Genomic DNA, 57,671 nt, shown 5'->3' with positions numbered 1-57,671 from the left:
ACTTTAAAAATAGCTTTTCAAATTATTGAAAAATTAATTAGAGAGCGAAATCCTTTAGTACTTGAGGATAAAATAATAAAAGTATTAATTAATGGTAGAGCTCTAGAGTATCAGGGGGATTTTGATAATTTTAATGAAAATAGTAGATTAAGAGAAGTTATACCTACATGGAACGAGCTCAATGATAAGTTATATTGGTATTCAATAGATATAGCACGCCACTATTTACTTAAAAAAGAGCAGAAGAAATTAACTGATGATGGGGCTATTTATTATTTCGAGCATTTTTGGGACTTTGGTGCTGATAGTTTTGAACGATTATTGAATTATATTGATACTAAAGATTTTATAGATGACAAATTGGTCAGTCTAAACCGAGCATTTTTTATATATTCTCAGAAAAATAAATCACCTGAAATGTTAACCAAAATACAGGAGTCTTGTAAAAAATATCCTATTCTTTTAGATCAATTAACAAAATTATTGATACCAGTTCAAAGTGATTTACAAAAAAAAATTCTAGGGCATGAAAATCGTCAAAAGTCTTTACTTGAAAAGCAAAGATCACGAGAGGTAAGACAGAAAAAGAGTTTAATTGAATATGTGAAAAAAAATTCTGATAATTTGATTAATTCACCAAGAATATTGGATGGTAAATTAACGAATGAACATATTTACTTAATAGAAGGAATGAATTTTGATGATTTGTCTAATTGGGAAGGATTAATTAAAGATTTTGGTGATAAAGTTGCCCAAAACTATCATGATTCAGCAATTAAATTTTGGCGTTTTTTAAAGCCAAAATTACATTCTGAGGAGTTCTTAGAAAAGAATGCTAGACCTTTTTCGGTTCTATTTGGTTTAGCAGGTCTTCAAATTGAGTCAATTGAAAATGAAAACTTTCCTTGTAATTTGCTAGAAAGTGAAATAAATAATGCGCTTAGATATATTACATGGGAGTTAAATGGTTTTCCTATTTGGCTTGAAAAAATCTATAAATTTTATCCTGATAAAGTTATAGAAGTTATAAATACGGAGGTTGTGTGGGAACTAGAATCATCAAATCCTGAAACTGGCAAAAATTATAATCATATTTTGGATGACATATTTTATCATGCTCCTTGGATACATAAAGACATCGCGCCTAAAATTTTAGAATGGTTAAAAGAAAATTCAAAATTATTAAATACAGATACTTACCGATATGCAGTACAAATTTTATTAAATGCTGGTATTCAAGAATCAAATTTTAGATTATTAGCTCAACAAAAAATAAAAGAATTGGCATTACCTGAACACAAAGCTTGGTGGTATGCACTTTATGTAGATTGTGCCCCTGAAGAGGGGATATCAGACTTAACTAGATGGCTGGAATCATTAGCTATTGATGATGCTATTCAAGCATCTCAGGTTTTCATTTGTCATTTGACAGGTAAAAGAGATTCAATAAATGGAAAAGCAGGCAACAATAAGTTTAAACAAGTTAAATATTTAAAGAAATTATATTCGTTGATGCATAAATACATAAAACTAGATGATGATATAGATAGAGTTAATTCAGGAGTATATTCACCTGGGCTTAGAGATGATGCACAAGATTCTAGAGATTTACTTTTTACATATTTGAAAGAAGTTCCGTGTGCTGAAAGTTATTATGCAATTAAAGATTTATTAAAAACACACCCAAGTGGAAATAGGCGTATTTGGTTGGAAAAGACTGCTCACAATATTGCTTTGTCATGTGGTGATTTAAAGCCATGGAGTATTGAGCAAGTATTACAATTTGAAGAGTCAGGTAATATAAATCCAAAGACACATAAAGAATTATTTGATTTAGCACTGCTTAGGATAATTGAACTAAAAGATTGGCTCGAAAATGGCGACTATAGTCCTTGGCTAACTTGGCAAAGAGTTGAACAAGAAACAGAGATGAGAAATTTAATAGCAGATGAATTGAGAAAAAAAGCTCAAGCGAAATATTCTATTTCTCAAGAAAATGAATTAGCAAATAGCCAAAGAACTGATATTAGGTTAGATAATCCCGTAGTAAATAGCCCAGTACCAATTGAGTTAAAAATACTTGATAAAAATTGGAGTGGGGCTGATTTATGTGAAAGATTAAGAAATCAACTGGTCGGTGATTATTTGCGCGAGCAGACTGCCGGCTGTGGAATATTTTTATTAGTAGCGCAATCCACAAGTAAAAATTGGAAAATTCAAGACAGAATAATTAGTTTGAATGAATTGGAGGAAACACTTCAAGAATATTGGTACAGTATCGCTCATGAGTGGGTTAAAATAGATTTTATCAAAGTCATTGTAATTGACTTGAATAAGAGAAAGTTAGTTTCTACCACGTAGTTATCACCAGCTTAGACTGAATCCGATAGTCACACATTTTTCTAGTGTTTGGCAGATTAAATTTCACTTAACTTATCTTTCAAGTTTAGGCGGTAATCCTTCGAATGAGCAGCATTTTGAATTGGTCTCTGAAATCATCAATTATATCGTCTGAACAATAGATCAGACGATATAATTGATGATTGGTTTATGATCTTTTCAAATTCTCTAAGATCAGGAATAAAATTATAACCATGATATCGTTTACATAGTTTCTTTGTTGGTGATAGCTGATTCCATTGATTTTCAGTGAAAGGCTTCATTGGATTATATAGAATGACATTGTCTGGTTTCACTTTAAGCTTAAAGTTACACATTCCATTAAATTCATTTTTTACATCTACTAATGTACAGTGCTGAAATTCAGGGATTGATTGTAAAGTTGTAAAAAACTGTTGAATTCGTTTTTGAATTAATCCTTGTTCTATAAAGATATTATTTAGTTTTTGACGCTCATCATTTGTCTGAAAATAAGCATCAGAATAATGACCGACGATAAATAAGTTTCCAAGCATATCTTTTGTGTAGAAATAGATGTTATGCATTTTGCCAACTAATGATTTGAAATTAGGGCGGATATAGCCATAAAGGAAATCATCTATTAATTCATCCTTATTAAAATTCCATTCCTCTAAGCCATACCCTTCACTGCTAACATAATTAATTTGGTTTTCTGCAAGATGGCCAACACCAGCAGGTGCTTGGTAATAATTTGTATTCCAACAAGTTCTAATAAGTATATTTGCCATTTTCTGTTCTCAGATATTTTTATTATTAAATGAAAAACCATTTTTAATCATCTACCCAGACTGCATCTGTAAAAGCTACTTGAATAACTTCCTGTACAACTGTGAGATATTCGCTGGGGCTTATTTTAAAATCAGACATTGATGCCAATAGGTTTAGTGGTTTATGTTTGAAAGTTTAGCAAAGAAAATGAATTGTGCTTAAATATTTTTCTTGGTGCTGTGGGTGTTGTGTAAACTAAATCTTTTTCAGAAGGTTTAAAGCTAATTGTTCAACAAACTTATGATCCAAAGCATTCGCTACAAAGAACATTTACCCATGCATTATTTTTTTGTATGTTTAGTGGTATTTCCTGTCATGGTATATTTATAGGTAAACTCATCGACATTGGAGAGATGGCTGAGTCTGTAAAGTACACCACCAATGTATTTAATTGAAAAGAAATACCAATTGATTAGATCTATTGCGTTAGTCAAAATTTGAGCAGACAATACCTTAAATGTATTTAAGGTATTGTATAAAGTCCAAATGATTAAAAAACCCTATTTTCGCAAGAGGTTTACTGAATAAAATTAAAAAAGATATGATTCTCATCTTTTGTATAAGCTGAAACTGATGTTAAGATAGGTTTGTTTAATAATTCTAAGAGGCTACTTTGAAGCACTATTACCAACTAATTTTTATGGGTGAAATTGAGCATAAAATTTTACCAAAAATTAAAAAGAGTTTCTTTGAAAAAATTGAAGAACTAGGTATTTCAAGAACTTTTTTTAAACTAATTGATAGATCTAATTTTGAAGAATATACGGATGCAAACCCTGCATTCTGTATTTACTTTGGACAACAATCAACAACTAGTTTTTTGGATGAGACGTTAGTTGAAAGTTTAGTTAAAGATGCTACCTTGTTGTTACCTGTGATTGATAAAAATTTATCAGAATTTAATAATTTAGTGCCATCTAAACTTCAAAATTATAATGGTCTAAGCCTTTTAGGTCTTGAAGTCGATGTTGCTGTTGAGCAGATAGTAAATAATGCTCTAGAGGCTTTTAATTTACTTAAATCTAAAAGACGAGTTTTTGTCAGTTATAAAAGAAGTGATTCGTCTGGTGTAGCAATTCAATTATATGAATATCTTGAGCAACATAATTTTGATGTATTTTTAGATACACATTCTATTCGCAAATCAGAACCATTCCAAGATGAATTATGGCAACGTATGATTGATAGTGATGTTGTGATCCTTTTAAGTACAGAAAACTACTTAGAGAGTGAATGGACTCAACAAGAATTGACAAATGCAAACCTTTGTTCTATTGGATTAGTGCAAGTTGTATGGCCTGAATTTACAGTAGTCCAAGGTGCACAATTGTCAGAAGTATTAAAATTAGAAGTATCTGACTTTATCAGTAATGAATTTAGAAATGTTACTGGTAAGTTAAAAGAGAATTGTTTGATGAAAATCGTTCAATTTACTGAGGCATTAAGAGCACGTACGTTGGCTTCTAGACAAGATAAATTGATTTCAACATTTATGCAGTATGCTGAAAAATTTCAAGTAACAGCAACTTTATCTAGCCATAAGTTTATTGAATTAGAGAAAAATGGGGAAAAATCAATAGTTGTACCAGCACTTGGTATACCGAAAGCATTAAATTGTGAAGAATCGCAGACACTTATAAAAGCAATTTATCAGGATCAATTGAATCAAATTTTTATTTTGTATGATGAGATTCATATTCGTGATATATGGTTACGCCATTTAAATTGGCTAAATGAGCATTTGCCTGTTAAAACTAAAGAAATTGGTAAGGTGTCAGAATGGCTAGCGAATTGAAAAAGATATTTTTGTCTGCAAGTATCCCTTTATCAGATAGAGATTTTAAATATATTGATACAGCAGATAACACGGCTATACGAGATGCAGTCGTTGCATTAGCTCGAATAGTTTTACCTAAAGCGCAGCTTGTATGGGGGGGGCATCCATCAATTACTCCATTAATTAGAGCTGTTCTACAGAAGCAGAATTTAAGTGTAAAAGAGCATGTCAAACTTTATCAATCTAATTTTTTTGCTAAATTATTTCCTCCAGAAAATACTTATTTTGAAGAAATAATTCGTACTGATGCACTACCAGACAGAACTGCAAGTCTTGCTTTGCTGCGCAAAAAGATGATTGTTGAAAATAGTTTCTGTGCTGCTATCTTTATTGGCGGTATGGAAGGAGTTGAAGAGGAATATAGATTATTTAGAGCATCACATCCCCATACTCCTGTTTTTCCAATTGCATCAAGTGGTGCGGCATCAAAAATTCTATATACAGAAAATCAATTTGAGGATGAGCGTCTACTTACGAATTTTTGTTATTTACCATTGTTTGATGAATTATTTGGGGGGATTTTAAGTGGGGAATAAAATTTTTATTTCGTATAAATATGCTGATTCAAGTGTCCAAAAACTTAATACGACTTATACTTGGGAACTGACAACACCACGCCATTATGTGGACATAATTCAACAAAAATTATTACCTAGATATGGACATATTAATAAAGGTGAAAATGATGGTGAATCATTGGCTACTTTTAAAGAAGCAACAATTCAATCAAAGTTAGCAGATAAGATATTTGATAGTTCAATTACTATTGTCTTAATTTCTCCTAATATGAAACCCCTATATCCTTTTGAAAAAGATCAATGGATTCCTTGGGAAATTTCATATTCATTAAGAACAAAAAGTAGAAAAGGAACTTATAGTAATCCTAATGCAATTTTGGAAGTTATATTGCCCGATATAACAGGTAGTTATAACTATGTGAATAACTATAATTTCGGTTTTGAAATTATTAAATTGAATAAGAATAATGTTAAACCATTGTTAGTTAGTTATTTGCACCCAAATTATGTTGTGACTTGTACATGGGCTCAATTTTTAAGTCAATTTGATACGTGGCTTGAAAAGGCAGTTGAGAATAGAAAAAATGTTGATAGATATAACTTAAGGGTGAATTTTTAGATTAAATTATCTTACTGAAAGAATTAACTATTTTAGGAATACGAAAGTGGCGAAAAAAGTATTTTTTAGTTTTAAATATGAAGATGTAGCAAGAGCTATGGTTGTTCGTAATAGTTCGGTCACACAGGATTCAGCTGGTTTCATTGATAAGGCAGACTTTGAGGCTGTAAAGAAACAAGGGAATGAGGCTATTAAAAACTGGATTGATAATCAGTTAAAAGGTACGACAGTAACAGTCGTACTTGTTGGAGAAAATACAAATCAAAGTAAATGGGTGAAGTATGAAATAGAAGAAAGTATTAAGAGAGGAAATGGGTTGCTAGAAATAAATATTAGCAAAATTAATGCACTTGGGCATGGGACATCTGATTTTTGTGGATGGATGCTTCCTAATGAATATAAAGCGTATAATTGGAATAAAGATAATGGTTATAATAACCTGTCTGCATGGATTGACATGGCTGCTGAATTTGTTGGCAAGTAGTTTATTTATCTTATTGTCTTAAGATTGACAATAAAAAACTCTTGTCAGTCTTAACTCCACGTGTGAACTATAAATTTTTATAAAATAGGTCAGTTTATATTAAATGCCTAATAGAATAAATCTATCACTTAATCCTATATATTTTTTAATTAGTATTTTTATACAAATATGTCATTGCTGATTAAAATTTTGTTTAGAAATTTTTTTCTAGTTTATAAGATTCTTTTAGAGTGTAATAATTTATTGAAAGCATTTCTGCTAGAACTTGTTAAGCAATAAATTTTGAATGAAAATATATTCTTAAAGTTAAGTAAAATTTTCAAAAAATAAGGTAATAGATGATGACTGTACCAAAGCTATTTATTTCTTATAGTTGGACTTCTGCTGAACACGAGGATTGGGTTTTAAAGTTAGCTCATGAGTTAGCAGAATCAGGAGTTGATGTAAAATTTGATAAATGGGATTTAAAAGAGGGGCAGGATCCTTACCACTTTATGGAACAAATGGTGGCAGATGAGACTATTACAAAAGTTATTATGATCTGTGATAAAAAATACAAGAGTCGAGCTGATGATAGGGAAAAGGGGGTTGGCGTTGAAACACAGATTATTTCTTCAAAAATTTATAATGAGGTTAAACAAACGAAATTTGTAGCTGTTATTGCAGAGGTTGATGATAAAGGAAATCCTTTTATACCAGTGTACTACTCAGGTAGAATCCATATTGATTTGAGTAACGATGATAAATATACACAAAATTTTGAACAATTAGTACGATGGATATTTGATAAACCTTTGCATCAACGACCCCAGCTAGGGAAGCCACCAAGTTATATCTTAGAAGAAAAAGTTTCTTTACTTGGGACTGATGCACTAGCAAGGCGATGTATAGATTTGCTTAAGAGTGGAAAGCCCAATGCTCAAGGAGCAGTGAATGAATATTTTGATACAGTGCTAGAGAATTTAAGTAGATTCAAATTAGAATATTCTGATGATTTAGAACCTGTTGATCATGCAAAATTAATTTTTAATAGAATTGAAGAGTTTAAGCAACCTCTAGAGCAAATTATTGGAGTGCTATATACAATCGCTTCACATGCTGCAACTGAGGACAGCATGTTAGCTCTTCATCGTTTTTTTGAGGGAATGTCACAATATTTCTATCCAAATTCAAATGGAAAAACAAGCTATACCTATAGAGAGTGGGATTTTGATTTTTATAAATTTATTGCACATGAACTATTTCTCTATACATTGGCAATTTTTATAAAAATGGAAAAATTTCATCTTATTTCATTCCTACTAAATCAACCGTATTACTGTTGTAGAGAATTTAGTCATTCAAAAAAGATCAAACAATTTGACTTTTTAAATAAAGATGTTGAATCACTTAAATTTTATTTTTCAGAAGTCGAAGGGAAAAACTGGTATTCATCATTTGGTGAGCTTCTCAAAAGAAGATTTTCAATAAAATTCATAGGACTGGATCATTTATGCCAGTCAGACTTTATTTGTTATTTAAATTTGATGTCAAAAAATATAGAAAGTAATAGTTATGATTATTGGAATCCAACCTTGCAGCTATATCATGATGGACATGATGCTTATGAAATTTTTGCAAAATCAGTTTCAGAGAAATACTGTGAAAAAATACTACCATTATTAAATATTAATGCCACCTCTAATTTAAAAGAGTTATTGGAAAAACTATCTAATAATTCAGCTATTATTCCAAGAGTAGGCGAATGGGGAAAGTTACCTATTAAACGTTTAGCCAACTATGACCTACTTTTAACCTTGCCTTAGTTTTGAGATATGACAGAATTAAATTTTTCAAATATAAGAACTTTTGATAGTAGCAAAAATAGTGGATTCGAAGAGTTAATCTGTCAATTGGCTCATTTGAGTCCTCCTTTAAATGCTAGAATCTTTGAAAGGAAAGAGGGGGCTGGTGGAGATGCTGGTGTAGAGTGTTATTGGATACTTGATGATGGTGCAGAACATGCTTGGCAGGCTAAATACTTTTTAGAGAATATTGATGATTCTCAATGGACTCAAATTAGTGATTCGGTTTTAACAGCATTGGATAAACATCCAAATATCACAAATTATTATGTTTGTATTCCTCAAGATTTACCAGATAGCCGAAAAATAGGGCGTGGAGGAAAGCAGGTCGTAAGTGCCAGAGATAAATGGAATACTCATTGTAATAAATGGGAAAAAGAAGCTCTAAAAAGAAATATGCAGGTAAATTTCCATTTTTGGGGAAAGCATGACATTTTACTAATGCTAAGCCAACGGGATAATTCATTGTTTAATGGACGAGCAAAATATTGGTTTGATGAGTTAATCCTGACTAAAGATATTTTTGAAAAAATCATTAACAGGTCTAGGCTTTCCTTAGGTGATCGTTTTACACCAGAATTTCATGTGGATCTACCTATAACTAAAATATTTGATGGGTTAGGGCGAACAAAAGAATATACAGAATTATTGAACTCCAACGTATATGAATGGCTTTCAATAGTTGATGAGGTGGAAAAAGCTCTTTTACGTTTGGAAAGTTGTGATAAGAATTATTTTAAAGATTTAGTTAAAAATATAAGTTATCAAGATAAATGGAGTTTGATAAATACTACTATTAAAGATATAAAAAATAGTTTGAAATATAAAGACTGGTTCTCTAAGCTGGAAATATATATTTCAGTATTTTGTAAAATTCAAGAATTTTGTTCTGAACTTATTAGAGTTTATCATTTTGCTTCTGATCATGAAAAAACTGTAGAAACTGTAAGAATATATCAAAATGATATTTATAAATTTAGTGATATAACAACTAATCTATTGAATTTTTTTACGGATAAAACGACTCAAGCTGCTTATACAAGGCAGTTTCTATTATATGGGGATGCTGGGAATGGTAAGTCTCACATGTTGTGTGATATTGCTTTAACGAGAATGGGTAAGGGATTATCTACGGTATTTATGTTAGGGCAGCACTATCAGGGTGGTAATCCTCTAGACTTTTTAAAAAGAGAATTAGATCTAGCAATAATAGATGATAGTACACTTTTAGGAGCATTGGATGCTTGTGGAGAAGCAGATAAGTCTAATCTCTTGATCATAATTGATGCAATTAATGAGGGGCGATTTAGTAGAGATTGGAATGACTGGTTGATCAGCTTTTTTCATCAAATTAGCCAATATCCACATATAAGTATAGTTGTCAGTTGTAGATCCACCTATCTTAACTATATCTTTCCTGAAGATTTAAGAACTAATATTACTCAACAGGAACACAATGGATTTAAAGGGTTTGAGCATAGAGCTGCTTCGATTTATCTAAATAGACAGGGGATTGTTAAGCCATCTGTACCTATATTAGCTCCTGAATACACGAACCCCCTTTTTCTTAAGACATGCTGTAAAGCAATAAAACAAGCGGGTCTGAGTGAGTTTCCTAAAGGGTTACATGGAATAGTAAATATTTTTGAGTTTTATATTCAAAGTGCCCAAAATAAAATTTCTAAAGTTAAGGGATATAGACCGCATGAAAAGGTTATTTATAATGCCTTACTGCAGTTAGCAGAAAAACTGTTTCCAGATAATGTTTATGGGCTGAAATTTGAAGAAGCATTTGAATTAATTAATAGTGTAGACTCACGTAATGGTTCAGGTGAATGTTTATATGATTTGATGCTAGAAGAAGGTTTGATATCCGAAGATATTGAGTATAATAAGATATATGATCAAACGAATTCTAATGTGGTTGTTCGTTTTACTTTTGAAAGATTTAGCGATTACTTGATTGCTATTAGTATAATGTCAGGGATACAAAATGTTCATCAACTAGAAAAAGCATTTAATGAAAATTATAATTTTAAACTTCTAAAATCAAAGCAGAACAGCTCTAAGTTTTTAGGAATCTGGTCTGCACTTAATATTATCATAGCTGATAAATTTAAAACTGAGTTGATTGACCATTTTCCTATTGAAACTCTAAACTATTATTTTTTTGAAGAGATTTTTGTTAAAACTCTAATAAGTCGGAGCACAAGGTCATTCACTGATAGAACAATAGAAATTTTTCATCAAATTCCTAACAAGTGTTATGAAGATCATAGAATAAATATTTTATTTGCATTAGCAACAGAACCTACTCATAAATTGAATGCAATTTTCTTAAATAATTGGCTTAAAAATATGTCTCTCTCTTCAAGAGATTCTTATTGGTCAACTTATGTGGCATATGCTGATGAAGTTGAAGAGGAACATGAAACAGAGTCCAACCTTAGAGCATTAATCGAATGGGCTTTGAGCAAAGAGATTGCTTTAGCAGAAGAAGAAAGGCTCTACTTATGTTCTATAGCATTAACTTGGATAACATCAACTACCAATAGAAAACTACGAGATGAAGTAACCAAGGCAGCTGCTCATTTACTATGTTTTATTCCAGAGAAAATTATCTTATTTCTTGAAAACTTTTATGAAATAAATGATCCTTATATTAATGAAAGAGTTTACGCTATTGTCTATGGGGTATTAACAAATCTTCAAGATAACTCTTATACGTCTAAAATAAGCCAATGGGTTTTAGAACATCATATCAAAGATAAATATCCTTACCCACATATTCTATTTAGAGACTATATTGTAAGCATATTGCTATATGCAGAACATACACAAAGTATTCCTATTGATCTAAAAAAAGAATCTTTTTTACCTCCGTATAAACAAGAGTGGACTTTAGAAGACCCTATTCATGTTTTGAATATTGCTGATCATGAAAAAAATGAGATTTATTATTCTGTTATGAGTTCTATGTCTGACTTTTATTGCTACAGTATGGGAGCTATTGATGAAGTTACTTGTACTGAATTAGATATAGAAGATATGAGGGTAGGATTAGATGAGAAAATAAGATTTACAAAAGACTTACCAGAAGCTTTAGCCATTGAGTTAGAAGCTTTAATTCTAGCAGAAGAAAATTATCTTTCTTTGAAAAGGTTAAAAGAATCTGAGTTATGGAACTCTTTAAATTTTGATAATTTTTTAGAAGATATGCTGAATAGTAGCAGAGAACAAATTATTTTTGATCATAATCCAGAAAGTAATGAAACTATTCCTTTTCATAAAAATAATAAAAGTAAAGAGAAAACAAAAATACAATTATTTTTAGAAAATAACAAAAATAAACTTAGTCCACTGCAACAAATTCAAGCTCAATGGGTATTTAAATTACCTAACCACCATATTGTGATGCAATCAAAAAAACAAGCACAGAGATGGATCTATTTTCGAGCAATGCAGCTTGGTTGGAGTGATGAATTATTTAAATCATTTGACAGAAACTTATCTTCTAATGGCGGAAGTAGACCCTTGATAGAGCGAATCGGTAAAAAATACCAATGGATCGCTTATCATGAATATTTAGCCTATTTAACAGATAGTTTCCGAGTGAAGCCCGATAGTCGTTTCTCAGAAGCAGTTTATACTGATTTCCTTGGAAGTTGGCAATTTGGTGAAAGAGATATCGATCCAACATTATTGATTAGAAGAACAGGAGATGATGGTTGGTCAGTAAATAACACTAATACCTGGTGGCAACCAATTTCAATAAACTTTGCTACGAGCGATAAGATAAATGAATTACAGAAATGGCTTTGGACTGAAAAGAACATACCTGAGTTTAATAAAGCTCTTATAGTAAAAGATGAGTACGATATAAATTGGTATACTTTAGCAGGCTTTGTGAAATTTAGAAAAGAACCAAAATTGGATAAAGATAAAATTCCATATCAAGATTTCTGGTATAGAATTAATCCAGTTATCATATCTAATCAATGTTTTTCTGAATTTAAACAAAAGGTTGTTGGACAGGAACTTTGTAATCCTGATTTAATTGAAACGCTTCGAATGGGTTATCACTCTTTTCTAGGCGAGCATTGTTGGCATCCTTGTGTAGGTGATTATCTAAATGACTTATCAGAAGGTTTTGGATGTAGATTGGAACATATAGATGAAAACTTAGAAGCCTTTTCTCCAATCTCAAAATATGAATATGAGGGTAGTACTAATGATGCTTCTGTTAAAGATAGCATAAACTTTTTTCTTCCCTCACCACAATTCATTCATTCATTAGGTTTAAAGAGAAAAGCTTTGTCTGTTAATAATTGGGTTGATTCTTCGGGGCGAATTGTTTTTCAAGATCCAAGTGTTGATGAAAATGGCTCTAGCTTTGCTTTATGCAGAAAAGACATACTTGATAATTGGTTAGAGGAAAATGATTATAGATTGATTTGGTTAATAGGTGGTGATAAAAAACTTTTTACAGAATTAAATCATGATTTTTATGGAAAGTTAAACTTTAATGGTTTTTTTTCTGTTTATGGTGATACTGTCGATAGCAATATATGGACATCAAAAATAATGCCCGATTTTGATTAATATCCGCAATAAATTTTTTATACTTTTCATCCATAAATGTGAAGTTTCTATCTTTTCTTCCAGTTCATCGATTAAACTGTGAAATTTACGTAAAATAATGGGATACGATTGGATAAAGTCGAATATTTATGGGTATGAAATGTAAATAAAAGCAAGGTTGTATTTTTCTAGTTCAAATTGACGCCACCTCCACTAATATTCTTGTTATAAAAAGTCATTGTTTCAAAGGCTTTGTCACAAAATTTGACATAAAAAATTATGAATTTTTCGCAAGTGTACCTTTATGTATACCTTTTACAATAGAAAATAAAAAAGCTATTTAATATCAAATATAAAATACTGCTGCATCATTGGGGTGTGAGAAGATAAGTCAGCCGTTATTTCTGTATTATTCATGTATGTGAAATCCCTGAATTTAAGCAAAAAAAATCAATCTAAAAGTAGCCTGGCCGTCTAACCAAATCCAATGTTTCTGAGTGGGCTGAACTAATCAAAAAAGGAAGTATACCTTGAAGTTTACTCGGGATTGTTAAAATTAAATCAACAAAGAGGAGATGATTAGCTCAATTTCTCATAAGAGCCATCTTAGCAAATTGACGCGAATTAATAAAAAACAATTCAGGTCTGAATGGAGGAATAAGCAGCAAAAAGAAAGTTGGCGCTATCTGGTCGAGCGATTGATAAAATGAGAAAGAGGATGCTGTAAAAACTGATAATGCGTATAGTATTTAAAATCTGTTATACGTTTGAATAGCTTTTATTGATTTGCTTATTTCGATTGGGAAAGCCAATTTCGTAAGAATTGTTAACTAAAACAAAGTGGCTGCTGAGGGAAAAACCTAAATGATGCTATGAGTTCCGCTAAGCTGATTAAGGAACAGACTAAGGCACTAGGATTTATCAAGAAATTTTGGATTATTTAACCGGAAAAGGGTTATGACAATGCCTGTTTTGAGGGAAGTGATTGAAGGCAGGTTTATGCTCTGAATCAGCGTCATGGAATAATTGGGATATTAATCTCATTGTATTTTAGCGCTATACTTTATTTCTTTTTTTTTATTAAATTTCAAATCTGTAATGTTTATGCTAACCTTTCTTGTAGATGAAAAGCTATTGATGTTTTTTGATAAACGATTTTTCATGGTTGGAAAAATATGGTGACACAAAAAATTAACGCGCGTACTTTAATTACTGATCTTCTACTTGCTTCAGAAGGCAAAGTCATATCAATTAAAGAAATGATTCTTGCAGCCAAACTTTTTGGGCTTAGTGAGAATGGTATCCGAGTTGCTGTGACAAGGTTGGCAAGTGAAGGTGTAATTGTTGCAGCTGAAAGAGGAGTTTATCAATTAAGCGATCAATCCCATGAATGGGCTAACGTATTGTTAAATCGAAGTACCAAAGGCTTAAAAGAAACCAAAGCATGGAATGAACATTATCTATGTGTTTTTACAGGAATGTTAGGTCGTGTAGATCGTACAGCATTAAAGAGAAGAGAACGAGCGCTTAAACACTTTGGATTTCGCGAATTAGAATTAGGTGTGTTTATCCGTCCAGATAATTTGGTGTTATCTCTTGAAGAAATCTTTACACAGATGAAATCCGTAGGATTAGAATCAGAAGCTAAAATGTGTTACATCAGCTCATTTGATCAGATCACGCAATCGAAGATCAAAGAACTCTGGTCTACAGAAACACTCAATAAAAATTATGAGAAATATAGTCACATCATTCAACATTGGTTGATCCGATTACCTGCACTTGGCCTTGAAGATGCTGCACGTGAATCTTTGTTGTTAGGTCGTCAAACTATTTCCTTATTAATGAATGATCCGTTGTTACCTGAAACTTTTGTCAATGTGGAGGCAAGAAATCAATTTGCCTGTGATGTTAAAAAGCTAGATGAAGTGGGACAATTATTATGGCAGCAACTCCACGAACTAACTTTCGGAATCTCAGCATCGAATTTATCAAGTCTCGAGGTTCCTGCTGTAAACAGTATTTCACCAAAAATTCTTAGTTAATTTAATAATATAAATTAAAATACAATATTGATATGTGCTTATATCAGTCAGCTATATGAAAAGAAATTTTTTAAAATCATATTGTGACTGTCATTAGATGTGGCTCTGGTATATGTGTTGTACAGCTCATAACCTAGCCTCTTTAGCTATAAAGGTCATTATTACTGCTCGCACAGTAGAAAAATTTCAGTGTGAATCACAAGAGATTACTAAAATAAGAAACAGTTCACAGTATATCTTTTGAAAAATTCCAGTTAAGCTCAGACGCCTGTTAAGGATTTGATTTACATATCCTTAGTGGGAATATTTTTTACGCATGAATATTACATTAAAATATTTTTATAAAAATAATAGTAATATTTCATTTTTTATAATAAAGTTTAATTTATGAAATAATTTGATTCTTAAAAATCTCTCTAGGAGAAAAAAATGAATATGCGTGTGAGTGTGACTGATTTATTTAGTCGTGAAGAAATAGAAGAGCTCACTCAACCATCAGACAGCCACGGAATTTGGGCGGTCGGATCTACTTGGGCAGTTATTGGAGCGACCTTTGCAGGCGTGGCATTATCTTGGAGTTATTTACCAGAGTGGGGGAAATTACTGATTTGTATGGTTGCTGTTGCAATACTAGCTGGTCGTCAATTGGCCTTAGCGATTTTGATGCATGATGCTTCCCATAATAGTTTATTTAAAACTAAATGGATGAATGACAGTCTGGTAGATTGGTTATGTGCCCGCCCTATTTGGAATGATGTACATAAATATCGCGCCCATCACATGCGTCATCATGCCAAAACATCTTCCCCAGAAGATCCAGATATGTCATTAGTTGCAGGCTTTCCAACGACTAAAAAATCTATTGCTCGGAAGTTTATTCGTGATCTAACAGGTATTACTGGTTTGAAATTCATCGCTGGTAGGATCCTGATGGATGCCGAGATGATGAAATGGACTGTCGCAAATGATGTGACTTGGCTACCGAGAGAAAGGCGTAAATGGTATGACTACCCAGCTAAGTTTTTTAAAAACTCGAGTAAGGCGATAGGCACCAATACAACGATGTTCTGTGTATTATGGGCGGCTGGATATCCTAAGTTATATTTACTTTGGCCCTTAGCTTACCTAACCGCATTTCCTCTTTTTATTCGTATCCGCTCTATGGCAGAACATGCGGGGATGCAAACCAGCCATTCAGCCTTGACCAATACCAGAACAACCAAGGCAGGTTGGATTGCGCGTACCTTTGTTGCACCGATTCGTGTGAACTTTCATATGGAACATCATTTAATGGCAACGGTACCTTATTTCAAATTACCTAAAATGCATCAAATGTTGCGCGAAAGAGGATTTGCGCCTGAGCCTCCTACCTACTTTCAAGTGATTGATATTTTGTCACAAGGTCAAATTTCGGCTGAGAAAGTTAAATATCTTGAAGCAGTCAAAGTGTCTACTCAGGAACAGTAATTTTTAAAGACATTGGAAAAAGGAATTTTAGATGACTCCTAATCAGCAGGCGCAGAATGTGTCACAAAAACAAACACGTATCAGTGATTTTTTAAATCGTGACGAAATAACGTTTTTTGCCACACGTTCTAACTGGTGGGGGCTATGGTGCATATTTTCAGTGTGGCTGGTCATTGCTTTAACTTTTACTGTAATGGCACTCGCTGTGGATTATCTACCTTGGTATTGGGCTATACCTGTAGTAATGGGGGGTATGGTTATCCTAGGCGGTCGTCATTTAGCCTTGGCGATCGTTATGCATGAGGCAGCACATTATACCTTGTTTAAAGATCGTTGGATGAATGATGTATTTGCAAATTGGACCTCGGCAAAATTTATATGGAATGATGTTCGTAAATTTCGTGCTCATCATATGGTGCATCATGCGCATACTACTGCGAGTTTTGACCCCGACCGTCCTATATATGAAGCTTTACCTGTTACGAGAAAATCCCTTATTCGAAAATTTGCTCGAGATTTTATTGGCTTAACAGGGATGAAGTTCTTTATTGGACGTATGCTGATGAGTGCTGGTGTATTGAAATGGTCTGATGCAATGGGTGAGCGCGCAGATACTTCTCATTGGCCTTGGCATCGTTACCTCACCAACTTTTTTAGAGACTTCTGGGCGACATTTTTAGTCAATCTTATGCTGTATCAGATATTGGCTGCAACAGGTCATGGTTGGTTATTTCTGATGTGGATCCTTGCATACGCAATTCCATTTACTATTTTTGTACGAATTCGCGCCATGGCAGAACATGCTTGCCTAGAGCTGGTTTCTGACACTTTACGTAATACCCGCACAACGTCTGCTGGGTGGTTGGCACGTATGACCGTAGCACCGGTGCGAGTAAATTACCACATGGAACATCATTTGATGGCTTCCGTTCCGTATTATCGTTTACCCCGGCTTCATAAGCTATTGCTTCAACGTGGACATATTCCTCAACCGCCTAGTTATATAGATGTGGTTCGTATCTGTAGTTCATTATCGGCACAAACTAAATAATTTGAATGTGTATTTAGCCATCCACTAGGAAATTTAAACATGAGCATTCTTGCCAAGGTATTCGATCGTGGTGCTAATTTTCCTGTGCGCCATATGAATTTTAATTTCGAACAAGCACAACACCCCTTATTTAGAGACAATCCTTGGGGAGAATATTGGTTGGCAACCCTGTCAGCCATGTTTCCCGCTGGGGAGCGTTTTTTTGTGCATAGTGTTAGGAACTTACAACATCAAGCCAAGGCAGATCACCTTAAAAAAGATATTGCAGCATTTATTGGGCAGGAGGCAATGCATGCCAAAGAACATGAATTGCTAAATGAACTCATTCAACGATCGGGATTGGATACCACACCGACTTCTGTAAATGTAGAATGGCTAATGGCAAAATTAAAAAAATTTTTACTCCAGTGCAACAATTGGCAATTACTTCAGCCGCAGAACATTTTACTGCAATCATTGCCCGTCAAATTATGCAACGTACAGATTTGCAGGAACGTTTATCTATCAATGAAGAATTAAAGAGTATTTGGTTATGGCATGCAGTAGAAGAAAGCGAACATAAAAGTGTGGCTTTTGATTTATATCAGGCAGTATCAGGAAGTAATTTACTGCGTTTGGTTGTAATGCCACCTGTAACCTTATATATGATAGTGGTAATGGCAGGAGGAACACTTCAATTAGGTATTAAGCATCGTTCAGCATGGGAAATTACCCAGTTAAAAGAATTCTGGAATTTAGTGTTGGGTCGAAATGGTTTTTTATCGACATTGTGGCAAGACTATCTAGATTACTACAAGCTAGACTTTCATCCTGCTCAGCATAATTCTCTAGCTTTAGAAGCGCGAACCAAGGAACAGCTTAAATTAGATATCTAAATCAATAAGCCGGAAAGTTTGAGTAGTTTTTATTCTGGCTGCATCCAAACAGGCAATTATGAAAATAATGTATAAAAAGTTTCAAGAGGTACATAGCAAAGATGAGATTGGTGAAGTTTTAGCAGGAAGCACTGTGATTATTTTTGGATTAGATCAAGATTGTATACTTTCTCAAGCGGGTATAGTCACTCAAGACTATTGGGTGAGGCAACAGAGTGTGCCTTGAAAGTAGTCGTTTTAGGGCAAATCTGAATAGATACAACGACCTGTATATCAATTTTTTACATAAGCCTAGGAAAATGCTGAAATTATTGGTGAGTGTATATCGTTAAGATCGAAAAAACCTATTTCACGGAAGATGTAGCGCTTTGTTCATCTGGTCAGAAAGAAGCTGTAGTACATGCTGTGCGTATATGCAATGAACGATGTAAATAAACATAAAGATACCCAATCAAAATTGAATGAGTATCTATTGAACAACGTAACGAAACTAGTTTCGTTCAGAGTCTAGCTGCTCATTGTTTGTAATAACTTCCTGAGCTTTTTGATAGCTCTCTATCAGTAATTGATAATGTGGGAAGATTGCACTGTAAGCAGCAGCAAAATCAGCTGCATCCGTACGGTGCCATGTTTTTTGCAATTCAGAACAGACTCCAGCGGTATCTATAGGTACAACACCTGCCTGAACCACTCTGGCTAAGGTGATTTCCTGTGCCATTTTGGAGTAAGTTCCTGATGCATCGATGACAGCAAAGACTTGATAGCCCTCAGCGATTGCACTGATGCTTGGAAAAGCCATACATACACTGGTGATGGTACCTGCAATAATCAGCTGTTTTTTGCCAGTTGCTTTGACTGCCTCTACAAAATCAGGATTATCCCAGGCATTGATTTGACCCTTACGTGCGACATATTGCGCATGAGGTGCAAATTGATGAATTTCTGGAATTAGAGGACCGTTTGGACCTTGAGGAACCGAGGCAGTGGTGATCACAGGAATATCACATAGGGTTGCAACTTTAGCAAGCGTGACGACATTGGCACGAAGTTCAGGAACGGAAAGATCCTGTACTGTTTGAAATAGACCGCTTTGGTGGTCGATTAACAACATGGCAACATTGTTTGAATCAATAACAGGGGGGTGACCATTAAAATTAGCTGGGGTACTCATGCAATGCTCCATTTAGGATAGTTATCAAATTAGATTTGAAGTAAATTCATATAAAACAAATCCTTATGGTGAATGCTTTATATTTGATCACTTCTGGCTGTATTAAGATATAACGAAATTGGACAAGTGAAAGCTGTTGAAAAGTGATTTTAGCGTTCCAACATTTGAACGATAAAAGGAGAGAATATGCAAGATTTGAACGATTTATACTATTTTGCAAAAATTGTTGAATATGGTGGTTTTGCAGCAGCTGGTCGAGCATTGGATATTCCTAAGTCCAAGTTAAGCCGACGCGTAGCAATGTTGGAAGAACGATTGGGGGTTCGTTTATTACATCGCTCATCTAGACAATTTAGTGTGACTGAAACGGGTCAACAGTATTATCAATATTGTCATGCATTATTGATTGATGCTGAAAATGCTCAAGAATTTATTGACTTAAATCGCTCCGAACCACGAGGAACAATCCGAGTATCTTGTCCACCCGCATTACTGCATTACCATATGGGAGAATTCCTTACTAAATTTATGTTGCAATACCCTAAGATAAAAATTTATATCGATACCACGAATCGTAACGTTGATGTTTTAAATGAAGGGATTGATATTGCATTTCGGGTTCGTTATCCACCATTGAAAGACAGTGGTTTAGTAATGAAAAAATTTGTGACCAGTGCGCAATGTCTGGTTGCACATCCCAGTGTTTTATCTACTCAACCAATTCCCCGTACTTTGGATGAATTACACCAATTCAGGACCATTGGCTTAGGTAATGCGGAGCAGCAAAATGTATGGGTACTACATCATGCCTTAGAAGGGACAGTACATTTTCAGCATGAACCAGATTTAATTGTCAATGATATGACAGGAGTACTACAGGCTGTCATTCATGGTTTGGGAATTGCTCCTTTGCCGATTATGATGGCGCAAGAGTATATCTCACGTAAAGAATTAATTGTCATTTTACCGGAGTGGCGACCTACCAGTGGCATTGTCCATGCAGCGTATCCTTCCAGAAAAGGGCTATTACCTGCAATCAAAAAATTGCTGGATTATCTGGGAGAGCAATTTGCGCAACTTGATCAGCAAAAGCTGGGTTATCAATAATACAATAACCACCACAATATGATGTTTCTACACCAGAAAATAGGGTTCAAGCAATTGAAAAAATAATTATTTTATTAGATCAAAAAAGGTTGTTTGTGTCATGAAATGAAATTCTCCTGAGAAAATTAACCGATTAAGCTTTGCCAGATACGTAAAGATCAAGCATGTGATTTATTTATTAAAACAAACATTAATGGCCATCACAGAGAATAAAAAAGCCTGACCAACAGGTCAGACTTGTAGAGAAAGGTTTTAAACGATAACTTTGATCACTTTTGATTCAGTGTTGTAATCTTTTAGATTGACGTGATGTAGTTTGTGTTTAATTACAAAACCAAACTCTGGCCAGATGATATGATTTCTTCCTGCATCATCCAAATAGTAGCTTTTACAAATATCAGCTCTGACAGGCATCTTCGCTAAACGTTTATCTATGCTTGCATTAAATTGTTTTTGTACAGCTTCTTTCACTTCAATGCGGTCAAGACCTCGCTCTTGCATCAACTTAATGGTTTTGGAGATATAGACGGACTGTTGTTCTGCTGTCCACATGACTGAGCCAACTGTATTCTGAGAGTTTGGCCCTAACATCATGAACATATTTGGGAAACCATGAATCGACATTCCCATGTAAGCACGTGGTTGGCGTTTCCATGTCTCGCTTAAGCTACGACCATCCGAACCTTTGATAATGCTGTAAATCGCAGGTTCAGCCACTGCATAGCCTGTACCAAAAATAATGGTATCGACTTTGATCTCTTTACCATCTTCACCCACTACACCATTTTCGGTGATGTGTGATAAGCCTTGAAACAGCACCGATACATTGGGTTTAACCAGTGCATCATACCAGTTGTTCGAAAACATAGGGCGCTTACAACCCAAGGTATGCTTAGGCGTAACGGCCTTACGCATTTCAGGGTCTTTGATGCTCAGGTGGATATTGAGTTTACCAAGTGCTTGTAGCTTTTCCATGATCTTTACATTCATGAATACAGGTAACGATGGCTCCAAACTCCACAATGCACTTTCACGAATGGCTTTCTCTAGCAAAGGGGCTTTTTTGAAAATGGTTTTGACAATGTTTGGAACAGCAAAGTCAGGCTTTGGCAATACCCAGGATGGGGTGCGCTGGAAGCTGTATAAATTACCGACTTTTGGCTGAATCGCAGGTAAGAATTGAATTGCCGATGCACCACTGCCGATCACGGCAACACGTTTAGCTGTTAAATCATATTCATGATTCCATTTACCTGAATGGAACATGGTACCTTTGAATTGATCTTGTCCGGGAAAGCTTGGCATTTTGGCTTCACCAATAAAGCCTGTAGCAGGAACAAAGATTTTTGCGCTGTAGGTTTTGCTATCACGTGTTGTAATCATCCAGCGATTAAGAGCTTTGTCCCATCGTGCTTCAGTGACTTCAGTATTGAGCTGGATATGAGGAATGATATTAAACTTATGGGCAACATCATCTAGATATTGGCGAATCTCCGCTTGAGGGGCATAGGTACGAGACCAGTTTGGATTAGGTGCAAAGCCTAAAGAATACATTTCACTTGGGACATCACAGAATAGACCAGGGTAATCATTCAGAGCCCAAGTACCGCCAATACGGTTTGCCATATCCAAAATCACGACATTTTTAATGCCTTGTTGCTTTAATTTAATACAGGTACTTAGTCCAGATGGACCTGCGCCAATAATCAATACATCAACCAATTGAGTTGGTTTGGACTGTTTAACTGCTTTATTCATAGAAAAATCCTAGAACGAAATATGGATAACGCACCTAAACCAAATGGTTTAAGTCTGTTGAAAATGTTCAAGTAACAGCTCAGCAACACGTTGGGGTTGCTCTGCTTGTAAGAAATGCCCACAGTTGGGTAAATGAATACTGCGCAAGCCTTGAGGAAAATGGTCGGTTTGAGCCAATGCTTGGTGCAATTGGATATTCATGCAACCGTCATCCAGTCCAGCTACAGCCAGTGTTGGGACCTTGATTTGGCTAAGTAAACGTTGGTTAGCTTTAAAGTTGATGGGATAGTGAACCGCGAATAAACTACGATAGTAACGTGTAGCTGCCCAAGCAATTGCCGGATGGCTAAATGTGCGACGTGTTTCTTTAAAATCTGCTTCAGTAAACGCCCATGTGGGTGACCATTTCTTCCAAATTTTTTCGACAAATTCGGCCTGATGTTGGGATAATATTTTTTTGGCAGACTTCGATTGCATCAGCAGCATATATGAGGACATAAACAACTGCTTAGGAAAATATTTTAAGTTGATTAAAATATCTTTTAGGGCAGGAATGGGGGGGACTGCCAGTAAACTCATACTGTGTAAAGAGGTTGAATATTGACTGGCATAAGTCATGGCGATTGCTGCTCCCCAGTCATGTCCGACTAGATGAAATTTTTGGATTGCCAATTTTTCTAACCATGCTTGCAAATCAGCAGTCGCCGATGCCAAGCCATAATGGGCATCTGCATGGACTGACTCTAAAGTATAGCCACGTAGCCATGGCACCAAAACTTGATAACCTGCATTCACAAGAATGGGATAAACCTTGTCCCAGCAATGAGGTGTATCTGGAAAACCATGTAATAGCACCACCAAAGGATGTTTAGAATCACCGTACAAATTGGCAAGCAAGGTCAATCCATCACGTTGTAGGGTCAATTGATCGACTTTCATGATCAAACTCAGCTTGTCATTTTGGCTGCAAGTGCTTTGGCATAGGCTTGAGCAACTTGTTGTGCCGCTGGGGAATGAGCGATATAAGCCATTGCTTTTTCGACATCACCATCATGTTCGGGATGATAGTTAAATTTGCTCCAGCCTTTTAAAGCGGTCATTATCATCAATAGATCAGGTAAGCTTTTTTTCTTCTTGGCAGTTTGCTGGAAGACCCAAATCAGTGCCAATGGATTCTTTTTCACAATTTTTTTAGCCTCAGGTGTGCCATCTAACTTGCATAAATAGACAGATGTCCCTAACCAAAAACCGACCATTGCAGCAAAGGCGAACACCATGCTAAGTTGACGCCCCAAATAGCCCTTAACACCATCACCAGCCAAAGCGCGGTAAGCATCATATCCAACAGTGCGATGTTCAACTTCCTCTGCGCCGTGCCAACGGACGATATCTAGCATCGCTGGGTCTGCGTGTTCAAGCCCTTCAGCATCTAAAGCCCATGTTCCAAAGAAACAGAAATAATGTTCTAGCCCCGCAATGATCCCCATACGGAATGCTAACCATTGTTTGGAATAGCGTTTAAATGGTCCATAAATCCCAAAAGGGGTGTCACCCATAAAACCATCTTTAAACATCCAGTCTAGAAAGTTTTTAAATGGTGTTGGATCAATACCATGGGTCTGGAAATAAATTTCTGCGCCTTTATGTGCATTGGCATGTGCAGCTTCCTGAGCAATGAACCCGCGGATATCAGCTTTTAGGTTCTTGTCATGGACATAAGGCAAGGTTTTGTTGGCTAGACGACAGAACCAATGTTCAACAGCGGGTAACAATACATGCATGCTGTTGAGTACATGGGTAGTCAATACATCGTTAGGGACCCAGTGACGTGGAGTTTGGGAAAAGTCAAAGTGTACTTTGCGGGCAATAATATGATGATCAATAAACTTGCTCATGTCGTTACTCCTGTAAACCTTACAGAGAAATATTCTCAATCTTCTTGATCAAGCTACGGGAATTTATGTAGCCATTGGCAGCAAACCATTGCAGGGAATCACGGATTGCAATTTCAACAGGTGTTTGTGGTAAACCGAGTTCTTGTACAGCTTTTGCGCAATTAAATGAGGTTCCTAATTGTCCGATTTTTGCTGCTGATGGGGTAACTAGTGGTGCTTTATGAGTAATATGCTCAGTCACCCATAAAGCAGCATGTCCAGCCAATTGAGATGAAACACCTTCGATTAGGCTTGGAATGGTCATGACAGGTCGCCAAATACCCAATAAATGATGGACAGTTTTAGCCATAGCTACACCATCTAGATCTTTATTGCCGAGGATGTAAGTTTCACCTGATTTCCCTTTTTGAGCTGCTAAAACATGCCCTTTAGCTACATCTCGGACATCAATCATATTGTTAATAGCACCTGGAACAGCGAGGGCTGGCATCTGGGCAATGGTGAGTAATAATTTCCCAGTTGGGGTAGGGGCAATATCTTGAGGACCAATTGGACCTGTTGGGCAGACAATCACCACATCCAAACCACCTGCGGCAAACTGCAAGGCAACTTGGTGAGCTTCAAATTTAGTTAATACATAGGCATCACCCGTTGCGCCTAAAGCAAAAGGACTATTTTCTGTTGCCTGAATGCCTTTAGGTTGTCCCGCAAAACATGCACCAGTACTGGTATAAACCACCCGTTTTACCCCTGCCTTTTTTGCAGCATCAAGAACGGTACGGGTTCCTTCGACATTGACCTTGCGCATCAGTTCAGGTCTAGACAACCATAATGCATAGATCGCGGCGGTATGAAAAACTACGTCACAGCCTGAAACAGCCTGATCCATCTTAAAGGGATCAGTGATATCACCAGCAATTAGTTCGACATCTAAACCATTAAGGTTGGTCAGCTTTTCCTGTGGTAAGTGTAAAACACGGACTTCATAATTTTCATTCAGAAGCATTCTTACAATGTGTGAACCGATAAAACCAGCACCACCAGTAACAAGAGCTTTCATATTTGACTAACCTTTATAAATTTTTATCCATAAGGGAAATGGATAAAAATGAGACAATCTGATTGTTGCTACTATGCCGAATCAAAGATATGTGTCATAGTTCTTGAAATGACAGTTTTGACCATTTTACGACATTTTATATAAGATATAATTGAGAAGATGATTGTGAGCCCGTCTTTACCAGGAACTTATGTCAGCCTAATGGCTGATGTTGTACAGCGCCTAAATGTCTCTCCAGAACAACTGCTAGAGGGAAGTGGCATACGTGTTGAGCAGTTATCCGAACCTTTTTGGTATTTGGATTTTGATATTTTTAATAATTTGCTTAATCGTGCTGTGGAACTCACCAATGAACCCGCACTAGGCGTATATTTGGGATTGCAAATGACAGTTTCCTGTCATGGTTCCGTTGGCTTGGCTGTTATGGTTTCACAAAATTTAGGTGAAGCATTAAATGTGATGGAGCAGTTTATTGGTTTACGTTGTCCAGCGTTAAAACCACGTCTTGAGACAAATAATGGTATAGCTTCTTTGTATCTAGACCAGCCAATGTTAAATTTTAAGATGGGCATCGTGGGTATAACGTTTCTCATGGTAGGATTTGCACAAATGTCGAAGGCCATTACTGGACAAAATGATCTTGACATCAAGGCTGAACTGAACTATTTCGAACCGTCATTTTTATCGCAAGTACAAGACTTATTGCCTTGTGAAATAAATTTTAATAAAGAAAATAATCGTTTAATTTTTCCAGAAAAATATTTAGAGTTGCCTCTGATCATGGCTGATCCATTGGCAGCCCGTTTGGCACGTGAGCAGTGCAAATATGATTTGAACAAATTAGCGGCAAAACGTGGGGAAAAAAATCCATTGACGGCTTTGGTACGTGAGTTACTTTTTGATGAAGTCGAAGGTTTTTTTAAAATGAAAGATGTAGCGGATAAGCTGCATTTGACAGAACGAACCCTACAACGTCAATTGGCAAAGGAGGGAACCAGTTTTCAGGTACTGATGGATCTGGTACGAGAGCGCCATGCAAAAAAACTCCTCAATCATCATGAATACAGCATTTCCTATATTGCAGAAAAATTAGGTTATTCTGATGTGACTCATTTTACACGTGCTTTTAAACGCTGGACTGAGCAGACCCCAAAACAATATCGTAATTTGAGAGAGACCAACTGAAATAATTAATATCAATAATCAGATGCATGGGATTGATACTAAGTTTTAATCCTATTTTTTAAATATTATTTCACGTAAATGAGTTGTTTTTAATGTGTCAGCAATTAGCTTGAATAATTGCGATGTATATAACACATAACACCTGATTGATATCGATTGGCATAGAATGGAACTGTAAATCCTTTGCCAGATTACATGTGAGTTTAGTTGAGTCAGATGAACTTTGTCACATTTTTAGAATGACGGGTTTAAATCGTATTCGAGTTTTAGCAGCATGCTTGTCCTACTACCATACGGCTTCAGGGGATTTACTTTCATATTTGCGATTGCAACTGATACGTCGGGATTAAGACAGATTACAACGCTATCGAAATCCCGTGTATGAGATGAATTTAACTTTAAGCGATGGAGCAACCTTCAGCGAGTCATTCAAATGGCTAAAATGATGGATCAATCAAAAAAATGGATTTAATCCATGGATATTTAAAATAGATATCTATGATACCTTCTATGGTTATATTTCTGTGCTATCTAAAAAATTAATTTAGATAGCAATATTTTGTTTGGTTTAAACGGAGATTGCTAGCTGTATTAGTGACTTCAATTGATTCACTTCAGATGGAGTGGCTTTTTGTAACGGCTTTCTTGGGTGACCCACATTAAAGCCTAATTCATTTAAACCTGCTTTTATCGTTTTAGGTAAACCAACCTGAACAATAAAACGTAATAGTGGGAGTTGTTTGTAAAATAGCTTTTGAGCTTGGACAAGATCCGCCTTTTTTACTGCCTGATACAACTGATTTGGTAATTTACCCAACAGATTTGGGGCAACTGTACACCAGCCACTTGCACCTGCACAAAATGCCTCTAATGCCAGCGGATTGCAGCCATTATAAAATGGTAGCCTACCTTCTGTAAGCTCATGGAATTTATGCATACGTTGAATATCGCCTGTACTATCTTTGACCATACAAATGTTCTCAATTTCTTTAAACATCTTGGTAATTAACTCCGGTGACATATCTACGCCACTGGTGGCAGGATTGTTGTAAACCATGATTGGCAGTTGAGTGGCTGCTGCAATTTGCTGATAATAATCATAAACTTCTTGATCTGTGAGTTTCCAGTAAGAAATTGGCATGACCATGATTACATCTGCACCCAATTCTTCAGCCTTTTCTGCTTTTTGAATTGCCATTGCGGTGGTGAGTTCTGAAATCCCTAAAATTACAGGTACACGATGATTGACCACTTCAATACTTTTTTCAGCAACCTGCTGCCATTCCTGCCAAGACAGATAAGCACTTTCACCAGCACTACCTAAAGGTGCAATCGCATCACATTGATGCTCCAGCAGGGCATTTAGGGTAATGGTCAGTGCATCGAAATCGACTTCCTGACACTCAGCTTTAAAGGGTGTTATTGGATAAGCAATGATGCCTTCTATTTTCATGATGATTATCCCTCAATGCAGTCTGAATGATTTTTTAAAGCCTTGCGAGCATAATAGGCAAAATTGACCTTATTGCGTTTATCTGTTGAAACCCAGTCATGGGCTTCTTTGGCAAGTTCATGTGGAATTTGCTGAATTTGTCCTGCAGCCATTGCCAAAAGCTGTAAACGTGCTGCACGTTCAATCAGGATTGCCAGATTACAGGCTTCTTCAATGGTTTTCCCTGTGACCAGTTGCCCATGATGAGAAAGTAAAACAGCACGGTTTTTGCCTAGCGCGGCTGAAATGAAAATTCCTTCCTCATTTCCAACAGGTACGCCTGGCCAGTCTTCTACAAAAGAGCAGTCTTCATACAAAGCACAAGTATCCATATGTGAGACTATCAATGGTACGCGAAGCATGGATAATGCAGCCACATGCGTTGGATGGGTGTGAATAATACAATTCACTTCAGGATGCTCTTTATAAATCCATGTGTGAAAACGATTGGCTGGATTTGCCATGCCTTCACCATTCAATGGCTTGAGGTCTTGATCAACTTCTAACAGATTTGTTGCTGTAATTTCGTCAAAGCCTAAACCGAAACGCTGAGTAATAAAGGTATTGCCTTTTTCGGTACGGCTGGTAATTTGCCCAGCAAGACCTGCATCATGACCATGATCGAATAAAATACGGCAGGTTAAAGCAAGTTTTTGTTGATCGGTATAGCCTTCATCTTGAAAAAGCTGTTGCATACTCTGTTGGGCATTTTGCATCAATTGCTGCTTATCAAGTCGTGCGGTTTCCATAAGACCTCCTATTCGGTTGATTTGTCATTGCGACATGGGCAGAATAAGAAATCTGTGGCTGGTTTAAAATATCCAGTTTTTAAAACTTATATGGTCCAGTAAGTCATGCAACAGCCGTGGAAAATACGACTACATCTTGCCGAACGTGAAGAAAAAACGATTTTTCTTAAACTGGCAAACCAGATCATTCAGGAAATCTTATCGGGGCGATTAAGACAAGGAACACGTTTGCAGGGTTCACGTACCTTAGCAGATGAACTTGGGATTAACCGAAAGACTGTGCAATCAGTGTATGAAGACTTAGAAGCGCAGGGGTGGCTGATATCAAAACCAAGGCAAGGCACCTTTGTCTCTGAACATCTGCCTGATCTCAAACTTGAGTCAACACCTGTTCTAATGACCTCTGCTCAAACTTCTCATGATTTATCCTCCTCACAGGAAGTCATTAAAAATGACGGTATTCCGGATACCAGACTCATTCCTTACGAGCTGTTTTCTCGTGCCTATCGTCATGCCTTGATTAAGGTGACACGACAACAAATTATGGGTTATGGTGATCCACAAGGATGTCTTGAGTTACGTCAAGCTTTATTGAATATGCTGTCAATGGAACGATTTATTCAAACGACTTTACGACATATCTGTGTGGTTCGTGGTAGCCAAATGGGGATTTTTCTTGCTGCTCGTGTGCTTGCCAAACAACAACCGCACCGTCAGATTATTGTGGTGGAACAATGGTCTTATCCGCCAGCAGTAGAAACGTTTTTATCCAATCATTTTCAAATTATTCAGGTTCGATTAGACCAACATGGTTTAAACACTGACCATCTAGTCGAAATATTGGAAAATTATACAGTTGCAGCGGTATATACCACCCCCCATCACCAGTACCCAACGACTATTTCGATGTCAATGGACAGGCGATTAAAACTTTTAGAACTGTCCAAAACCTATGATTTTTATATTATTGAAGATGACTATGACCATGAATTTCATTATGACAGCCGTCCTATTCCACCTTTAATCAGTTTGCCATATGCCGATAAAGTCATCCATATTGGTTCACTGTCTAAAGTTTTTGCCCCAAGTTTAAGAGTGGGGTATGTAGTTGCGGATCTGGATATTATTCAGGCTATGAAACAGGATATCTTATTGATCGATAAACAGGGTAATGCGATTACTGAGCTAGCAATTGCTGAACTTATGCAGCAAGGTGAAATCAAGCGACATACTCGAAAAATGCGAAAAATTTATCAAAGCCGACGTGATTTTGCGGTGATAACCTTTCAGCAGGTTTTTAAAGATGACGTTGAAATTGCTACACCTGCGGGCGGAATGGCACTATGGGTGAAATTTAAGCGACCTTATCGTATAGAGTTTGCAGAAGCTCTTAAACAACTGCATATTGATTCTGAATATGAATTTGGCTCATTGTTGCAAAATACATCAGAAAGTTTCTATATCCGTTTTGGCTTTGCTGCTTTGAGTGAAGTTGAAATAACTAATAATGTGATGTTGTTGTATCAGTTACTATTGGAAAGATAGAGTTTTTGTACTTTAAAATCTTGGACTGGCAGCAATGTTTAGACATCCAAAGACAGCTAAATCAAACTGAAGAAAAACCAGATATCTGAAAAAAAGACCATAAAATATTTTGCAAGGCTGCATGAGTAAAGTATCAATTTATCCTCAATATAGCCATTAATTTAACATTCGAACGATGTGTAGTGGCCTTGATGTTTGTCTGTGACGAATCTTCTTGCTTACTTTGGATCTATGATCTGTAAGAATTTTAAGTATGTTCAGAGCAGATCGTGATGATTATTTACTACTGAATTTTTTGACTTTTTAGCAGACTGGAGTGCCGACATTATTAATAGCGATCGATATGATATGCGCGAAGATGTCTAAATATCTCAGTGCAGACACCTTTTAGAACGCGTCACAACCACTTCTTTTCGTTTGCTACTTATCTCTTCTGATCTTAGAAATAATTAAATAAGTTTAAAAGTCAAAATCAGTGTCTTTTAAGTCAATACATCAATTTTACATAAGAGCTATTTTTAGATGGCTATTAAGAATCCAATTTAAGTAGCAATTTATCAATAAATTGTAATGGGGGCTATGATGACAGAGGCGAATATACACTTTAACTTGGACATAAATGAAAATTCATTGACGGATACAGGTCTGTTTGGACCAAATTCAATTACTTGGAAAGTATGGTCACATCCAGCTGCTTTTGTTGGGCTGACTCGATCATTCTATATTGAGGTTTTAGGAAGTATGGATGCTGCAGCTGCCTTGTCTGATCGTGCAACATACAAATCAGATCCTGTCGGACGGCTCAGTCGAACGATGAGTTATTTTCTTACAGTTATTTTTGGTGATAGAGAAACTGTAAGAAAAGCAAATATAAGATTGTTTAAATTACATTCTCATATAAAAGGGAATGTGCCTTTGACTGGTAAAAGCTATAGTGCTCATGATCCACTCTTGGTTGTTGGAACGCATCTTATAACTTGGCATTCAGTTTATTATGCCTATGAAAAACTGGTCGGAAAACTACCTAAAGAAGAAGAGGAACAATATTTCAAAGAAAGCGTTAGATACTTGGAGTCTTTGAAAGTTGTTTATCCTGATCTTTCTATTGAAACGGTTAAAGAAAGTGCATTAAGACATGGCTATGACCTTTCCTCGCTGAATAATTTGACAAAATTACCAGATACACGAGATGAATTCAGAAGATATATTAAATTAACCAATTCTAAAGCCGTCATCACTTCGCAAACACGAGATATCATTAACACTTTACTTGATCCATCATCGGTTGAGTCCAATGACCAAATGATGAACCTAATACTTAAATTTTATCCGATTTTGAAGAAAGTTGTTATTTCACTTACCCCTAAGGAAATATGTCATTTAGCTGGATTACATCGATCTCCCACGACTGATTTCTTTGGTGTCACTTTAGGTAAACTATTTGTGCAGATAGTTTCAATAAACAGTATAAAGTCTATTTTCGAAAGTAGGATAGGTTCTAATGGCTATGCACTGATGCATGAAGCACTATTGTCAGAATAACCACAATTCTTTTTCATGTTGTACTCAAAAAGAAAAATAGTTATTTTCTGTGAGGGTAACCTCAATTAATATTTCAAGAGATTTTTAAAAAAATATTTTAATCAACTATGAATACTCGCCCAACAGTTAACGGTTCTATTGCTGGAATGTTTAGAGACTACATGGCTGTTAACCATTTAGATAATTCATTGAGCGCTGCTTATATATCTAATTGGAATGCAGAAAGTAGGGTGGGCATTTTAGAATTAGGAATGTGTCTAAAGTTAATTCAAGAAAAACATCCGGAATCCGGTCTTGGAATAAAAATTTCCCATTACTTTCAGCCAATATATTCTGGTTTGCTCGGATACTTAATTTTGCCTTGTCAAACCCTAAATGATGCTGTTGTACAGTTCAAGAAATTTTATGCACTTATGTGGGATGGATTTTCAATAGATATTACTGAAGAGGTTGATAGCATTAATATCTCCTGGAGTGTTCCTTGGCTTGATAAAATTTCAAACAATCAAGATGTTATGGAAGTCGTTCGCATAGGATATGAACTGGGTATTAGTTGCTTTATCAAGATGCTTCAGCAATTAACAAATGAGCATGATCTGATAACTCCAATTTCAATAAATTTACCAGGCATTCAACCATCGAATACTCTTATCTATACGACGAGTTTTAATTGTCCTGTTTTTTTTGACTGCAAAGATGGAGCTGTGAGATTCAAAAAAGCTTCGTTGTCTGTTCCTATTAATTTGAACAATACATTTTTTGTAGAGTTATTAGATAGACAAGCCGCTGCATATTTAGAATCGATAAACATTGAGAAAAACCCTAGAAGTAACGAATTCCTTTTAACTTTCCAAAAAGTTTTAGGGAAGGGGATTGAAGTTGGTCACCCTACACTGGACTATGTTGCTAAGCAAATGTCCATATCAAAGTCTACACTTAAAAATCGACTGTTTGCTCAAGGCCTAAATTTTCAAATATTATTAGATAAAGTTCGTCTTGAGCTTGCGAAGATGTATTTGGAGGATCAGCATTTATCCTTAACTGAAATTTCAAGTTTGCTTGCTTTCTCTGAACAAAGTGCTTTTAACCGATTTTTTAAAAGAGTGACTGGTTTGAGCCCACTCAAGTACAGGGCAACCTTTATTTAAAGTAAATTCTTCAGCAGAATTTTAAGTTTCCATAACAATTTTGGCTTGGGCGATGTCCTAAGTCTATTGGATTGATATAAATTGGCTGGTTAAAGAGAATTCCACTTATAACATCAGCAGCTGATACATCGATTTGTTGTTGAATATCTAAATTACTAATTTGTAAATTCGGTAAGGAGATCCACCAACCTGCTTGCGCTTTTGGATTATCAAATTTCTGCGTACTTAGTTTTTGCCAGATAATATCTCGTGATTGTAAAGATAAATAAAAGTCACTTGTTGGAATGGTTCCATTTTTGTCTTTTGATAACAATAAATTATGTACAGTGCTTAAAGGTTGATCGAGGACATTAATATTATTTAGTGTGAGACCAACAGGAAATCCTACGACTGAAGTGGTTGTTGCCTGTAATCCTGTTAAATCGATTGTATTGGATCTATTTACACTAAGGGAAGTATTATAAGTTGCTAAATTCCCTGTAAATGGCAGACAGACAATCAGTTGGACACATCCATTACTTAACTTTGAGTCACTTACTGTAATGTTTAGATCACCGCTGATTGAATTTATTCCACGATCATCCGAAATTTTCAACGGGTCTGGATTTGACCCTATTGATAAAAGCCCCAAAATTGATTCTGCACCATAGCGAAAACCGACTATTTCTCTTCGAGAAGCTGAATCAGGATGATTTATAGCAAATTCTAAAAAGGGGTTTCCAAGAATTGCATCTGTCCCCGAATAATTTCCATCAATTGCATGGGAACCAGTTAACCTAACTTCAGATAAGTCAATATCACATCCTATACCTTTAGTACCGCCGCAACCAAGCTGTAATCTATTGATATTTGCATTAATTTCAAGTTTTGCTTCCATACCTAATCTATAAAAACCTATATTGGTATTGGGATTTATTGGATCATTCGCCGCAATATATTGCAGGGTGAAAAGAGTTTGCCCTGTTGCTTTAGACATTTCTTCATCGCTCATTGCTGATAAAGCATTCGCATCCGTTAATTTGAAAAGCATTAAAAAAAAAGAGGCAATAATAACTTTGCTATTTGATTTATACATAACTATTCAATTGCTTATCAGTAATTGGATCTAGAGTATAAAAATTGAAAATTAAGTTATTGACAGCATAGCTATATTTTTTGACTTCAAGAATTTTTATCTAATTTTAAGTTTTTGAGGGGTGTGCTTTTTCAATTTTCCTTAATTGAATATCCAATTTAAATAGTGATCAGGGAAATATTTATTTGAGTATATTGAGATGTTCTATCACGTAAAGCGGCGATATGGTGCTGATAATCGACAGTCACGCTATACAGATAGCCATACAAATATAAGGCTAAAGCAACTGAACGCTGTTTATTTCTTTTCAGCTTGTCATACCGAAATGAGTAGGCTTGTTATCAAACGATTATTCGGAAAGTCAAAGCGCTGCCATGATGACCACTCGATAAGCAAAAGTAAGTCTGGCTTTGTCAATGATTAAAAATTTATAGCCACATATGCAAGATCAGACCACATAATGCAGATGCTAAAATAACTTTCATGACTTTAACTTCAAAATAAAATAATGCGATGAATGCTATAACGGCAATAAACATAGCCTCATAATTGAAGCCATGATTAAATCCATTGGGCCATAAAACATGGTAACTAAAGAAAAGAGCAAGGTTTAAAATGACGCCAACAACTGCAGCAGTGATCGAGGTTAGGGGAGCTGTAAATTTTAATTCATTATGTGTTGATTCAATAAAGGGGGCACCAGCGAGAATAAAAATAAATGAAAAAAGGAATGTAAACCAAGTAACAATTACGGCGCCCAAAACACCTGCCAAGAATGTATGATCGCTGCCTAATAAAATATGATTGAAGCCACCTAAAAATCCTACAAATGCAACAACCATAATCAGTGGACCAGGCGTACTTTCACCTAGTGCTAAACCATCAATCATTTGTGTTGGGCTTAGCCAACCATAAAAATTCACGGCACCTTGGTATACGTAAGGTAGTACAGCATAGGCACCACCGAAGGTGAGTAGAGCGGCTTTAGTAAAGAACCAAGCCATTTGTGTATAGCTATGATCCCATCCAAAGTTGAGAATCAAAACCAACATGGGTGCAGACCATAGAACCCCAGCAACAACCAAGATCTTTACTAAATGTTTCCAACTAAATCTGGCATGTTCTGGCGGGGGTGTATCATCATCAATGAGTGCAGGACCATAATTGTTTTGATTTTGCTGGTGTTTCCCAGCTCCAGTAAAAAAATCTGGATATTTTTTACTGGTTAAATATCCGATAATTGCTGCGCTTAATACAATCACGGGAAATGGTAGATTAAAGAAAAAGATGGCAATGAATGCAAGGGCAGCAACTGTCCATAAAAACTTATTCTTTAGTGATCTGCTTCCAATTCGGAAAGTAGCATGAAAAACGATAGCAACTACAGCAGGTTTAATTCCATAAAAGATCCCTGCGACGGTAGGAACATTACCGAACTTGATATAGATCCATGAGAGCGCAATCAGTATCAATAAAGAGGGTAAAACGAATAAAACACCTGCAACAATCCCACCTACCGTCCTGTGCATTAACCAGCCAATGTAGGTCGCTAATTGTTGTGCTTCAGGTCCGGGAAGTAACATGCAGTAGTTTAAAGCATGTAGAAAACGTTTTTCAGAGATCCAGCGTTTTTGTTCAACAAGTTCTTGATGCATTACAGCGATTTGTCCAGCTGGTCCACCAAAGCTTATAAACCCCAATTTAAGCCAAAATAAGAAGGCTTGCCAAAAAGGAACTGATTGTACTGGCTTGTCAGCGACCGAGGTTTGTTGTTTTTCCATGATTATTGTCTTGATAAGTCGGCATATAAGCCATCGAAAATATGATTGGATAAAGCAAATGGTTGATCATCGTCACTCATTTGACTACGAATTCTTTGAATAACGCTTTCAATACCGATCGCTTCGGGTGGTTCAACGCCCCCACATCAAGGTAATGAGCAATTTCAGAAATTTTCTGCAAAGCAGGTATGCCTAGATTAAAACGATGCAAGAGAATTTCAAAGGTCACCCAATGATTGACATGGCTAAAAGTTGCACCATCAAAATCGAATCTTATTGCATCCTTGGGGCAGTCAGTTGGGGTTTCTAAGCAAATGAATGCGGGAGAAGTATCTATAAAAGTTTTAATCAGCCATGCAGATGATAAGCGATCAATCCATGGTCTTTTTCGAGTTGTCCAAGTCTTGTTTTGATAATTCTCTTTATCTAGACCTTGGATCTCAGCATGGATCGCTCGGGGGGCGTTTGCTTCGTCAAAACCTGCAGTTAAAAGCTCTAATGGAGAAAGTTTATCGGCAGCCTGAACTTGAGTTTCGTCAGGGTAATAGTCGATTTCAATAAGCGCATTGATACTTTTTCTTAATTTACGGATCTGTTTGAGTAAGTCTTTCCTCTCATCTTTGCTCAGTCGATTTTTTAACTCAGAAAGTTGTTTGTAGAAACCATCGTATTGTTTCTTCCTGTTGAAAAGCGCAGCGATTTCAAAGTTTAAAGGTTGTTCTGCATGAAAAAGATAAGCGGTTCCTTGTTCTGAATTAATATCGTTTGCAATAGGTTCAAACTTTTTGGTATGGGAATTGGGGACTAAGTAAACGCCATCTCTAAGGATTGCAGCACTGCTTGTTTTAATAGATTGCAAGACCTGCATACGAGTCGTTGTATTCTGAGTCGGAGGCGAAGAAATGAGTATTGAAATTTCCATGTAATATACTCAACTTATTTGTTTAATGTATTGCATATTTATATTAAAGAACAAATATTAAAAAAAGATTTCTAATATCAGAATCGATATTTAGATAGAGCAAGAGTTAAGTTAAATCAGTATTTGCATGATTTTGATGCACAGAAAATGATAAAACGAGCATTCAGAATGTATTAAACAAACCAACAAAAGCATTTGATCTACAACTTAGAGTGCAATTCAAGCTTTGAACGGGAAAATAAATCGATATTGATAAGCAATAGGTCAAAGCATTTTATCTATCTAAAAATACTTAAGTTAGAGACGGTTTGCTATATATTTGAGGCTGAACTTTATCTACAGATCCAGAATGGTGAGTTTCTAAAGTTGTTGATTGAAAAATACTCAACACAAGCCATGTCTGGATCTGGCAAAGTTATGTGCAAACTCATGAAGATATTGCTATCGAAATCGAATAAAAATGAATGGAGTTGTTGAGCAGCATCGTCATCGTCATAAACGTGCTAGTATCATAAAAAATATTCACTTCACATAAATTTCATTCCAAGTTGATTAAACTTATTCATATAAAATCCAATCATTAGAAAATTAGGATACGTCTATGTTGAATCGTGTTAGGCAGTGGATAGACAGTTGGTCTGGTCCGATTCCAGTACAGACCATTTCGTCAGAAAGCAAGCAAATTCAATGGTTACGCATTATCCCTTTTATCATTCTACATCTTGCCTGTCTGGGGATTTTTTACGTGGGGGTGTCTGGGTTTGCAGTCATTTTCATGTTGCTATTTTATCTGATAAGAATGTTTTCAATTACTGCATTTTTCCACCGATATTTGTCACATAAAACCTTTCAAACTTCACGAATAGTTCAATTTGTTTTTGTGTTGATTGGAACGATGAGTGCTCAACGCGGGCCTTTATGGTGGGCTGCACATCATCGTTATCATCATCGGTTTACTGATACAGAACATGATCCACATTCATCGACCTATGGTTTTTGGTATAGCCATTTAGGCTGGTTTTTAAATGATTATAATTTTGCCACACGTAAAGAGGTGGTTAAAGATTGGCTGAAATATCCTGAACTGGTGTGGTTGGATCGTTTTAGCTTGATCATTGTGCTGCTAACCGCAGTGTCAATTTATGCTTTGGGTGAGTGGCTTGCCATTGTCTATCCATCACTCGCCACATCAGGTCTACAACTATTGGTCTGGGGCTTTGTAGTTTCAACAGTTTTATTAATTCATGCCACTTTATGTATTAATTCACTCGCACATTTATATGGCAGTCGAGATTTTGAAACAGAAGATCAAAGTCGAAACAACTTATTTTTATCGATCATTACTTTAGGTGAGGGATGGCATAACAACCATCATTATTATGCAGGGAGCGTTAGGCAGGGTTTTTATTGGTGGCAAATTGATATCACTTATTATGTTTTAAGAATGATGTCTTGGCTCGGTCTGGTTTGGGGATTGAAACCCATCCCCACACGAGTGTATGAAGTCAGTAAAATTGCTCAATCAGCAAATAAAGTAAATATCTTGATTAAAACAAAGGCTGATAAAAGTTCAACTGGAGAGTCTTCATGAAAATTGCAATTATTGGCTCAGGAATTTCCGGATTGTATGCGGCATGGAAATTATCAAAACATCATCATATCACTGTATTTGAGAAAAATACGTACTTTGGCGGACATACTGATACGCATGATTTGATGGTTGATGAGCAGAAACTCGCTATTGATAGCGGTTTTATCGTGTTCAATCATTATAATTATCCCTTATTTAGCCAGATGATCGCTGAGTTAGGCGTAAAAGCACAAAACAGTGATATGAGTTTTTCGGTCAATAATTTAATTACGGGTTTGCAATATAATCCATCAAAAAAAAGTGCGTTACTGAGCAGACCACAAAATTTTTTAAAATCAAAATTCAGAACCATGCTTTCTGATCTTTTTAAATTTTATTCGAAAAATAAAGACGTCATGCTCAAAGATCTCGATAGCAGTTTAAGTATTGAGGAGTATCTAAATCAAAATGGATATTCCGAGACTTTTCGCCAAGAGCATTTATATCCAATGTGTGGTGCATTATGGTCATGTCCTATTGATCAAGTGGGTAAAATTCCTTATAAATTCGTTGTAAGTTTTTTTCAACATCATCGAATGCTACAGCTTAAAGACCGCCCACAATGGCAAACCATAATCGGTGGATCAGCTCGTTACGTTGAAGCCATTCAACAGCAGACAGCAAATATAGAGTTTAAAAAACAAGCAATAATCAGTGTATCTCGTTTGCCTGATCAAGTGATTGTGCAAACAGAATATGATACACAACAGTTTGATTGGGTGATTTTTGCAAGTCATGCAGATGACACTCTAAAGTTATTGAATGATCCATCCGCACAAGAGCAAGAGATACTGTCCAAATTTTCCTATCAGGACAATAAAATGGTTGTGCATTGTGATCAGACGATTATGCCTAAGTCGAAATCTCAATGGGCGAGCTGGCATGTACATATTACTGAAGATCAAGCAAATTTCGATACGCAAAATAACAAGCCACAAGTTCATTATGCATTTAGCTACTGGATGAACAAACTACAAAACTTGCGCTGCCAGACACAAATTTTCGCGACATTAAATCCAAATTTTGATATTCAACCAGACTTGATTTTAGTTGAACGAGAGTATCGTCATCCTGTATTTAATGCATCAGCAATAGAGGCACAAAGACGCTGGTCCGAGATCAATGGTGAAAATCGGACTTCCTTTTGTGGTGCTTATTGGGGATGGGGTTTTCATGAGGATGGCGTACGTAGTGCTGCTCAAGTCGTAAAGCATATAGAAAAGCGAATCTAGGGGGTATTCATGTTGATGACTGAACTCGCCATAGCAACAGCCTTGATCAGGCATCGACGCTATTTACCCAAGCCACATCAATTTGAAGCAAAGTTGAATTATTTATGGTTTGATCCGGATCAGATCCATGACTTTACTGAGCAATCTTATTTATGGTCTTCAGATCGTTGGAATTTACTCAAACTTGATCCAAATGATTTTTTAATAGAAGAATCTGGAACAATTCGGCAAAAAATTAAAAAAATATTGCTCAAACAAGCCAATAGTGTATTGGCTTTAAATACTCAGATTCGAGTTTTGGCTTTACCGAGAACTTTGGGTTACCGTTTTAACTCAGTCGTATTCTTTTTTATTTTTGATGTCAGTGAAAAGCCGCTGTTTATTCTGAGTGAAATAACCAACACGCCGTGGGATGAACGTAAGGTATATGTACATGACTGTCGTAACAAAGCTGTACAACACGCTCAATATAACAGCTATAAATTTGAGTTTAAGAAATCATTTCATGTCTCTCCATTTATGCCCATGGACATGAACTACATATGGTCGTTTAATTTTTCTGAGCAACAAAATGTAATTTATATGCAGCTATTTCAACAAAATGTACTGCAATTTGATGCAACTATGCGATTTTCACTTACACCCATCACAGTTTCTTCACAACAGCATCGCTATGCTATTGATAGTGTCTTTGAACCTTTCAAAATGATGACAGGTATTTATCTAAATGCTTTTCGTTTATGGAGGAAAAAGGTCCCATTTTATCGGCATCCGAATAAACAAAAAGGAAAAACAATGCGATGAAAGCACTTATTTCCAGTGAACAAGATTCACTACCTTTGATTTTACAGAATCTGGTAAAACTCCGTCATGGTCAGATTATATTTAATGGAGTGTGGAATGGTTATGTGGGTGAAAGTATTGAGTTAATTGCAGTTGTTCAGGTTCATGATAAAAAATTGGTAAATTTGATCTGTAAGTATGGTGTTCTAGGCGCAGCTGAAGGTTATATCCGTGGTTACTGGAGTAGCAGTCATTTGGTTGAGTTGATTCAAATTTTGGCACGTAACCGAGATCTTTTGGATCAATTAAATCAAAATATTATTGCTCAGGCGAGCCAATTTTTCTTAAAAGCTTGGTATAAAAAGCGTAAAAACTCGATCGAAGGGAGTCGTAAAAATATAGCAGATCATTATGACTTGAGTAATGATTTCTTTAAATTATTTCTTGATTCATCAATGATGTATTCCAGCGCTGTGTTTAAAGATACTGAAATGACTTTGGAACAAGCGTCTGAATATAAAAAAGATTTAATTTGCCAAAAATTACAATTAAAACCTATGGATCATTTGGTTGAGATTGGAAGCGGATGGGGTGGTTTTGCACTTTATGCTGCACAAAATTATGGCTGTAAAGTGACGACAATTACCATTTCACAAGCGCAATACGATGAAGCCGTAGCCCGTATTGAAGCAGCAGGTTTGGCGCATCGGGTAGAGGTACAATTAAAAGATTATCGCTTACTTGAAGGGAAATTCGACAAATTGGTTTCTATTGAAATGATTGAGGCGGTAGGGGAACAATATTTATCTACCTATTTTAAACAGTGCCGTCATTTGTTGAAACCAAAAGGATTGGGACTCATTCAAGCCATTACTATAGAAGATGCACGTTATAAAAAAGCTTTAAACACTGTCGATTATATTAAACGCTATATTTTTCCTGGTAGCTTTATTCCGTGTATCAGCGTATTAACGCATACAGCATCTGAACAAAAATTGCGTTTAAAACATTTAGAGGATATTGGTCAAAGTTATGCTCAAACATTGCATCTTTGGCGGAAGAATTTTTTAGCCGCTCGTGAACAAATTCTTGAACTTGGATTTGATGAAAATTTTATTCGGATGTGGGATTTCTATTTATGTTATTGCGAAGGAGGATTCAAAGAAGGAGTGATCAGTAACGTACATATGTTGTTTGAAGCCAGCACTTATTAAACTCTAAGCATTCATTGATATCTCAAGGAGTAAACAAAATGTTATTGAAATTGTTTTTACTCGATGTCGTGATTATGCTGATCAGCTGGCTCATCGTAACCTATAACAAACGTGCCGGTTTAGTCGATGTTGCCTGGAGTTTCTGTATTGCAGTAAATGTTATCTGTGCTGCTTTTTTGCTGGATATTGCTCCAGTGAGTGTACGTATCTTTATCGGGCTTTCAAGCAGTATCTGGTTTCTTCGTTTGACATGGCATTTATTTCGCCGTTACTGGCATGAAACAGAAGAAGATCGCCGCTATGCCAATATGCGCCGTACTATGGGACAATTGAAACACTGGGGTTTCTTGGCATTTTTTATATTTCAAGCGGTACTGGCGATTTTGTTTTCTTATCCGATGCTGGCGTTATTCAGCTCACCAGTAACACAGTGGAATGAATGGATTCATTGGGCAATCACTGCGGCTGCTCTCATAATGTTGCTGGCTTTTATTGGTGAAAGCACTGCTGATCAACAGCTATATCGTTTTAAACAGAATCCAAATAATCAAGGTCAGACCATGGATCAAGGTTTATGGAAATATTCACGTCATCCGAATTATTTTTTTGAATGGTTACATTGGTTTGCCTATCCTATTGTAGGTTTGGCAGCAGGACTTTATCTGCTATGGATTTATCCGTTACTGATGTGGCTATTTTTATATTACATCACTGGTATTCCATTTAGCGAACAACAGGCATTACGTCATCGTGGTCAAAATTACCAAGATTATCAACAGCGAACGTCAATGTTTATTCCGCGGCAACCAAAAGAGTAGATCACAACATGGATTATATTATTCAACAGTCTTTAAAGCTGGTCGAAAGTGGACTGATTCCAGATCAGGCTATACGTGCGGCGATAAGAAGCTTAAGTAAAAAGCGTTTAACTCAAGAAGGGCGCTATGATCCTGAATTGGGTAGTCAGCGTTATATGGATGTTGTGAACATGCTTAAACGCAGTGACATTGCAATTGAAACTGATAAAGCGAACCAACAGCATTATGAACTGCCTACTGAGTTTTTTCAGGCTGTATTAGGAAAGCACTTAAAATATAGTGCCAGTCTATTTACCGATGCTCAAACCAGTTTAGATGAAGCGGAAGCGTTGGCCTTGGCATGTTATTGCGAGCGAGCAAAATTAAAAGACGGTCAACACATTCTGGAAGTTGGCTGTGGTTGGGGATCTTTAAGTCTATGGATGGCTGAGCAATACCCAAATGCTTCCATCACAGTGGTATCCAACTCAGCAACACAACGCGCTTATATACAGGAACAAGCCAGATTACGACAGTACAATCATTTGAAAGTCATCACCTGCGATGTGAATGTATTAGAACTTGAAGCGGGTGTATATGATCGTGTGGTATCGGTGGAAATGTTTGAACATGTGCGCAATTACCAAAAATTATTTGAAAAAATAAATCTCTGGCTTAAACCTGATGGACTATTGTGGTGCCATATTTTCTGTCATCGGTTTTTACATTATCCATTTGAAATTAAAAATGAATATGATTGGATGTCGAAATACTTTTTTAGTGGAGGACTCATGCCCTCTGCATCAACTTTCTTACATTTTCAAGATCATTTGCAATTAGAACAGCATTGGCAATGGTCTGGTAAACAATATGAGAGAACAGCAAATGCCTGGCTTGAAAATATGGACCGACAGCATCGAAGTCTAAAACCATTGTTTGAACAAACCTATGGTAAAGATGCAGCAATTTGGTGGCAACGCTGGCGAATCTTTTTTATGGCTTGCGCTGAACTTTTTGGTTTTGACCAAGGACAAGAATGGATTATCGGTCATTTTTTGTTCCACAAGAAAGCCGTATAATTTAAATTGAAAGTGCAGTTCAGCCGGCAACACAAGGGATATATTTATGCTGAGGCTATTTAAGGGCAACCGTGCTCATCCCTTGGGTGAAGTGTTTAATCGATATTACTGGTTGCAAATTGGACTGATTGCTTTATCGATCGTGGTGGGTATTACCTGTAGTGCGTGGGTGATTAAAGGCACATTATTGAAAACTGCCCTCGAACAGGAAATGGAGCATTATTGGATGCGTGTAGCGCGTAATCCAAATGCGGATTTGCCCGATACTAAAAATTTATATGGATATCGCTGGACTCAGGTAGCGCCGATCACTTTTCAGAACCTGCATTTAACACCAGGCGTGGGACGTCATTTTGTTGATGGTAAAGAACGTATGACTGTTTATGGTGAGCGTAACGGACAGCATGTGCTTTTGGTTTTTGGTGAAAGTAATGTCAATAAACTGATCTGGCTGTTTGGTTTAGCACCGCTCATGTTAAGTTTGTTTGTACTGTATAGCGTGCTTTGGTGGTGGAACCGTCGCGCACGTCGTTATTTTTCTCCAATCACTCGACTTGCCAATGCCTTAGAAAATATTGACTGGGAACACCAGAACAAGGGGGCATCACCCTTTAAGGATATTGGTACTGATGCGAATATGGAAGCAGAATATTTAAAACAGGCGTTAGAGAAATATCATCAAGTTTTAACTGAATTTATTCATCGTGAACGTGAATTCAGTCGTGATGTCAGTCATGAACTACGGACACCTTTAACTGTCCTAAAAGGGAATGTTCAGCTTTGCCAAGCTCGTTATGGAGATAATAAAGTCTTTGTTCGTTTGAGCAATACAATAGAAGATATGCAGTTATTGGTTGATACATTATTGGCAATTGCACGCAATACAACCAATACACTGACTCCAGAACAGAGTTCAATATTCAAACTATTACAAGAACTACAAACTGATCTTGAAGGAGTGGGGCAAGTGAAAGGAATACAAATCAATCTTTATCAGGAGATAGCAGATCAGACACGACAGTTGTATCCCTCTATGACAAAAATGGTTTTTGGCAATATTTTACGTAATGCCCTCAATTATTCCCAAGGATCAGAAATCGATATCATCATACAAAAAAACAAAGTGCTAATTGCTGATAACGGGATAGGTATTCATTTACCCAACGAAATTAAAGTACAGGATTTATCTAGTCCTCAATTGAGATTGCAAACAAAAGGCTATGGCATTGGACTGCAACTGGTGCAGAAGCTGTGTAGACAGCTAGGCTGGCGTGTAGAGTTATTTGATCGCCTGTATTATTTGAGTGTTCATAATGATACCGCTTTAGTACCTTCCACAGGATTGGTTGTTGTAGTGTATCTTAATTAAACGAATCAGGTTCAAGAGAAACTTTTAATCCTACTCCAGATACTGTATGGATCAATTTTTGATTAAAAGGCTTATCCACCATTTTACGCAGATTATAAATATGGCTGCGCAGTGCATCACTTTCAGGTTCTGCATCTCCCCAGAGTTCTATTATAATTTCTTGTTTAGTCATCACTTTCGGTGAATTTCTCATCAATAATTTTAATAATTTAAATTGAATAGGTGGAAGTTCTATACTTTTTCCGGCACGCTGAATCGTTTGTTGTGAACTATCCAGTATAAGATCATGAATTTGTAATTTACTATTTGAAACCTCTCCTGTCGATCTTTTGATTAATGCCCGAACACGCATAACCAGTTCATTGAAGTCGAAAGGTTTAACCAAATAATCATCAGTTCCTGAAGAAAAGCCTTTAATTTTGTCATCTAAGGTGTCACGCGCTGTAAGCATGAGCACGGGAATATCTAGCCCTTGTTCTGTTCTTAACCACTGACAAAGATCATAGCCAGATCCATCAGGTAAATTGATGTCCAATAAAAGAATATGATAAGGGTGATTTTTCAATAAATTTCGTGCTGTAAATAAATTGCGTGCATGGTCAATGACAAAACCATGAGCTTCTAAAAACTCACAGAGTGTAGAGGCTAATTCGTAATGGTCTTCCACCATAAGAATAAAATATTTTGTCATGACAATAGCTTTATGTTGTTAATTCAAGAGTTGCTGTTTCAATTTAGCACTAAACGGCTCAGAACCTAACCAAATTCTGAAATATTGGTTGGCATTTGGGTTTTGAATATGACCTAATATTTTTCCATTGAGTGAAAGCGTTAATGTTTGCGATGAATGAACATAACTTAATGTGTATTTATCGCCATTCTTTACCGGTTTATAGCGTTGCGTAATTTGGTTAAGAATAGATGTGTCTTTAAAATCAGCGATGTTTTTGTTTAAAAAGTGGGTGGCTGCGCGCTTAAATGCCCATTCAGGAATATTCTGGTTGTATGAAAAATTCATTTGAATACTTTGGTTTTCCCAGTTCTGTTTACATGACTCTGCAAAGTAGCTTACCTGACCAATCTGTTTGGTACCGACTAAAATGGCACCATTTCCACATTGTTTTGTAGGTGCAGCTTGAACACTGCAAATGCTGATGGATATGCCTGCCACAGACATAATCAATATGATGATTTTTTGAATGTTAATGTCCATGAATATAAACCTCCGAAATAAGGTAATTGGCGAAACAATCCATTTGCAGGATCCCAAAAGTCTTGTTGGAAAATAATTTGCTGATCTTTATTCACTTTAATTTCGCTGATGCCATATGACGCCATTCTTTTATTTACGCCAAAAATTTTAAAATCATAAGCCATATACCAATGAATATAGGCTGAATCCTGGTGGTGGGTAGCGTTTAATAATCTGACGCTTACATTGCTGACTCGCTTGTTCATGGCTTTAAAATGTTGAATCAAATTTTGCCGTGATGAAAATTGAGAAAGTGTGTCATTGATATAGAGTTGATCTGCATATAATGCACTTGCCTTATTGACGAATTCAGGTGTACCCAAAGTATTGAAGGCATATGTAAAACGCGTTCCAATATCCAATGCTTGAGTATCATTCAATGTAATACCGATTAGATGATCTCTAGCCTTAGCATAATCTGAGGAATAACTTGGAATACTTTTACACCCAGATACACAGAGTAATGTGAATAGGGAAGCAAATATTGTTTTTGAGTTTTTCACGGTCATTATCCATTTTTAATCATATTGACTACTTTAGATAAACACGTGTGAAAGAGGTGTGAAGTTAGATGAAAAAGATAGGATGTCATCTATTCATTTCTAGCTGTATTTTGGTTAGCATGAGTCATGCAACAAGCATCTTATCAAAAGTAAAAAAACAATCATATCTTTCTCATTTCTAGAGTTTTTCTAGAGCTCAACCCGATGTAAGAACTTCACCAATAAAATATACCTGCCTGTACCACTCAACTTCGGTCTTTAAATTTTAACTTTTTGAGATAATTCTTATCTCGCAATAAATTTTTTTCAGTGAGATTGTATAACTGAGTTGGATATAAGACGGATATGATTATTGGCAAATCACAATATTTTTTATTTGTTGAGGGTTTTTAATGGAATTTAATAAGTGGTTTAAATAAAAAGAACTCATAAATAGTGATTGATTTTAAGTTATCTATAAAATAGTTTGTAAAAAGATCTAATAAATAATTAGTTGTGAAAAAAACGAAATTTTACAATAATTTATAAAAATTACAGTGCTATACAGATATATTTCTTTTTATAAACAAATTTCAACAATAAATTTTTTATCCTTAAATAATAATGAAGTTTAATTCAATTAACTGTATGGATATTGAGTCATGAATACTAAAGTAAATAATAATATTTTTGATGAATTAAGAAAAAGTCACGATAAGCAAAGAAAGTATTCCGAACAACTTATTCAAACCTCTGGAGATACTGAAGAAAGAAGAAGCTTGTTTGATGCATTGAAAAATGAACTTTTTGCCCATGCAGTTGCTGAAGATCGATATTTTTATATTCCTTTAATGATGACAGATCCTGGTTTAAATATTACGCGACATGCACTTTCTGAACATCATGAAATGGATGAATTGTTAGAGCAACTCACTGAAACAAAATTCAGTCATCCGGGTTGGCTAACAACGGCAAAAAAACTTTCAGAAATTATTCATCATCATTTAAAAGAAGAAGAGCATAGTTTTTTTCAGCAGGCAGGTAAAATATTAGACGAAAACGAGAAAAAAGGTTTGGCTAAACAATACGCTGCTGAATATCAAAAGTATCTAAATAAAGATAAAGATAGCCTTGTTTAAATGGGTTATCTTGATCGAGTGCTTAAAGCGCGACTTGCTTTGAGAGCATGCGATCTGGGGTTGATGACTAATTTAGCTGATGTATCATGGATATATCGGTATTTTATGTTGGCAACCCCATACATCAGAATTAACGGAATGATCGTTCTAACGGATACTTTTTAGTGGTGATTTAACAATACAAGTTTCAATTATCTAAAAATTTTTATTTCAATCATTGATGTTATCCTGCCTGAATTGAATGTTAATTTGTTTAAAAATTGTGTAGTAAAGAGAAACACTGATTGAGATGTTAAAAATAAAATGTATAAGATAGATTAACTGTTCTTTAAAATGAAAGAATCAATCGAACGGATGTCAGCTTATGGCGAATAAAAATAATCAGCCTTTAGCATCGTCACAACTTCTTAACTTGAGTGAGTTGGTTGGTTGTGAAGAATGTGATGCGATTTATCGTAAAGTTGACTTGTTGGTGAATGAGCGTGCTTATTGCACCTGTTGTGGTGCTGAGTTGTATCGACGTAGCCGACCTTTGTCGTCACTGCTTGCCCTGGTAATTACAGCACTGATTATATTTGTCATTGCCAATAGTTTTCCTATCGTAATTGTGGAATTACAGGGAAATACTTCACAAACTACACTGATAGGAGCGGCATGGACGATGTTTCATATTGAACGTCCTTTTGTCGGGGCACTGATTCTGATGACTACATTTATTGTACCTCTGATTGAATTGCTATTGCTGAGTTATGTCTTAAGCTGTGTTGGTCTGTTTAAATACAGACCTCTCCATCTCAGATTGGCAATGAAAACTTTATTTTTATTTCGAACATGGGGGATGGTGGAAGTCTTTTTAATTGGTGTATTGGTTACCTTGGTCAAATTGGTCGGAATGGTGACCGTCATTCCGGGTATTGCACTATGGGCGTTTACGATTTTAAGCATTCTGTTGGTTTATATTGCTTCGGTAAAGATTAAAGATCTTTGGGATGAAGTCGATCGGAGCTTAGCATGACGCAAAAGCATCACCATGATACTGAGGATTCATGGTTAGAACATCTTTCTGATGTTGATTTACAGTCCAAAAATTATGTGCGGGCAAAAGATGTCGGATTCATCCAATGCGATTGCTGTGGTTTATTGAATTTTGCGGGTTCCAGCAGGGATATACATGTAGAGCTAAAGTGTTCGAGGTGCAAAAGTGGATTACACTCGCGTAAACCGCAAAGCTTAAACCGTACGTTTGCTTTAGTGATTGCTGCAGCAATTTTATATATTCCAGCCAATGTAATGCCGATGACAGTCACGGATTCTTTATTAGGTCGTCAGCAAGATACAATCATCAGTGGAGTCATCTACTTTTGGCAAAATGGGGATTATCTGGTGTCTGTGGTTATTTTCATGGCAAGCATTTTTATCCCAATTTTAAAATTATTAATTTTGATTTTTCTCTTGATTGCCGTGTATATGCAATCATCTTCAAGGTGGCATTTTTCACCCGAACATTGTGCATTATTGTATCGGATTGTTGAATTTATCGGTCGTTGGTCGATGATTGATGTGTTTGTTGTTGCTTTGTTGACCGCACTTATTCAAATTCAATCTTTAGCAACGATCTTGGCAGGACCAGGAGCTGTTGCTTTTGGTGCAGTCGTTGTACTCACCATGTTTGCTTCACTGAGCTTTGATCCACGATTGATTTGGGATAATTATTTCAAGGCTCACAAGTTGAATTCTCAGCAACCCCAACAGATGAACACAACTGTTATTCATCAATTTAAACGTTAAAACGAAATCATATCCTCATGATTAAATGCTAAAAGAATGATCACTATGCCAGACAATACACCAAACAAGCAAGATTCTACACCCAGCCCAAGTGAGACCACGGAGAATGGTGTATTTCTCGCCGAACCTGAAAAGAAAAAGGCGCGCTGGCGACCTGCATTGATTTGGCTAGTTCCTTTGGTTGCACTCCTGATTGCATTGTCACTTGCTGCGAAAGCCATATTGGATACAGGTCCAAGTATTGAAGTGTCCTTTCGTACCGCAGAAGGTTTGGTGGCAGGTAAAACTACAGTACGTTATAAACAAGTCGATATCGGCTTAGTTCGTCAAATCGATCTTTCTGATGATCGTTCGCATGTAATTGCGAAAATTGAATTACGCAAAGATGCCAGTAATTTTGCTGCTAAGGATTCACGTTTTTGGGTGGTAAGACCACGGGTAGGTACAGGGGGGATTTCCGGGATAGATACTTTACTGTCAGGTGCCTACATTGAAGTGGATGGCGGCAAGGCAGAGCAAAAACAGGAAACTTTCACTGGGCTTGAGGTTCCACCTGTTGTCGCTTCTGATATTCCGGGAAAAGTTTTTTTCTTAAAAGCACAGGATTTAGGTTCTTTGGATATCGGTGCACCAATTTACTATCGTAAAATTAACGTGGGACAAATCACTGCTTACAAATTAGCGAACGATGGGAAAAGTGTTGAATTACAGACTTTTATTCAGTCTCCCTATGATAAGTTTGTAACTACGGATGCGCGTTTTTGGCAAGCAAGTGGGGTAGATGTTTCTTTAAATGCTTCGGGCTTTAACTTAGACACTCAATCTCTTGCCAGTATTGTTGCTGGAGGGATTGCATTCGGTTATCCAGAAAATTCAGCAGGGAGTATTGCACCAAATCACAGTTATTTTACCTTATCAGATTCTCGTAAAGAAGCGATGAAAGAACCCGATGGTAAGCCTCGTCCGATTATCATGTATTTTGATCATTCATTACGAGGTCTAACAGCTGGCGCACCTGTTGACTTTATGGGCATCGAAATCGGCAATGTGAAAGCCATCAATGTTGAGTTTGATCCATCTTATACCCAGTTAAGGATGCGTGTAGATGCGACTATTTATCCATCTCGCCTGGCTCATGGTAAAGAGCTTGATCCTGATGGTGAAATTTTCAAAAACTTTATTGCAAATGGCTGGCGTGCACAGATGCGTACAGGAAATTTGCTAACAGGTCAAAATTATATTGCCTTTGATAAGTTTCCAAAAGCCAAGGCGGCTACTTTGAAAATGCGTGCGGATGGGCGTGCTGAAGTTCCAACAACAGCAACAGAATTAAGTGGTTTACAGGCTCAAGTGTCACAAATTGCAGATAAACTGAGTAAGTTTCCACTGGATGAAATCGGACAGGATGTACGTAAAACATTCAGCAATATGAATAAGACTATTGAATCTACAGATAAACTCGTGAAACAGTTGGATGATAAGGTTGCACCAAACTTACAAGCAACATTGAATGATGTCCGTAAGACAATGCGATCCAGTGAATCGATTTTATCCAGTGATGCACCGATGCAGCAGGATGTGCGTAAAGCTTTGCAGCAGATGACTAGAGCTGCTGCTTCATTACAGTTAATGGCTGATTATATTGAACAACATCCTGAATCATTGATTCGTGGTAAAAAAGCAGAGGCTAATAAATGAAAAAAATAGATAAAAAATTATTCCATACTGCTTTAATTGTAAGAGGTACTGGCATTTTATCCGCTGCGATATTTTTGTCGGCATGTTCAAGCTCACCAGTACCGAACTACTATAGCTTAACCGCTCAAGTATCTCCCTTAGCCAACTCAAAGGTGACTGTCATTGAGGTCTTGCCTGTAGGATTGCCTGATCGCATCAATCGTGCTCCCATTGTGATTCAAGATGTTACGGGGAAATCACAAATTTTAGACAACGAACGCTGGACTTCAACTTTAGGGACAGAACTGCGCGATAATTTATCCGCGGGTCTGCAACAAAAGTTGGGCGCGGTGGATCGCTACAATAGCGGTATGGTTGGGGGGAAAATTTCTTATCGTATTGCTACTGATTTTTCACGTTTTGACATCGTTAATTCCACAAATCAGGCGAATGAGAAAGTTGAAGTGTCTGTTGCTTGGATTGTGAAACGTAATGATCCTACTATTACTTTGGATCAAAATTCTAACCAAAATCAGCAATTGGCATGCCGTATGAGTTTTAATCAAGCTGTAGCAAGCAATAATAAGCAGATACAGCATGTTGTCAGTACAGCCAACAGTGCTTTAAATCGAGTTGTAGATGCGATGGCGCTTTCGATCATATCCTTGGATGCAAAAAAATCAGCTCGTATTGATGGTGTGACTTGTACTTAGTCTCGCTAAACACGTAAAAAGAACTGATCTTTGTTTTATTGGAGTTTGTCGGTTGATTTTAAGTCGAGACTTAATAACCAATATAGGCTTTGAATTGATTGAGACAATCCAATTATCGGATATCGGAAAGGATCACGCTATATTCATGGTCTTTCAACGCTGTTTAATATCAAAAATACATCAAATTTTATTTAAAGCGGATAAATTGGCTATGTCTGATCAATCGATTTGAAGGAATGGTATGGAAATTTTACATTTAGATCATTTGGTCTTAACAGTTGCAGACATTGAGCAAACCTGTCGTTTTTATCGGCAAGTTTTAAATTTTGAAATTATTACATTTGGAAATAACAGAAAAGCGTTAAAGTTTGGTCAGCAAAAAATAAATCTGCATCAGGCAGGTCATGAGTTTGAGCCCAAAGCCAAGCATCCGACTCGGGGTTCTGCCGATTTATGTTTTATTACATCTACACCCTTGAATGAGCTGATCATACATTTAGCACACCAAAAGGTAGTAATTCAAGAAGGACCGGTTCAACGTACAGGTGCAGTCGGAAATATTATGTCGGTATATATTCGTGATCCAGATGAAAATTTAATAGAAATTTCAAATTATATAACTGAATAAAAAGTCCCTAAAAAATAGGTGAGCTAGCGCGATCCCCATCGACACTCGAATATGGCAATCGCTTGCTTGGAAGCAAGAAATATTTTCAATTAAAGAAATTTGAAGAGATATGGGAAAAAATAATAAGCACTGCTATACACAGCTTTATGCTTGGTAAAGCAACGACTGAAGATTTATCTGAGATGTTAGAGTGCGATTTATGATAAAAAGTATGGATCTATGAATAAATCCACTTAGATATCTTCAAGATCTTTGGTTAAAAGTAAAATGGCGTTCTCCCATATCGAAATGTGATTGTGTTTCTGACATTGCTGATCAGCGCTGCTCGAAATCTCGATTTATTGAATCAAAAGAAATGAGTAAATTTTTTAGTAAGCAATCCAATATGCTCAATGATTGATTATTTTTATAAACATTTAACCCCAATTTTCAACATCCAAAAGCGCTTTACTCACTCCCGCTTTTAAAAGGCAAATCAACTTTCAGGATTTAATAGATTCAGCTGATTCGGGACTTATTGTTTTTTACGATTTGTGTAAAAAGCGCTAAATTAAAACGACTGTTATAACAAATCTTACAACAATGCACTTAAACAAGTAACAAGAAGGTGTCTAAACGAGTACACCCAGATACCAATTTTTTGTTAGCTTAAAAACATACATATTGGTGGAGTAAGAAATGTCAAAAAAAGTATTATTTATCACTTCAAACTCTGGTGTAGAGCATGACGAACTTAAAAAGCCACTAGACTTTTTAAATGGTCAAGGAATTGAGTGTATTCATGCTGCAATCGAATTAAAAGAGGTACAGACCGTGCTTCATGACGAGGAAAAATCTGCATCTTATACACCCAATGCAACTTTAGAAAAACTGGACCCAAATGATTACGATCTACTGGTTATTCCAGGTGGAACGGTGAATGCGGATCAATTAAGAATTGATGAAAATGCGATAAAAATTATCCAATCATTTACAGACAGTAGAAAAACCATAGCCGCAATATGTCATGGTCCTTGGACACTTATTAATGCAGATCGAATTAGAGACAAAAATTTAACTTCATACAAAAGTATACGTTTAGATTTAGAGAATGCGGGTGCGAACTGGATGGATGAGCAAGTACATCGCTGTAGTACGCACGGTTGGGTTTTGATCACTTCACGTAATCCTGATGATATTCCTGCTTTTAATCAGGCTATATTAAAAGAACTTGAATAATTTATTGATAGTTAAATACGTTTAAAAATTTGGGTCTCCTGTCTTGATTTTATCAAGGTGGGAGACTCAGTTTTTTTTAAGATCCAGATAGTTGTGATAATTTTTTATGCATGACGGTATACTTTAAAGCTCATGATTAGTTGTTACTGTTGCGCCTACCTAGATCAAAAGCAGTTGGCATTTTGACCCCTAAAATGAAAAGATTTCTCCGGTTTAAACTGTCAAACAGTTAACCATACTGGATTTGGTTAAAATTGAATTGTATAGGATTTAACAACCCAGTCGAAAAATGGACTGAATGAAATTTTGTTGTGGATCCGAATTTTCAAAATCATGAATGGCAGTTGTACCGCAGAACTTCATATTTTAGCTCGCTTTAACAGTCAATCATGTAACAGTTGTGCTTGGTAGCGTTGACTCATCTCTATATAAAAAGTCATTCAATATCCATTCATGAGGAATCTTCAAAATTCATAAGGCAGATTTGTTTGAGAGGCAGACAGGTTTAAAAGGTAAAATGTAAAGTGTTTACCATATGGACTCCAACAGTAAAATGCATAGGTAAATTTTCAACCTTGCAATAAAGTCATAACTTTTATTGAGAAAGTAGAAAATGTGGTTAACCGACCATATCATGAAATAACGGAAAATTTATAATTTGCATTTAATGAGCTATTAGAAAAAGACACATCAAAACCGATGATTAAAACAGTTAGTAGATTAACAATCACAATATCGAAACGAATATTTTCCAATGGGTTTTTCAATTTAGGACTTATTGCTTAACGCAAGTATGCGCCTAAAATAGATCCGATTGCGATAGTTAAAAAGTAACACAGACATCGCTTCTGTCTGTGTTGTAGAAGAAAATAGCAAGAGATAGAGAGCTTGATTAAATAGATTAAGTATTTTAGGTTTCCTTTAAAACAATCAGAGTACAGAAATACGCAAGCTGCTTAAGGGGGCGTGGTTATCATGAGCATGAACTGGTAATTTGTAAAAAGTTGGATCACCACCCATTAAATTATGACTTTACAAGAATTTAAAAAGATTAAGCTTAAGCATGTGGTTGGTGTCTCGAAAATAAAAAAAAGGATTGAAGATTAATTTTCTGACTTGAGATTCATATTGTGAGATATTTACTCATTTGGCGTCTTGACGTTTTTGATTAAGCTTATAATGTGGTGAGAATTTAAAAACTTTAAGATTAAAGCTGAGTTTAGTGATTGAACTCAAAACTTAAAAAGGATCGAAAAATTAAATTACATATTTTTAAAAAATAAGAATACAAAGCTGAATCTGAATTAGGATATAGTTTGAATTATTTTTAATATAGAGAATACGCTATTGTGTATCTATGAAATCGTACTTCAAGATGAGAAATTTCAATTACACAAGCTTGTAAAAGTTAAGGACACTATTTACGATTCCATTCAAAAAAAAGAATTAGTCATGTGGTTTTGGATCTATTCTGAGACATCTGAATTTTTTTATTTTGATTTATGGGATCAATTGGATCATGCAAAAATAGGTCAATATGTTAGTTATAAAAATTTTATTTTTAAAGTGGTGAGTGTTAATAATAACAAAAAAATAAATTATTCATAAATCATTATCTTTTATCATCATGATAAAACATTTAGTGAACATAAAGGAACTGTTTTGTTTAATTCTTTGGAGGATATTTAAGGTTCAAGTTTATTTAGGAATATCAACGTGGAAAATTTAAATCAAGATTATGAACAGATTAATACATTAATAAAAGATATTCGATTTGTAATGGTCACATTTATCACTGAAGAAGGGCATTTACACTCTATTCCTATGACTACGCAACCTACTGATTTTAATGGTATCGTATGGTTTATTGGTGCTAAAAATTCTGAATTAGTTAAAAATATACCTGTTCGTCAGCAGGTTAATCTGGGCTATAGTCATATTGCAAATAATGATTACGTGTCAATTAATGCTATTGCAGAGTGCGTAAATGATTCAGACATTCTTGAGCAATTATGGTCACCAGCCTATGAAGCATTTTTTGAGCAGGGGAAAAATGATCCCAATATCCAATTGATTCGTGTCGTTTGTAATGGAGCACAATATTGGAAAGGTAATGGGAAGCTGGTGACCCTATTCAAACTGGCCAAAGCTTCTCTTACAGGTGAAACTGAGCAACTTGGTAGCAGCCAATCTGTAAAGCTTTAAATGATGGCTAAACTAGACGAACCTGCGTTCGTCTAGTTTAAGTTTAGAGAAAAGACGACACACCGCGTTGATTTAACCCGACCTTTTTACGTAGCCGAGTTTGCTTTTCACTGAGAAGCTCTTTTAAGAAGCTATCTAAATTAGCTTCATTGAGTGCAGTTGGAGTGAACAATTCATATCCCATTTGATTGAAGAATATATCAATTTTCGAACACTTCTGAACATACTTCATTGACCAGTTCTTAAAGTGAATTCTGTCAATTTCCTTGATTTTGAATTCAACAATATCGTGATGCCGAACATCATTTTTTATCTGCTGAAATAATGTTTGAACGATCGCTTTATCCCCTTCAAGACACTGAAAGAAATAATTATTGGCATAATACAAAACGCCGAAAATTTGATTGCTCGTATTGAATTCCCTGGCAGTGTTTAAGATATCATTGAGATCTTCAAGTAAATCAGAAGTCAATTGATTACGAGTACTCACATAACACAATCGAATTAACATATGCGTTTTCTCAAGACATTTTGAGCACAAACGACTTGATCACTCATTGGCATCAAAGTTATAAGGTTCAACATCATACTCTCCAGCCAAAAGATTAATAAAAGAGGGAATCGTCTCACTCGAAAGCAGAAAGGGATTAAAATCATCACGATGATTTTCTAGAAAAAAGTCTCCAAGCCTTTTGTTGACAGGAGCAAATTTCATATTCCAATTTTTGAATAATCCAACATCACATTTTTCATAGTATAAAATTTCACAATTTTGGTGACGTTGGTCTTTCAAAATTTGATTGTAAAAAAGATCGTCTACTTTACTTTTGCGTCCTTCTAAACATTGAACAAAATATCCATGTCCATAATAAAGAACGCCTGTAATTTCATTGCGAGAATTAAAATCTATGGCCGAATTCAAGATTTCTATGAGATCGTTCTTCAGGTTTGGATGAACACTCGTCGCTTTACTAGCATATAAAACTCTGACAAATTCCATTGGAAGGTTTCCACGATAAAAATTACTTCAAACTAGGTGCTAACGCTTTAATTTTATTAATAAGCTTTATGTTTTCACATAGAAAGATTAGTAATGATGATTACCATACAGTGTTCGTGAAATGAAAGCGAATAGATTATTAGAAATTATAAAAAATATGAAATGTAACGTTTTTTTATTGCTGTTTGAGTGATTTGTTAAAGTAGGTAGTTAGATATTTATTTTGTTAAAAATAAATATTTGAAAATAAAAGAAAATATAAAAATATAATTAAAAATTATTGGTTAAAAAATATACAATTGTAAGAAATTTCTCACAATCATGTAAGCTATGGATTATACCGTCTGATTTTCATTTATTTATACTGCCTACATACACCACAAGTGTTCATTATTATAAAGCTGCATAATTATTTAAGCTGTTTGTCGCTAACACTTAAATTAAAAAAAGCATTTATTAAATTAATGAACATAATAAAAATTGTTGTGTATTGGGGTAGCCCTCCTCCTTAGCCGGTTTACTAGG

At 35.8% G+C, this 57,671-nt stretch carries 46 protein-coding genes and 2 pseudogenes (1 of these 48 cut by a window edge); 32 read left to right on the top strand and 16 right to left on the bottom strand.

The window, feature by feature from the left end; translation table 11 throughout:
• Positions 1 to 2,361, top strand: partial view of an NACHT domain-containing protein gene (locus OSH00_RS10175; RefSeq protein ID WP_266130335.1) — the 3' portion only. The gene continues 1,896 nt to the left of window position 1, outside the view; the window shows 2,361 of its 4,257 coding nt (coding positions 1,897–4,257); the start codon falls outside the window, past its left edge; the stop codon is at positions 2,359 to 2,361.
• 137 nt (positions 2,362 to 2,498) lie between these two features.
• Here OSH00_RS10175 and OSH00_RS10170 read toward each other — a convergent pair whose 3' ends face one another.
• Positions 2,499 to 3,149, bottom strand: coding sequence for a hypothetical protein (locus OSH00_RS10170; protein WP_266130334.1), 651 nt, complete (start codon positions 3,147 to 3,149; stop codon positions 2,499 to 2,501).
• 680 nt (positions 3,150 to 3,829) lie between these two features.
• Between OSH00_RS10170 and OSH00_RS10165 the strand changes: the two genes are divergently transcribed.
• From OSH00_RS10165 to OSH00_RS10110, 11 genes and pseudogenes are all read left to right on the top strand, one after another.
• Positions 3,830 to 4,984, top strand: a complete 1,155-nt coding sequence (locus OSH00_RS10165) for a toll/interleukin-1 receptor domain-containing protein (protein WP_266130333.1) — start codon at positions 3,830 to 3,832, stop codon at positions 4,982 to 4,984.
• Entirely contained in the window at positions 4,969 to 5,562 is a 594-nt protein-coding gene (locus OSH00_RS10160; protein WP_266130332.1) for an SLOG domain-containing protein, read from the top strand. The genes OSH00_RS10165 and OSH00_RS10160 overlap by 16 nt, the downstream gene beginning before the upstream one ends.
• Complete coding sequence (locus OSH00_RS10155) at positions 5,552 to 6,163, top strand: TIR domain-containing protein (RefSeq protein ID WP_266130331.1); 612 nt, start codon at positions 5,552 to 5,554, stop codon at positions 6,161 to 6,163. The genes OSH00_RS10160 and OSH00_RS10155 overlap by 11 nt, the downstream gene beginning before the upstream one ends.
• A gap of 46 nt (positions 6,164 to 6,209) precedes the next feature.
• Positions 6,210 to 6,647 (top strand): TIR domain-containing protein, encoded by a 438-nt coding sequence (locus tag OSH00_RS10150; protein ID WP_266130330.1) that lies wholly within the window; start codon positions 6,210 to 6,212, stop codon positions 6,645 to 6,647.
• Positions 6,648 to 6,988: 341 nt separating this feature from the next.
• Positions 6,989 to 8,452, top strand: a complete 1,464-nt coding sequence (locus OSH00_RS10145; RefSeq protein WP_266130329.1) for an SEFIR domain-containing protein — start codon at positions 6,989 to 6,991, stop codon at positions 8,450 to 8,452.
• Between the two features lie 9 nt (positions 8,453 to 8,461).
• The gene (locus OSH00_RS10140; RefSeq protein ID WP_266130328.1) at positions 8,462 to 13,093 is read left to right on the top strand and encodes an NACHT domain-containing protein; all 4,632 of its coding nucleotides are present in this window, start codon (positions 8,462 to 8,464) and stop codon (positions 13,091 to 13,093) included.
• Positions 13,094 to 14,247: 1,154 nt separating this feature from the next.
• On the top strand, positions 14,248 to 15,117 hold the full coding sequence (locus OSH00_RS10135) for a PaaX family transcriptional regulator (RefSeq protein WP_266130327.1): 870 nt from the start codon (positions 14,248 to 14,250) through the stop codon (positions 15,115 to 15,117).
• A 429-nt stretch (positions 15,118 to 15,546) separates the two neighbouring features.
• A complete protein-coding gene (locus OSH00_RS10130; protein WP_266130326.1) occupies positions 15,547 to 16,584 on the top strand; it encodes a fatty acid desaturase family protein in 1,038 nt (345 codons plus the stop codon).
• Between the two features lie 31 nt (positions 16,585 to 16,615).
• The gene (locus tag OSH00_RS10125; protein WP_266130325.1) at positions 16,616 to 17,635 is read left to right on the top strand and encodes a fatty acid desaturase family protein; all 1,020 of its coding nucleotides are present in this window, start codon (positions 16,616 to 16,618) and stop codon (positions 17,633 to 17,635) included.
• Positions 17,636 to 17,674: 39 nt separating this feature from the next.
• A pseudogene (locus OSH00_RS20625) lies at positions 17,675 to 18,510 on the top strand (metal-dependent hydrolase).
• A 67-nt stretch (positions 18,511 to 18,577) separates the two neighbouring features.
• A complete protein-coding gene (locus tag OSH00_RS10110) occupies positions 18,578 to 18,736 on the top strand; it encodes a hypothetical protein (protein ID WP_266130323.1) in 159 nt (52 codons plus the stop codon).
• A gap of 264 nt (positions 18,737 to 19,000) precedes the next feature.
• On the opposite strand, the gene OSH00_RS10105 is transcribed toward OSH00_RS10110, so the two are convergent.
• Positions 19,001 to 19,681 (bottom strand): hydrolase, encoded by a 681-nt coding sequence (locus OSH00_RS10105; protein WP_266130322.1) that lies wholly within the window; start codon positions 19,679 to 19,681, stop codon positions 19,001 to 19,003.
• A gap of 186 nt (positions 19,682 to 19,867) precedes the next feature.
• On the opposite strand from OSH00_RS10105, the gene OSH00_RS10100 reads away from it, so the two are divergent.
• Positions 19,868 to 20,788 (top strand): LysR substrate-binding domain-containing protein, encoded by a 921-nt coding sequence (locus OSH00_RS10100; RefSeq protein ID WP_266130321.1) that lies wholly within the window; start codon positions 19,868 to 19,870, stop codon positions 20,786 to 20,788.
• Positions 20,789 to 21,040: 252 nt separating this feature from the next.
• Here the strand turns inward: OSH00_RS10100 and OSH00_RS10095 are convergent, their stop codons facing one another.
• The 4 genes from OSH00_RS10095 to OSH00_RS10080 are packed head-to-tail and all read right to left on the bottom strand — an operon-like array spanning position 21,041 to position 25,501.
• Entirely contained in the window at positions 21,041 to 22,546 is a 1,506-nt protein-coding gene (locus OSH00_RS10095) for a flavin-containing monooxygenase (RefSeq protein WP_266130320.1), read from the bottom strand.
• Positions 22,547 to 22,594: 48 nt separating this feature from the next.
• Complete coding sequence (locus OSH00_RS10090; protein WP_266130319.1) at positions 22,595 to 23,485, bottom strand: alpha/beta fold hydrolase; 891 nt, start codon at positions 23,483 to 23,485, stop codon at positions 22,595 to 22,597.
• An 8-nt stretch (positions 23,486 to 23,493) separates the two neighbouring features.
• Complete coding sequence (locus OSH00_RS10085; protein ID WP_266130318.1) at positions 23,494 to 24,441, bottom strand: metal-dependent hydrolase; 948 nt, start codon at positions 24,439 to 24,441, stop codon at positions 23,494 to 23,496.
• Positions 24,442 to 24,460: 19 nt separating this feature from the next.
• Positions 24,461 to 25,501, bottom strand: coding sequence for an NAD-dependent epimerase/dehydratase family protein (locus tag OSH00_RS10080; RefSeq protein WP_266130317.1), 1,041 nt, complete (start codon positions 25,499 to 25,501; stop codon positions 24,461 to 24,463).
• Positions 25,502 to 25,666: 165 nt separating this feature from the next.
• Between OSH00_RS10080 and OSH00_RS10075 the strand changes: the two genes are divergently transcribed.
• A complete protein-coding gene (locus OSH00_RS10075) occupies positions 25,667 to 26,686 on the top strand; it encodes an AraC family transcriptional regulator (protein ID WP_266130316.1) in 1,020 nt (339 codons plus the stop codon).
• 568 nt (positions 26,687 to 27,254) lie between these two features.
• On the opposite strand, the gene OSH00_RS10065 is transcribed toward OSH00_RS10075, so the two are convergent.
• Both OSH00_RS10065 and OSH00_RS10060 read right to left on the bottom strand, forming a co-directional pair.
• A complete protein-coding gene (locus OSH00_RS10065) occupies positions 27,255 to 28,139 on the bottom strand; it encodes a dihydrodipicolinate synthase family protein (RefSeq protein ID WP_266130315.1) in 885 nt (294 codons plus the stop codon).
• Positions 28,140 to 28,144: 5 nt separating this feature from the next.
• Positions 28,145 to 28,927, bottom strand: coding sequence for an aldolase (locus OSH00_RS10060; protein ID WP_266130314.1), 783 nt, complete (start codon positions 28,925 to 28,927; stop codon positions 28,145 to 28,147).
• Positions 28,928 to 29,032: 105 nt separating this feature from the next.
• Here OSH00_RS10060 and pdxR point away from each other — a divergent pair, with 105 nt between their 5' ends.
• The 3 genes from pdxR to OSH00_RS10045 all read left to right on the top strand — a co-directional run bounded on the left by pdxR (position 29,033) and on the right by OSH00_RS10045 (position 33,162).
• Complete coding sequence (pdxR, locus tag OSH00_RS10055; protein ID WP_266130313.1) at positions 29,033 to 30,472, top strand: MocR-like pyridoxine biosynthesis transcription factor PdxR; 1,440 nt, start codon at positions 29,033 to 29,035, stop codon at positions 30,470 to 30,472.
• Positions 30,473 to 31,054: 582 nt separating this feature from the next.
• Complete coding sequence (locus OSH00_RS10050) at positions 31,055 to 32,014, top strand: oxygenase MpaB family protein (RefSeq protein ID WP_266130312.1); 960 nt, start codon at positions 31,055 to 31,057, stop codon at positions 32,012 to 32,014.
• 107 nt (positions 32,015 to 32,121) lie between these two features.
• Entirely contained in the window at positions 32,122 to 33,162 is a 1,041-nt protein-coding gene (locus tag OSH00_RS10045) for an AraC family transcriptional regulator (protein WP_266130311.1), read from the top strand.
• Positions 33,163 to 33,172: 10 nt separating this feature from the next.
• Here OSH00_RS10045 and OSH00_RS10040 read toward each other — a convergent pair whose 3' ends face one another.
• The 3 genes and pseudogenes from OSH00_RS10040 to OSH00_RS10030 form a co-directional block, all read right to left on the bottom strand.
• Entirely contained in the window at positions 33,173 to 34,237 is a 1,065-nt protein-coding gene (locus OSH00_RS10040) for a hypothetical protein (RefSeq protein WP_266130310.1), read from the bottom strand.
• 428 nt (positions 34,238 to 34,665) lie between these two features.
• The gene (gene chrA / locus OSH00_RS10035; protein WP_266130309.1) at positions 34,666 to 36,018 is read right to left on the bottom strand and encodes a chromate efflux transporter; all 1,353 of its coding nucleotides are present in this window, start codon (positions 36,016 to 36,018) and stop codon (positions 34,666 to 34,668) included.
• A gap of 2 nt (positions 36,019 to 36,020) precedes the next feature.
• Positions 36,021 to 36,940, bottom strand: a pseudogene (locus OSH00_RS10030) (chromate resistance protein ChrB domain-containing protein).
• 601 nt (positions 36,941 to 37,541) lie between these two features.
• Here OSH00_RS10030 and OSH00_RS10025 point away from each other — a divergent pair.
• The 7 genes from OSH00_RS10025 to OSH00_RS09995 are packed head-to-tail and all read left to right on the top strand — an operon-like array spanning position 37,542 to position 45,044.
• The gene (locus OSH00_RS10025; protein WP_266130308.1) at positions 37,542 to 38,531 is read left to right on the top strand and encodes an acyl-CoA desaturase; all 990 of its coding nucleotides are present in this window, start codon (positions 37,542 to 37,544) and stop codon (positions 38,529 to 38,531) included.
• Positions 38,528 to 39,802 (top strand): NAD(P)/FAD-dependent oxidoreductase, encoded by a 1,275-nt coding sequence (locus OSH00_RS10020; RefSeq protein WP_266130307.1) that lies wholly within the window; start codon positions 38,528 to 38,530, stop codon positions 39,800 to 39,802. The genes OSH00_RS10025 and OSH00_RS10020 overlap by 4 nt, the downstream gene beginning before the upstream one ends.
• Before the next feature lie 9 nt (positions 39,803 to 39,811).
• Positions 39,812 to 40,606, top strand: a complete 795-nt coding sequence (locus OSH00_RS10015) for a DUF1365 domain-containing protein (RefSeq protein ID WP_266130306.1) — start codon at positions 39,812 to 39,814, stop codon at positions 40,604 to 40,606.
• The gene (locus OSH00_RS10010; protein WP_266130305.1) at positions 40,603 to 41,799 is read left to right on the top strand and encodes an SAM-dependent methyltransferase; all 1,197 of its coding nucleotides are present in this window, start codon (positions 40,603 to 40,605) and stop codon (positions 41,797 to 41,799) included. Before OSH00_RS10015 ends, OSH00_RS10010 begins: the two co-directional genes overlap by 4 nt.
• A gap of 38 nt (positions 41,800 to 41,837) precedes the next feature.
• Positions 41,838 to 42,617, top strand: a complete 780-nt coding sequence (locus tag OSH00_RS10005; RefSeq protein WP_266130304.1) for a DUF1295 domain-containing protein — start codon at positions 41,838 to 41,840, stop codon at positions 42,615 to 42,617.
• Between the two features lie 8 nt (positions 42,618 to 42,625).
• Positions 42,626 to 43,675, top strand: a complete 1,050-nt coding sequence (locus tag OSH00_RS10000) for an SAM-dependent methyltransferase (RefSeq protein WP_266130303.1) — start codon at positions 42,626 to 42,628, stop codon at positions 43,673 to 43,675.
• Positions 43,676 to 43,721: 46 nt separating this feature from the next.
• Entirely contained in the window at positions 43,722 to 45,044 is a 1,323-nt protein-coding gene (locus OSH00_RS09995; protein ID WP_266130302.1) for a sensor histidine kinase, read from the top strand.
• Here OSH00_RS09995 and OSH00_RS09990 read toward each other — a convergent pair.
• The 3 genes from OSH00_RS09990 to OSH00_RS09980 are packed head-to-tail and all read right to left on the bottom strand — an operon-like array spanning position 45,037 to position 46,805.
• Positions 45,037 to 45,735, bottom strand: coding sequence for a response regulator transcription factor (locus tag OSH00_RS09990; protein WP_266130301.1), 699 nt, complete (start codon positions 45,733 to 45,735; stop codon positions 45,037 to 45,039). The genes OSH00_RS09995 and OSH00_RS09990 overlap by 8 nt on opposite strands.
• 18 nt (positions 45,736 to 45,753) lie before the next feature.
• Positions 45,754 to 46,257: a chalcone isomerase family protein gene (locus OSH00_RS09985; protein WP_266130300.1), complete on the bottom strand. Its 504-nt coding sequence runs from the start codon at positions 46,255 to 46,257 to the stop codon at positions 45,754 to 45,756.
• On the bottom strand, positions 46,224 to 46,805 hold the full coding sequence (locus OSH00_RS09980) for a DUF2358 domain-containing protein (RefSeq protein ID WP_266130299.1): 582 nt from the start codon (positions 46,803 to 46,805) through the stop codon (positions 46,224 to 46,226). The genes OSH00_RS09985 and OSH00_RS09980 overlap by 34 nt, the downstream gene beginning before the upstream one ends.
• Positions 46,806 to 47,440: 635 nt before the next feature.
• On the opposite strand from OSH00_RS09980, the gene OSH00_RS09975 reads away from it, so the two are divergent.
• The 8 genes from OSH00_RS09975 to OSH00_RS09935 all read left to right on the top strand — a co-directional run bounded on the left by OSH00_RS09975 (position 47,441) and on the right by OSH00_RS09935 (position 56,146).
• The gene (locus tag OSH00_RS09975) at positions 47,441 to 47,917 is read left to right on the top strand and encodes a hemerythrin domain-containing protein (RefSeq protein WP_196077854.1); all 477 of its coding nucleotides are present in this window, start codon (positions 47,441 to 47,443) and stop codon (positions 47,915 to 47,917) included.
• A gap of 364 nt (positions 47,918 to 48,281) precedes the next feature.
• Positions 48,282 to 48,932 (top strand): paraquat-inducible protein A, encoded by a 651-nt coding sequence (locus OSH00_RS09970; RefSeq protein WP_266130298.1) that lies wholly within the window; start codon positions 48,282 to 48,284, stop codon positions 48,930 to 48,932.
• Entirely contained in the window at positions 48,929 to 49,705 is a 777-nt protein-coding gene (locus OSH00_RS09965) for a paraquat-inducible protein A (protein ID WP_266130297.1), read from the top strand. Before OSH00_RS09970 ends, OSH00_RS09965 begins: the two co-directional genes overlap by 4 nt.
• A gap of 45 nt (positions 49,706 to 49,750) precedes the next feature.
• Positions 49,751 to 51,403, top strand: coding sequence for a PqiB family protein (locus OSH00_RS09960; protein WP_266130296.1), 1,653 nt, complete (start codon positions 49,751 to 49,753; stop codon positions 51,401 to 51,403).
• Complete coding sequence (locus tag OSH00_RS09955; protein WP_266130295.1) at positions 51,400 to 52,095, top strand: PqiC family protein; 696 nt, start codon at positions 51,400 to 51,402, stop codon at positions 52,093 to 52,095. The genes OSH00_RS09960 and OSH00_RS09955 overlap by 4 nt, the downstream gene beginning before the upstream one ends.
• Before the next feature lie 241 nt (positions 52,096 to 52,336).
• On the top strand, positions 52,337 to 52,723 hold the full coding sequence (locus OSH00_RS09950; protein WP_266130294.1) for a VOC family protein: 387 nt from the start codon (positions 52,337 to 52,339) through the stop codon (positions 52,721 to 52,723).
• Positions 52,724 to 53,401: 678 nt separating this feature from the next.
• Positions 53,402 to 53,941, top strand: coding sequence for a type 1 glutamine amidotransferase domain-containing protein (locus tag OSH00_RS09945; protein WP_266130293.1), 540 nt, complete (start codon positions 53,402 to 53,404; stop codon positions 53,939 to 53,941).
• Positions 53,942 to 55,657: 1,716 nt separating this feature from the next.
• Complete coding sequence (locus OSH00_RS09935) at positions 55,658 to 56,146, top strand: pyridoxamine 5'-phosphate oxidase family protein (RefSeq protein ID WP_266130291.1); 489 nt, start codon at positions 55,658 to 55,660, stop codon at positions 56,144 to 56,146.
• A gap of 43 nt (positions 56,147 to 56,189) precedes the next feature.
• Here OSH00_RS09935 and OSH00_RS09930 read toward each other — a convergent pair whose 3' ends face one another.
• Together OSH00_RS09930 and OSH00_RS09925 are read right to left on the bottom strand one after the other, a co-directional pair.
• Positions 56,190 to 56,657, bottom strand: a complete 468-nt coding sequence (locus tag OSH00_RS09930; RefSeq protein WP_266130290.1) for a BLUF domain-containing protein — start codon at positions 56,655 to 56,657, stop codon at positions 56,190 to 56,192.
• Positions 56,658 to 56,696: 39 nt separating this feature from the next.
• Positions 56,697 to 57,146, bottom strand: a complete 450-nt coding sequence (locus tag OSH00_RS09925; protein ID WP_266130289.1) for a BLUF domain-containing protein — start codon at positions 57,144 to 57,146, stop codon at positions 56,697 to 56,699.
• Positions 57,147 to 57,671 lie beyond the last annotated feature (525 nt).

Source organism: Acinetobacter nematophilus (genome assembly GCF_026344175.1).
GTDB lineage: Bacteria > Pseudomonadota > Gammaproteobacteria > Pseudomonadales > Moraxellaceae > Acinetobacter > Acinetobacter nematophilus.
Note: the sequence above shows the minus strand (reverse complement) of the source record. Positions and strands in the feature narration are given on the sequence as shown.

Excerpts from the sequence above, each read along its gene's own strand:
- OSH00_RS10020 (WP_266130307.1), top strand. The coding sequence starts at position 38,528 with ATGAAAATTGCAATTATTGGCTCAGGAATTTCCGGATTGTATGCGGCA.
- OSH00_RS09945 (WP_266130293.1), top strand. The coding sequence starts at position 53,402 with ATGTCAAAAAAAGTATTATTTATCACTTCAAACTCTGGTGTAGAGCAT.
- OSH00_RS10015 (WP_266130306.1), top strand. The coding sequence starts at position 39,812 with ATGTTGATGACTGAACTCGCCATAGCAACAGCCTTGATCAGGCATCGA.
- OSH00_RS09975 (WP_196077854.1), top strand. The coding sequence starts at position 47,441 with ATGAATACTAAAGTAAATAATAATATTTTTGATGAATTAAGAAAAAGT.
- OSH00_RS09980 (WP_266130299.1), bottom strand. The coding sequence starts at position 46,805 with ATGACCGTGAAAAACTCAAAAACAATATTTGCTTCCCTATTCACATTA.
- chrA (WP_266130309.1), bottom strand. The coding sequence starts at position 36,018 with ATGGAAAAACAACAAACCTCGGTCGCTGACAAGCCAGTACAATCAGTT.
- OSH00_RS10135 (WP_266130327.1), top strand. The coding sequence starts at position 14,248 with ATGGTGACACAAAAAATTAACGCGCGTACTTTAATTACTGATCTTCTA.
- OSH00_RS09930 (WP_266130290.1), bottom strand. The coding sequence starts at position 56,657 with ATGTTAATTCGATTGTGTTATGTGAGTACTCGTAATCAATTGACTTCT.
- OSH00_RS10045 (WP_266130311.1), top strand. The coding sequence starts at position 32,122 with ATGAATACTCGCCCAACAGTTAACGGTTCTATTGCTGGAATGTTTAGA.
- OSH00_RS09965 (WP_266130297.1), top strand. The coding sequence starts at position 48,929 with ATGACGCAAAAGCATCACCATGATACTGAGGATTCATGGTTAGAACAT.
- OSH00_RS09970 (WP_266130298.1), top strand. The coding sequence starts at position 48,282 with ATGGCGAATAAAAATAATCAGCCTTTAGCATCGTCACAACTTCTTAAC.
- OSH00_RS10170 (WP_266130334.1), bottom strand. The coding sequence starts at position 3,149 with ATGGCAAATATACTTATTAGAACTTGTTGGAATACAAATTATTACCAA.
- OSH00_RS09925 (WP_266130289.1), bottom strand. The coding sequence starts at position 57,146 with ATGGAATTTGTCAGAGTTTTATATGCTAGTAAAGCGACGAGTGTTCAT.
- OSH00_RS10160 (WP_266130332.1), top strand. The coding sequence starts at position 4,969 with ATGGCTAGCGAATTGAAAAAGATATTTTTGTCTGCAAGTATCCCTTTA.
- OSH00_RS10105 (WP_266130322.1), bottom strand. The coding sequence starts at position 19,681 with ATGAGTACCCCAGCTAATTTTAATGGTCACCCCCCTGTTATTGATTCA.
- OSH00_RS10040 (WP_266130310.1), bottom strand. The coding sequence starts at position 34,237 with ATGTATAAATCAAATAGCAAAGTTATTATTGCCTCTTTTTTTTTAATG.
- OSH00_RS10005 (WP_266130304.1), top strand. The coding sequence starts at position 41,838 with ATGTTATTGAAATTGTTTTTACTCGATGTCGTGATTATGCTGATCAGC.
- OSH00_RS10000 (WP_266130303.1), top strand. The coding sequence starts at position 42,626 with ATGGATTATATTATTCAACAGTCTTTAAAGCTGGTCGAAAGTGGACTG.
- OSH00_RS10080 (WP_266130317.1), bottom strand. The coding sequence starts at position 25,501 with ATGAAAGCTCTTGTTACTGGTGGTGCTGGTTTTATCGGTTCACACATT.
- OSH00_RS10140 (WP_266130328.1), top strand. The coding sequence starts at position 8,462 with ATGACAGAATTAAATTTTTCAAATATAAGAACTTTTGATAGTAGCAAA.
- OSH00_RS10145 (WP_266130329.1), top strand. The coding sequence starts at position 6,989 with ATGACTGTACCAAAGCTATTTATTTCTTATAGTTGGACTTCTGCTGAA.
- OSH00_RS10110 (WP_266130323.1), top strand. The coding sequence starts at position 18,578 with ATGTATAAAAAGTTTCAAGAGGTACATAGCAAAGATGAGATTGGTGAA.
- OSH00_RS09955 (WP_266130295.1), top strand. The coding sequence starts at position 51,400 with ATGAAAAAAATAGATAAAAAATTATTCCATACTGCTTTAATTGTAAGA.
- OSH00_RS10010 (WP_266130305.1), top strand. The coding sequence starts at position 40,603 with ATGAAAGCACTTATTTCCAGTGAACAAGATTCACTACCTTTGATTTTA.
- pdxR (WP_266130313.1), top strand. The coding sequence starts at position 29,033 with ATGCAACAGCCGTGGAAAATACGACTACATCTTGCCGAACGTGAAGAA.
- OSH00_RS10065 (WP_266130315.1), bottom strand. The coding sequence starts at position 28,139 with ATGAAAATAGAAGGCATCATTGCTTATCCAATAACACCCTTTAAAGCT.
- OSH00_RS10095 (WP_266130320.1), bottom strand. The coding sequence starts at position 22,546 with ATGAATAAAGCAGTTAAACAGTCCAAACCAACTCAATTGGTTGATGTA.
- OSH00_RS10130 (WP_266130326.1), top strand. The coding sequence starts at position 15,547 with ATGAATATGCGTGTGAGTGTGACTGATTTATTTAGTCGTGAAGAAATA.
- OSH00_RS10165 (WP_266130333.1), top strand. The coding sequence starts at position 3,830 with ATGGGTGAAATTGAGCATAAAATTTTACCAAAAATTAAAAAGAGTTTC.
- OSH00_RS10060 (WP_266130314.1), bottom strand. The coding sequence starts at position 28,927 with ATGGAAACCGCACGACTTGATAAGCAGCAATTGATGCAAAATGCCCAA.
- OSH00_RS10090 (WP_266130319.1), bottom strand. The coding sequence starts at position 23,485 with ATGAAAGTCGATCAATTGACCCTACAACGTGATGGATTGACCTTGCTT.
- OSH00_RS09995 (WP_266130302.1), top strand. The coding sequence starts at position 43,722 with ATGCTGAGGCTATTTAAGGGCAACCGTGCTCATCCCTTGGGTGAAGTG.
- OSH00_RS10100 (WP_266130321.1), top strand. The coding sequence starts at position 19,868 with ATGCAAGATTTGAACGATTTATACTATTTTGCAAAAATTGTTGAATAT.
- OSH00_RS09950 (WP_266130294.1), top strand. The coding sequence starts at position 52,337 with ATGGAAATTTTACATTTAGATCATTTGGTCTTAACAGTTGCAGACATT.
- OSH00_RS09985 (WP_266130300.1), bottom strand. The coding sequence starts at position 46,257 with ATGGACATTAACATTCAAAAAATCATCATATTGATTATGTCTGTGGCA.
- OSH00_RS09960 (WP_266130296.1), top strand. The coding sequence starts at position 49,751 with ATGCCAGACAATACACCAAACAAGCAAGATTCTACACCCAGCCCAAGT.
- OSH00_RS10050 (WP_266130312.1), top strand. The coding sequence starts at position 31,055 with ATGACAGAGGCGAATATACACTTTAACTTGGACATAAATGAAAATTCA.
- OSH00_RS10125 (WP_266130325.1), top strand. The coding sequence starts at position 16,616 with ATGACTCCTAATCAGCAGGCGCAGAATGTGTCACAAAAACAAACACGT.
- OSH00_RS10085 (WP_266130318.1), bottom strand. The coding sequence starts at position 24,441 with ATGAGCAAGTTTATTGATCATCATATTATTGCCCGCAAAGTACACTTT.
- OSH00_RS09990 (WP_266130301.1), bottom strand. The coding sequence starts at position 45,735 with ATGACAAAATATTTTATTCTTATGGTGGAAGACCATTACGAATTAGCC.
- OSH00_RS10025 (WP_266130308.1), top strand. The coding sequence starts at position 37,542 with ATGTTGAATCGTGTTAGGCAGTGGATAGACAGTTGGTCTGGTCCGATT.